The sequence below is a fragment of the Roseovarius sp. BRH_c41 genome (genome assembly GCF_000961715.1).
In the GTDB taxonomy this organism is placed as follows: domain Bacteria; phylum Pseudomonadota; class Alphaproteobacteria; order Rhodobacterales; family Rhodobacteraceae; genus Roseovarius.
The window spans coordinates 112018-168822 of sequence record NZ_LADY01000065.1 but is presented as its reverse complement, the minus strand read 5'-3'; the positions used below and the strand labels follow the sequence as shown (position 1 = coordinate 168822).

At 58.9% G+C, this 56805-nt stretch carries 55 protein-coding genes (2 of these 55 cut by a window edge); 36 read left to right on the top strand and 19 right to left on the bottom strand.

The features are described 5' to 3' along the window. The 7 genes from VR71_RS22445 to VR71_RS22415 form a co-directional block, all read left to right on the top strand. Window positions 1–963 carry the 3' portion of a M17 family metallopeptidase gene (locus tag VR71_RS22445; RefSeq protein WP_045686565.1) on the top strand. Its footprint begins 417 nt before the window's first position, so the window shows 963 of its 1380 coding nt (coding positions 418–1380); its start codon lies beyond the left edge, outside the window; its stop codon occupies window positions 961–963. Beyond that, complete coding sequence (locus tag VR71_RS22440) at window positions 960–1709, top strand: NlpC/P60 family protein (protein ID WP_045686564.1); 750 nt, start codon at window positions 960–962, stop codon at window positions 1707–1709. The genes VR71_RS22445 and VR71_RS22440 overlap by 4 nt, the downstream gene beginning before the upstream one ends. Then, window positions 1706–2674 carry an agmatinase gene (gene speB, locus VR71_RS22435; RefSeq protein WP_045686563.1) on the top strand — a complete coding sequence of 323 codons (969 nt, stop codon included), beginning with the start codon at window positions 1706–1708 and terminating at the stop codon, window positions 2672–2674. Before VR71_RS22440 ends, speB begins: the two co-directional genes overlap by 4 nt. Before the next feature lie 115 nt (window positions 2675–2789). After that, window positions 2790–3968, top strand: a complete 1179-nt coding sequence (rlmN, locus tag VR71_RS22430; RefSeq protein ID WP_009817119.1) for a 23S rRNA (adenine(2503)-C(2))-methyltransferase RlmN — start codon at window positions 2790–2792, stop codon at window positions 3966–3968. Between the two features lie 4 nt (window positions 3969–3972). Continuing rightward, window positions 3973–4926: an amidoligase family protein gene (locus VR71_RS22425; protein ID WP_045686562.1), complete on the top strand. Its 954-nt coding sequence runs from the start codon at window positions 3973–3975 to the stop codon at window positions 4924–4926. Then, the gene (locus VR71_RS22420) at window positions 4923–5642 is read left to right on the top strand and encodes a gamma-glutamyl-gamma-aminobutyrate hydrolase family protein (protein WP_045686561.1); all 720 of its coding nucleotides are present in this window, start codon (window positions 4923–4925) and stop codon (window positions 5640–5642) included. Before VR71_RS22425 ends, VR71_RS22420 begins: the two co-directional genes overlap by 4 nt. A 105-nt stretch (window positions 5643–5747) precedes the next feature. Further along, on the top strand, window positions 5748–5936 hold the full coding sequence (locus tag VR71_RS22415) for a hypothetical protein (protein WP_045686560.1): 189 nt from the start codon (window positions 5748–5750) through the stop codon (window positions 5934–5936). Window positions 5937–6134: 198 nt separating this feature from the next. Here the strand turns inward: VR71_RS22415 and rpsU are convergent, their stop codons facing one another. Further along, on the bottom strand, window positions 6135–6341 hold the full coding sequence (gene rpsU, locus VR71_RS25400; RefSeq protein ID WP_008207378.1) for a 30S ribosomal protein S21: 207 nt from the start codon (window positions 6339–6341) through the stop codon (window positions 6135–6137). A 106-nt stretch (window positions 6342–6447) separates the two neighbouring features. Between rpsU and VR71_RS22405 the strand changes: the two genes are divergently transcribed. Further along, entirely contained in the window at window positions 6448–7137 is a 690-nt protein-coding gene (locus VR71_RS22405) for a COQ9 family protein (RefSeq protein ID WP_045686558.1), read from the top strand. 16 nt (window positions 7138–7153) lie between these two features. Beyond that, window positions 7154–8137, top strand: a complete 984-nt coding sequence (locus VR71_RS22400; RefSeq protein ID WP_045686557.1) for an NAD(P)H-quinone oxidoreductase — start codon at window positions 7154–7156, stop codon at window positions 8135–8137. Between the two features lie 131 nt (window positions 8138–8268). Here the strand turns inward: VR71_RS22400 and VR71_RS22395 are convergent, their stop codons facing one another. Together VR71_RS22395 and VR71_RS22390 are read right to left on the bottom strand one after the other, a co-directional pair. Further along, window positions 8269–8556 (bottom strand): HU family DNA-binding protein, encoded by a 288-nt coding sequence (locus VR71_RS22395; protein WP_009817125.1) that lies wholly within the window; start codon window positions 8554–8556, stop codon window positions 8269–8271. A gap of 132 nt (window positions 8557–8688) precedes the next feature. Next, window positions 8689–10152 (bottom strand): AMP nucleosidase, encoded by a 1464-nt coding sequence (locus VR71_RS22390; RefSeq protein WP_045686556.1) that lies wholly within the window; start codon window positions 10150–10152, stop codon window positions 8689–8691. 78 nt (window positions 10153–10230) lie between these two features. On the opposite strand from VR71_RS22390, the gene VR71_RS22385 reads away from it, so the two are divergent. Further along, window positions 10231–10674 (top strand): glyoxalase, encoded by a 444-nt coding sequence (locus tag VR71_RS22385; RefSeq protein WP_045686601.1) that lies wholly within the window; start codon window positions 10231–10233, stop codon window positions 10672–10674. Beyond that, window positions 10671–11426, top strand: a complete 756-nt coding sequence (locus VR71_RS22380) for a class II aldolase and adducin N-terminal domain-containing protein (protein ID WP_045686555.1) — start codon at window positions 10671–10673, stop codon at window positions 11424–11426. The genes VR71_RS22385 and VR71_RS22380 overlap by 4 nt, the downstream gene beginning before the upstream one ends. A 161-nt stretch (window positions 11427–11587) precedes the next feature. Here VR71_RS22380 and VR71_RS22375 read toward each other — a convergent pair whose 3' ends face one another. Continuing rightward, window positions 11588–12073, bottom strand: coding sequence for a lytic transglycosylase domain-containing protein (locus tag VR71_RS22375; RefSeq protein WP_045686600.1), 486 nt, complete (start codon window positions 12071–12073; stop codon window positions 11588–11590). Window positions 12074–12200: 127 nt separating this feature from the next. On the opposite strand from VR71_RS22375, the gene VR71_RS22370 reads away from it, so the two are divergent. After that, window positions 12201–13055 carry an SDR family oxidoreductase gene (locus tag VR71_RS22370; RefSeq protein ID WP_045686554.1) on the top strand — a complete coding sequence of 285 codons (855 nt, stop codon included), beginning with the start codon at window positions 12201–12203 and terminating at the stop codon, window positions 13053–13055. Window positions 13056–13063: 8 nt separating this feature from the next. Here the strand turns inward: VR71_RS22370 and VR71_RS22365 are convergent, their stop codons facing one another. From VR71_RS22365 to VR71_RS22355, 3 genes are read right to left on the bottom strand one after another with little or no spacing between them, the layout of a single operon-like run. Further along, a complete protein-coding gene (locus tag VR71_RS22365) occupies window positions 13064–14137 on the bottom strand; it encodes a 5-(carboxyamino)imidazole ribonucleotide synthase (protein ID WP_045686553.1) in 1074 nt (357 codons plus the stop codon). Then, window positions 14130–14618: a 5-(carboxyamino)imidazole ribonucleotide mutase gene (gene purE, locus VR71_RS22360; protein ID WP_045686552.1), complete on the bottom strand. Its 489-nt coding sequence runs from the start codon at window positions 14616–14618 to the stop codon at window positions 14130–14132. Before purE ends, VR71_RS22365 begins: the two co-directional genes overlap by 8 nt. A 46-nt stretch (window positions 14619–14664) precedes the next feature. Beyond that, window positions 14665–14889, bottom strand: coding sequence for a DUF465 domain-containing protein (locus VR71_RS22355; RefSeq protein ID WP_009817133.1), 225 nt, complete (start codon window positions 14887–14889; stop codon window positions 14665–14667). 159 nt (window positions 14890–15048) lie between these two features. Between VR71_RS22355 and VR71_RS22350 the strand changes: the two genes are divergently transcribed. From VR71_RS22350 to VR71_RS22340, 3 genes are read left to right on the top strand one after another with little or no spacing between them, the layout of a single operon-like run. Beyond that, on the top strand, window positions 15049–15462 hold the full coding sequence (locus tag VR71_RS22350; protein ID WP_040650436.1) for an Hsp20 family protein: 414 nt from the start codon (window positions 15049–15051) through the stop codon (window positions 15460–15462). A gap of 6 nt (window positions 15463–15468) precedes the next feature. Further along, window positions 15469–15696: a DUF1150 family protein gene (locus VR71_RS22345; RefSeq protein WP_009817135.1), complete on the top strand. Its 228-nt coding sequence runs from the start codon at window positions 15469–15471 to the stop codon at window positions 15694–15696. A gap of 19 nt (window positions 15697–15715) precedes the next feature. Further along, a complete protein-coding gene (locus VR71_RS22340; protein ID WP_045686551.1) occupies window positions 15716–16597 on the top strand; it encodes a PhzF family phenazine biosynthesis protein in 882 nt (293 codons plus the stop codon). Between the two features lie 160 nt (window positions 16598–16757). On the opposite strand, the gene VR71_RS22335 is transcribed toward VR71_RS22340, so the two are convergent. After that, entirely contained in the window at window positions 16758–18464 is a 1707-nt protein-coding gene (locus VR71_RS22335) for a bifunctional sulfate adenylyltransferase/adenylylsulfate kinase (protein WP_009817138.1), read from the bottom strand. 294 nt (window positions 18465–18758) lie between these two features. Between VR71_RS22335 and VR71_RS22330 the strand changes: the two genes are divergently transcribed. Continuing rightward, complete coding sequence (locus VR71_RS22330; RefSeq protein ID WP_040650437.1) at window positions 18759–19805, top strand: cytochrome-c peroxidase; 1047 nt, start codon at window positions 18759–18761, stop codon at window positions 19803–19805. A 50-nt stretch (window positions 19806–19855) separates the two neighbouring features. Here VR71_RS22330 and dapA read toward each other — a convergent pair whose 3' ends face one another. Further along, the gene (dapA, locus tag VR71_RS22325) at window positions 19856–20731 is read right to left on the bottom strand and encodes a 4-hydroxy-tetrahydrodipicolinate synthase (RefSeq protein WP_040650438.1); all 876 of its coding nucleotides are present in this window, start codon (window positions 20729–20731) and stop codon (window positions 19856–19858) included. A 151-nt stretch (window positions 20732–20882) separates the two neighbouring features. On the opposite strand from dapA, the gene VR71_RS22320 reads away from it, so the two are divergent. Continuing rightward, a complete protein-coding gene (locus tag VR71_RS22320) occupies window positions 20883–22835 on the top strand; it encodes a lytic transglycosylase domain-containing protein (protein WP_045686550.1) in 1953 nt (650 codons plus the stop codon). A gap of 36 nt (window positions 22836–22871) precedes the next feature. Here VR71_RS22320 and VR71_RS22315 read toward each other — a convergent pair whose 3' ends face one another. Beyond that, the gene (locus VR71_RS22315; RefSeq protein ID WP_045686549.1) at window positions 22872–25076 is read right to left on the bottom strand and encodes an NADP-dependent isocitrate dehydrogenase; all 2205 of its coding nucleotides are present in this window, start codon (window positions 25074–25076) and stop codon (window positions 22872–22874) included. Between the two features lie 136 nt (window positions 25077–25212). Beyond that, window positions 25213–26436 (bottom strand): multidrug effflux MFS transporter, encoded by a 1224-nt coding sequence (locus VR71_RS22310; RefSeq protein WP_045686548.1) that lies wholly within the window; start codon window positions 26434–26436, stop codon window positions 25213–25215. A gap of 488 nt (window positions 26437–26924) precedes the next feature. Between VR71_RS22310 and VR71_RS22305 the strand changes: the two genes are divergently transcribed. The 8 genes from VR71_RS22305 to VR71_RS22270 all read left to right on the top strand — a co-directional run bounded on the left by VR71_RS22305 (window position 26925) and on the right by VR71_RS22270 (window position 36020). Then, window positions 26925–27944: a C4-dicarboxylate TRAP transporter substrate-binding protein gene (locus tag VR71_RS22305; RefSeq protein ID WP_045686547.1), complete on the top strand. Its 1020-nt coding sequence runs from the start codon at window positions 26925–26927 to the stop codon at window positions 27942–27944. Window positions 27945–28017: 73 nt separating this feature from the next. Further along, window positions 28018–28650, top strand: a complete 633-nt coding sequence (locus tag VR71_RS22300; protein ID WP_045686546.1) for a TRAP transporter small permease subunit — start codon at window positions 28018–28020, stop codon at window positions 28648–28650. Window positions 28651–28662: 12 nt separating this feature from the next. After that, window positions 28663–30063, top strand: coding sequence for a TRAP transporter large permease (locus VR71_RS22295; RefSeq protein ID WP_045686545.1), 1401 nt, complete (start codon window positions 28663–28665; stop codon window positions 30061–30063). A 91-nt stretch (window positions 30064–30154) separates the two neighbouring features. Next, window positions 30155–31018: a flagellar motor protein MotB gene (locus VR71_RS22290; RefSeq protein WP_045686544.1), complete on the top strand. Its 864-nt coding sequence runs from the start codon at window positions 30155–30157 to the stop codon at window positions 31016–31018. A gap of 87 nt (window positions 31019–31105) precedes the next feature. Next, window positions 31106–32407, top strand: a complete 1302-nt coding sequence (locus tag VR71_RS22285; RefSeq protein WP_296430767.1) for a flagellar hook protein FlgE — start codon at window positions 31106–31108, stop codon at window positions 32405–32407. 33 nt (window positions 32408–32440) lie between these two features. After that, on the top strand, window positions 32441–33889 hold the full coding sequence (gene flgK / locus VR71_RS22280) for a flagellar hook-associated protein FlgK (protein ID WP_045686543.1): 1449 nt from the start codon (window positions 32441–32443) through the stop codon (window positions 33887–33889). 2 nt (window positions 33890–33891) lie between these two features. Beyond that, entirely contained in the window at window positions 33892–34902 is a 1011-nt protein-coding gene (locus VR71_RS22275; RefSeq protein ID WP_045686542.1) for a flagellin, read from the top strand. Then, window positions 34899–36020, top strand: coding sequence for a flagellar basal body P-ring protein FlgI (locus VR71_RS22270; protein ID WP_045686541.1), 1122 nt, complete (start codon window positions 34899–34901; stop codon window positions 36018–36020). The genes VR71_RS22275 and VR71_RS22270 overlap by 4 nt, the downstream gene beginning before the upstream one ends. A gap of 30 nt (window positions 36021–36050) precedes the next feature. Here the strand turns inward: VR71_RS22270 and VR71_RS22265 are convergent, their stop codons facing one another. Further along, entirely contained in the window at window positions 36051–38267 is a 2217-nt protein-coding gene (locus VR71_RS22265) for a hypothetical protein (RefSeq protein WP_045686540.1), read from the bottom strand. Between the two features lie 217 nt (window positions 38268–38484). On the opposite strand from VR71_RS22265, the gene VR71_RS22260 reads away from it, so the two are divergent. Then, entirely contained in the window at window positions 38485–39450 is a 966-nt protein-coding gene (locus VR71_RS22260) for a glycosyltransferase family 2 protein (RefSeq protein WP_045686539.1), read from the top strand. Between the two features lie 31 nt (window positions 39451–39481). Here VR71_RS22260 and VR71_RS25395 read toward each other — a convergent pair whose 3' ends face one another. The 6 genes from VR71_RS25395 to fliF form a co-directional block, all read right to left on the bottom strand. Further along, complete coding sequence (locus VR71_RS25395; RefSeq protein WP_296430765.1) at window positions 39482–41728, bottom strand: glycosyltransferase family 2 protein; 2247 nt, start codon at window positions 41726–41728, stop codon at window positions 39482–39484. 2 nt (window positions 41729–41730) lie between these two features. Further along, window positions 41731–42771, bottom strand: coding sequence for a glycosyltransferase family 2 protein (locus tag VR71_RS22250; RefSeq protein WP_045686538.1), 1041 nt, complete (start codon window positions 42769–42771; stop codon window positions 41731–41733). A 395-nt stretch (window positions 42772–43166) separates the two neighbouring features. After that, window positions 43167–43904 carry a flagellar type III secretion system pore protein FliP gene (gene fliP / locus VR71_RS22245; RefSeq protein ID WP_045686537.1) on the bottom strand — a complete coding sequence of 246 codons (738 nt, stop codon included), beginning with the start codon at window positions 43902–43904 and terminating at the stop codon, window positions 43167–43169. Next, window positions 43901–44200, bottom strand: coding sequence for a FliM/FliN family flagellar motor C-terminal domain-containing protein (locus tag VR71_RS22240; RefSeq protein WP_040651221.1), 300 nt, complete (start codon window positions 44198–44200; stop codon window positions 43901–43903). Before VR71_RS22240 ends, fliP begins: the two co-directional genes overlap by 4 nt. Then, window positions 44200–44787 carry a hypothetical protein gene (locus tag VR71_RS22235; RefSeq protein WP_045686536.1) on the bottom strand — a complete coding sequence of 196 codons (588 nt, stop codon included), beginning with the start codon at window positions 44785–44787 and terminating at the stop codon, window positions 44200–44202. Before VR71_RS22235 ends, VR71_RS22240 begins: the two co-directional genes overlap by 1 nt. Continuing rightward, window positions 44787–46430: a flagellar basal-body MS-ring/collar protein FliF gene (gene fliF / locus VR71_RS22230; protein WP_296430762.1), complete on the bottom strand. Its 1644-nt coding sequence runs from the start codon at window positions 46428–46430 to the stop codon at window positions 44787–44789. Before fliF ends, VR71_RS22235 begins: the two co-directional genes overlap by 1 nt. 91 nt (window positions 46431–46521) lie before the next feature. Between fliF and fliL the strand changes: the two genes are divergently transcribed. The 10 genes from fliL to VR71_RS22180 all read left to right on the top strand — a co-directional run bounded on the left by fliL (window position 46522) and on the right by VR71_RS22180 (window position 56530). Continuing rightward, entirely contained in the window at window positions 46522–47028 is a 507-nt protein-coding gene (fliL, locus tag VR71_RS22225) for a flagellar basal body-associated FliL family protein (protein WP_045686535.1), read from the top strand. Window positions 47029–47038: 10 nt separating this feature from the next. Beyond that, complete coding sequence (locus VR71_RS22220; protein WP_045686534.1) at window positions 47039–47434, top strand: hypothetical protein; 396 nt, start codon at window positions 47039–47041, stop codon at window positions 47432–47434. 59 nt (window positions 47435–47493) lie between these two features. Further along, a complete protein-coding gene (locus tag VR71_RS22215) occupies window positions 47494–48033 on the top strand; it encodes a hypothetical protein (protein WP_296430760.1) in 540 nt (179 codons plus the stop codon). 71 nt (window positions 48034–48104) lie between these two features. Continuing rightward, entirely contained in the window at window positions 48105–48974 is an 870-nt protein-coding gene (gene motA / locus VR71_RS22210) for a flagellar motor stator protein MotA (protein WP_045686532.1), read from the top strand. Then, complete coding sequence (locus tag VR71_RS22205) at window positions 48971–51253, top strand: hypothetical protein (protein WP_045686531.1); 2283 nt, start codon at window positions 48971–48973, stop codon at window positions 51251–51253. Before motA ends, VR71_RS22205 begins: the two co-directional genes overlap by 4 nt. Before the next feature lie 93 nt (window positions 51254–51346). After that, entirely contained in the window at window positions 51347–52156 is an 810-nt protein-coding gene (locus VR71_RS22200) for a transglycosylase SLT domain-containing protein (RefSeq protein ID WP_296430758.1), read from the top strand. Window positions 52157–52159: 3 nt separating this feature from the next. After that, window positions 52160–54244 (top strand): flagellar biosynthesis protein FlhA, encoded by a 2085-nt coding sequence (gene flhA / locus VR71_RS22195; RefSeq protein WP_045686529.1) that lies wholly within the window; start codon window positions 52160–52162, stop codon window positions 54242–54244. Continuing rightward, window positions 54241–55005: a flagellar biosynthetic protein FliR gene (locus VR71_RS22190; protein WP_045686528.1), complete on the top strand. Its 765-nt coding sequence runs from the start codon at window positions 54241–54243 to the stop codon at window positions 55003–55005. Before flhA ends, VR71_RS22190 begins: the two co-directional genes overlap by 4 nt. Window positions 55006–55007: 2 nt before the next feature. Next, window positions 55008–56096 (top strand): flagellar biosynthesis protein FlhB, encoded by a 1089-nt coding sequence (locus VR71_RS22185; protein ID WP_009817168.1) that lies wholly within the window; start codon window positions 55008–55010, stop codon window positions 56094–56096. Beyond that, entirely contained in the window at window positions 56093–56530 is a 438-nt protein-coding gene (locus VR71_RS22180) for a hypothetical protein (RefSeq protein ID WP_296430756.1), read from the top strand. The genes VR71_RS22185 and VR71_RS22180 overlap by 4 nt, the downstream gene beginning before the upstream one ends. 30 nt (window positions 56531–56560) lie before the next feature. On the opposite strand, the gene VR71_RS22175 is transcribed toward VR71_RS22180, so the two are convergent. Then, window positions 56561–56805, bottom strand: the 3' portion of a protein-coding gene (locus tag VR71_RS22175) for a hypothetical protein (RefSeq protein ID WP_045686527.1). Its footprint extends 247 nt past the window's final position; the window shows 245 of its 492 coding nt (coding positions 248–492); its start codon lies beyond the right edge, outside the window; it ends in the stop codon at window positions 56561–56563.

Sequence of the window (56805 nt, the reverse complement as noted above, 5' to 3'; positions counted from 1 at the left end):
CTGGAAATCATTGCGGCCGGCGAGGCGCTGACGCGCGACCTCATCAACACCCCCGCCAATGATCTTGGCCCCGATGCGCTCGAGGCCGCTTGTGCCGCCATCGCCGATCAACAGGGCGCCCGCATGACTTGCGTGCGGGGCGAGGATCTGCTTGCCCAGAACTTTCCCCTGATCCACACCGTCGGGCGCGCCTCTGCCGTGCCTCCGCGCCTCATGGACATGCGGTGGGGCCAGAGCGGCCCGAAATTGACCCTTGTGGGCAAGGGCGTCTGTTTCGACACCGGCGGGCTCAATCTCAAGCCCGGCTCCTCCATGGGCCTGATGAAAAAGGACATGGGCGGGGCCGCCACGGTTCTGGGCCTTGCGCATATGATCATGGCGCTTGGCCTGCCCGTGCAATTGCGTGTGCTGATCCCGGCGGTGGAAAACGCGGTCGCGGGCAATGCGTTTCGCCCCGGCGACATCCTGACCGCGCGCAATGGGCTGACGGTCGAGGTCAACAACACCGATGCCGAGGGGCGGCTGGTGCTGGCCGATGCGCTATCCTATGGGGCCGAGGATGCACCCGATCTGATGATCTCCATGGCCACCCTCACCGGGGCCGCCCGCGTGGCGCTTGGCCCTGATCTTTCGCCCTATTACACCGACGATCCCCGCTTTGCTTCGACACTGGAGGGCGCCGCTGCGCGCGTTGCTGACCCGGTTTGGCGCTTGCCGTTTCACACCCCCTATGAGGCGATGATCGAGCCCGGCATCGCCGATCTCGACAACGCCCCCTCAGGCGGTTTTGCAGGCTCGATCACCGCCGCGCTCTTTCTGCGCCGCTTCGTGGGCGGGCTCAATTACAGCCATTTCGACATCTACGGCTGGACCCCCTCCGCCGCTCCCGCCCGCCCCAAGGGCGGTGTCGGCATGGGCGCGCGCGCGCTTTTGGAGGCGCTGCCAGAGGTGTTGGGATTGTGAGCGAAATCCGCCTGATTGCCCTGCCTCTCGTTGACCTATTGCGCAGCCCTGACGGCCCGCGCGACCGGCAACTTTTGATGGGAGAGGGCGTCACGGTGCAGTCGATTGCCGATGGTTGGGCAGAGGTTACAACCACCCGCGACGGCTATCGGGGGTTTCTACCCGATACCGCACTGACAGACGGCACCCCTACCCACCGCGTCAGCGCCCGCGCCACACATCTCTACCCCGCGCCGGATTTCAAGACCCGCGAGCGGTTCAGCCTCAGCCACGGCGCGCGGCTTCAGGTGCTCTCGGAACAGGGTCGCTTTGCCGAGACGCCGCAGGGATACGTCCCTCGCGCCCATCTGACGCCGCTTGGGACGCTCGCCCCTGATCTTGTCACTGTTGCAGAAACCTTCCTTGGCACGCCCTATCTCTGGGGCGGAAACTCCAGCTTTGGCATTGATTGTTCGGGACTGGTGCAGGCGGCCTGCCTCGCCTGCGGCATCGCTTGCCCCGGTGACAGCGGCCCGCAAGAGCAAGGCTTGGGAGAACATCTCCCCGACTCCGCCCCCCTCCAACGCGGCGACCTTCTCTTTTGGCGCGGTCATGTCGCATGGGTGTCTGACCCAGAAACACTGCTGCATGCCAACGCGCATCACATGGCCGTGGCCTTTGAACCCATCGCCGAGGCCATCGCCCGGATCACCGCACAGGGGGACGGCCCCGTCACCTCTCGCAAACGCCTGAAAGGACTGTCATGACCTCCGATCCCTTCTTTCACCCCATCTCCGGGTTTGAGTTGCCGCGCTTTGCCGGTGTGCCCACCTTCATGCGGCTGCCCTATGTGCCCAACGGGCATGAGCGTTACAAGGATGTTCAAATCGGCCTGATCGGCGTGCCCTGGGATAGCGGCACCACCAACCGCCCCGGCCCGCGTCATGGCCCCCGCCAATTGCGCGACGCCTCGACCATGATCCGCGCGCAGCATCCGACCTCTGGCATGCGCCCGTTCGAGGCGGTGAATTGTGCCGATCTGGGGGATGTCGGGCCAAACCCGGCGGATATTATGGACAGCCTCGCCCGGATCACCGAATTCTACGACGGGGTGACAGGCGCGGGGATCATCCCACTCACAGCAGGCGGCGATCACCTTACAACCCTGCCGGTGCTGCGGTCTCTGGCCCGCCGCGCGCCCGTCGGCATGATCCACTTCGACAGCCACACCGACCTCTATCATTCGTACTTTGGTGGCACGATGTATACCCACGGCACCCCCTTCCGCCGCGCAGTCGAGGAAGGGCTGCTTGATCCCAAACGTGTCGTGATGATCGGCCTGCGTGGCACCATGTATGACACCGAGGATCGCGATTTCGCCGCGGCCGAGGGCATCCGCCTGATCCTCATCGAGGAATTCCACGCCCGCGGCCCCGAGGATGTGATGGCCGAAGCCGGCGAGATTGCAGGCAGCGGTGACACCTATGTCAGCTATGACATTGACTTTGTTGACCCCACCTTTGCTCCCGGCACCGGCACGCCCGAAGTGGGCGGCCCCAACAGCTATCAGGCGTTGCAGGTCGTGCGCGGGCTGGAAGGCGTCAACATTATCGGCGCCGATCTGGTCGAGGTGTCGCCGCCGTTTGACGCCTCTGGCGGCACGGCCTTTCTGGGCGCCTCAATCATGTTCGAACTGCTTTGCGTCATGGCACGGCTGCACGCCAAGGTCTGAGGGTCCGCCCTGTTGCCTAGCAACAGCGGTTTGGCGGTATCCTCCGCCAAACCCTTTGGAATCCGCCTGCGAATCCTATATGGGATCATATCCCAGCCCGAACCGCGACAGGCCCATGACCCAAACAGCGCCGATTACACAGGATGTGCTGACCATCCCCCGCAAGCTGCCCGACGGGCCGGTGAACCTTGTCGGTCTCACGCGCGACGCGCTGCGCGAGGCTCTGATCGCGCACGGCACGCCCGAAAAGCAGGCCAAGATGCGGGTCAATCAGATCTGGCAATGGATCTATCAATGGGGCGTGCGCGATTTTCATGCCATGACCAATCTGGCCAAGGCCTATCGCGCCCAACTGGCCGAAAACTTCGTGGTGACCATTCCCGAGGTGGTCAGCAAACAGGTCAGCACCGATGGCACCCGCAAATACCTGGTGCGGATCGCCGGCGGCCATGAGGTCGAGGTGGTCTACATCCCCGAAACCGATCGCGGCACGCTCTGCATTTCCTCTCAGGTGGGCTGCACGCTGACCTGCTCCTTTTGCCACACCGGCACGCAGAAACTGGTCCGCAACCTGACCGCCGGAGAAATCATCGGTCAGGTGATGCTGGCGCGCGATGATCTCAATGAATGGCCGCGCCCCGGTGAACCGGTGGGTGAGCGCCCGCGCCTGATCAGCAATATCGTCCTGATGGGCATGGGCGAGCCGCTTTATAATTTCGACAACGTCCGCGACGCGATGAAGATCGCCATGGATGGCGAGGGGATTTCCCTCTCGCGTCGGCGCATCACGCTCTCCACCTCCGGTGTCGTGCCCGAGATTGCCAAGACCGCGCAGGAAATCGGCTGTTTGCTGGCTGTCAGCTTTCACGCCACCACCGACGCAGTGCGCGACGCGCTCGTGCCGATCAACAAGAAATGGAACATCGCGACGCTCCTGGATACGCTGCGCGACTACCCGCGCCTCTCGAATTCCGAGCGGATCACCTTTGAATATGTGATGCTCAAGGATGTGAATGACAGCGATGCCGACGCCCGCCGCCTCGTGCAACTGATCAAGGGCATTCCGGCCAAGATCAATCTCATCCCCTTCAACGAATGGCCCGGAAGCCCCTATGAGCGCAGCGACCGGGACCGGATTCAGCGCTTTGCCGACATCATCTACAAGGCCGGTTACGCCAGCCCGATCCGCACGCCGCGTGGCGAGGATATCATGGCCGCCTGCGGTCAGTTGAAATCCGCCACCGAACGCGCCCGCAAATCCCGCGCTCAGATCGAGGCCGAGGCAGGGCATTAAGCCCATGACCGCCTTTGCCCCTTTGCCGCAACCGCTGAACGCCAAGGGCGATCCCCGACTCATCGGCGTCGAGATCGAGCTTGGCGGTCTGCCCGAAGCGCAAGTGGCGCACCTCTGCGCGGCAACGCTGACTGGCAGCGCGTCCCAAACGGACAGCCATATCTGGCGCGTCGAGAATAGCGAGATCGGCCAGATCGACGTTTACCTCGATATCTTTCTGCGCAATGCCCAGAAAAGCAAACTGCGCGACATGGCCCTTGATCTGGGGCGCGAGGTCGTTCCGGTGGAAATCGTCACCGAACCGCTCGATCTCAAACGCCTCGCCCGCCTGGACGATCTGCGCAATGCCCTGCGGGCTGCGGGGGCCTTGGGCAGCGGCGCTGGCTGGTTCTTTGGCTTTGGCCTGCATCTCAACGTCGAGATAGCCAGCGAGGCCGACGCGGACACGATCCGCCCCCTGCTGGCCTATGCATTGATCGAGGACTGGCTGCGCGCCACCAACCCGATCGACGAGGCCCGCCGCCTCTTGCCCTTCACCGATCCCTACCCGATAGATTTCGTCCGCGCGCTGATCAAGGCCGGACCGGGTGCCAGCCGTGACCACGTGACAGGGCTCTATCTCGAACTCACACCCAGCCGGAATCGTGGCCTGGATATGCTGCCGATCTTCGCGCATTTCGACGCGGACCGGGTCAGAGCAGCCATCTCTGACAAAACCTCTGCCCGCCCGACGTTTCATTTTCGCCTGCCCGACTGCCGGATAGACGAACCCGACTGGTCCATTGCCGAGGAATGGCAGCGCTGGCTGATCGTCGAACGGGTCGCCAGCAATGCCGCCCTTCTCACCCGCTTGTCGCAGGCATGGCTGGATGATCACGGCCTGCTGACGCTCTCCCGTCAAAGTTGGGCCAACCGCGCCGGTCGTATTCTGCAATCGGCGGGGCTGGACCGCGCATGACCACTCGCCGCCCGGTGATCGGGGTCACTGTCTCGCGCCGCTCGGGCTGGCGCATCTTTCCGCTCATTGCCCTGAATGTGTGGCTGGCAGGCGGGCAGGCACAGCGTTGGCAGACCGGGCGCGCGGCAGACATCACAGCCGTGGACGGGCTTATCATCGGCGGCGGCGATGACATATCGCCGGATCTCTATGGTGGGCGGCTTGTGACATCCGCGTGGCTTGACCCCGACCGCGACGCTCTGGAGCGCGGGCTGGTGCTGGCGGCGTTCGAGCATGCCAAGCCGGTTCTGGGGATTTGTCGCGGCAGTCAGATGCTCAACATTGCGCTCGGCGGCACGCTGCATCAGGACGCCTATGAAACCTACAAGGCCAGCGATCACATCCGCACCGTGCTGCCGCGCAAGACCGTGCACATAGAAGCCGGCACCCGGCTGGCCAAACTTGCCGGCACGCAACCGATGAAGGTGAACGCCCTGCACACGCAGGCGGTGGACCGCTTGGGAGCGGGCTTGCGCATCGCCGCGCGCGACAGCGGCGGCATGATTCAGGCCATCGAACGCGTGACCGAGCCCTTTGCCTTGGGCGTGCAATGGCACCCCGAGCATCTCTTCTATGCGCATCGGCAAATGGGTATCTTTCGCGCCCTGATCGCCGCTGCCTGCTCGCGCCGCGACGATGCTGCGCAACTGCCCGGCGTGGATGCTGCGGCGCGTTGACCCTGCCCAGACAATTCCCCGGCCTCGCCATAATCCGGCACGATTACCGCCACATCCGCCACCTATCCCTATCGTTAGAGGCAAATTTCAACAGGGATAGAAACAATGAACCTGACCCAGACCGACAGCACCACAGAAATCCGCAATCTCGTCCTGCGAGAGCGTCACCTCGCGGTGTCCGAGCGTGAATGGAAACACCGCCTGCGCGGCTATGGCTATGCGATCCGTGACACCTCCGAAGGCCGCTTTGTCACCTCGATTCGCCAAGACGCGCCGCTCTGCCAACTCAGCTGATCGCGGGTTCTTCTTGGCTGAAATACTCTAGGGGGTGCCCTTTGGAGCGACGGGGGCAAGCCCCCAAAACGACAAACCCCCGAAGCATCCGCCCGGGGGTCGTCAAAGTAACGCCTATCTGATCCTAAAATCGGTGTCCGATCTTTCGGGATAGATGCCTCGTGCCGCAAAATTCTGCGGAGAGTGCTCCAAGAGACCTTAGAGCATGCCTTCGCGCTGCGCTTTCTTGCGCGCCAGTTTCCGGGCACGGCGAATCGCTTCGGCCTTCTCGCGCGCTTTTTTCTCGGACGGTTTCTCGAAATGTTGCTTGAGCTTCATTTCACGAAAAACGCCTTCGCGCTGCAGTTTTTTCTTCAGAGCGCGGAGCGCCTGATCGACATTGTTGTCGCGAACACTAACCTGCATGTGGTGTCACCACCTTCCTAAGTTAAAGTTGCAATAGATTGCAGGAAGGCGCCGTATAGCAAAGCGCCCCGGATTTGTCTAGGGTGCGCCGCAAGGAGGATCGCTGATGTCCGAACCTGATCTTATGACCCGTCTGCTCGAGGCCGCAGCCCTGCATGTGCCCTTTGACGGCTGGAGCGAAACCACCCTGCGCCTCGCCGCCGAGGATGCCGGGATCTCTCCGGCGCTTGTGTCCGCCATCTGCCCACGCGGTGCGGTGGATCTGGCGCTGGCCTATCACGCGGCGGGCGATGCCGCGATGCTCAAACGACTGGCCGAGACCGATCTGGGCACCCTGCGTTTTCGCGACCGCGTGGCCTTTGCCGTGCGCGCCCGGCTTGAGGCGGTTGAAGATCGCGAACTTGTGCGCCGGGGCATGACCCTCTTTTCGTTGCCACCCTATGCCGCCGATGGCGCACGCGCCCTCTGGCAAACCGCCGATCACATCTGGACCGCGCTTGGCGATACATCCGACGATGTGAATTGGTATACCAAACGCGCGACGCTCTCGGGTGTCTATGGCGCGACTGTGCTCTATTGGCTGGGGGATGACAGCGATGGGCACAGCCGCACATGGGAGTTTCTGGATCGCCGCATCGAGGGTGTGATGCAGATCGAAAAGCTCAAGGCGCAGGCGCGCGACAACCGGCTGGTGTCGGGTCTCATGGCCGGCCCACTCAGCTTTCTGAGCCGCATCCGCGCGCCTCAGAGCGCGCAGCAAACAGGCATGCCAGGGCGCTGGAACCGACCGACATAACGACAAAGGACCAAGGATGACTCAGACAATGCAGGCCGTTGAAATCACACAGGCCGGTGGCCCCGAGGTATTGCAACCCACCACGCGTCCCCGCCCCACGCCCCGCGCGGGCGAGGTGGTGATCCGGCTTGCCTATGCTGGCGTCAATCGCCCTGATGCCCTGCAACGCGCCGGTCTCTATGCGCCGCCACCGACCGCCTCTGACCTTCCGGGGCTAGAGGGGGCGGGTGAAATCGTAGCACTCGGTGCGGGCGTCAGCGATTGGGCGCTTGGCGATCAGGTCTGCGCTCTCTTGCCCGGCGGCGGCTATGCCGACTATGTGGCCACGCCCGCCGCGCATTGCCTGCCCGTGCCTCATGGCCTCAGCCTCAAACAGGCCGCCTGCCTGCCAGAAACCTTCTTTACCGTCTGGTCCAACGTCTTTCAGCGCGGCGCGCTCAGGGCGGGCGAGCGCTTTCTGGTGCATGGCGGATCTTCCGGCATCGGCACCACGGCCATTCAACTCGCCCACACCTTTGGCGCACGGGTCTTTACCACGGCAGGCAGCGCCGCGAAATGCAAGGTCTGCGTGGATCTCGGAGCTGAACGCGCGATCAACTACCGCGACGAGGATTTTGTAGAGGTGCTATCCGCCGAGGGTGGCGCAGATCTCATCCTCGACATGGTCGGCGGCGATTACCTGCCCCGCAACGTCAAGGCGCTTGCCGATGATGGACGCCTCGTGCAGATCGCATTCCTCCAAGGCCCCAAGATCGAGCTGAATTTCTCTCAGGTGATGATGCGCCGCCTGACGATCACCGGCAGCACCCTGCGTCCGCAAAGCGATCTCGCCAAGGCGCGGATTGCCGAGGCCTTGCGCGCCCATGTCTGGCCCCTGCTCGAGGCAGGCCGCATTGCCCCGGTCATGGATTCCGAGTTTCCGCTGACCGAGGCCGCCGCCGCGCATGCCCGCATGGAATCGAGCGGCCATATCGGCAAGATCGTCCTCAAGGTCGCCTGACCGGATCACGCGGCGCGGGACACTCGTCATCACGGTACAAAGTAAAAAGCCGCCCTTTGGGCGGCCCTTATGATCTTGGTGTGATCTTGCTCTGCTCTCGGTAAGCGGTATCGCTCCAGCAGGTTCGGGGATCAGCCGTTCACGCTGTCCTTGAGTGCCTTGGCGATGGTCATCTTCACCACCTTGTCGGCCTCTTTCTTCATCTGCTCGCCGGTGGCGGGATTGCGCACCATGCGCTCGGGGCGCTCGCGGCAATAGATCTTGCCAATGCCCGGCAGGGTCACGGCACCACCGGCGGAAACTTCGCGGGTGATGATCGCAATCACCGAATCCAGCGCCGCGCCTGCGGTCTTCTTGTCACTGCCCATTTCATCGGCCAGTGCGGCCACGAGTTGGGTCTTGGTCATGGGTTTTGCCATTTTATGGTCTCCTTGCAACTGCCCTTCTCTTGGGCCTCATGCGCGTGATTTAACGCTATGATGTGGTTAAACACAACGCCTAGTGGGCAAAAGCAAGCGCTTTCGGCGGATTTTGTGCGGATTTCCGTGGGGTCAAAGGAAGGCTGTCTCCTCAAAGCTGCGCAATTTGCGGCTGTGGATGCGTTCGAGCGGCATCCGGCGCAGTGATTCCATCGCGCGAATCCCGATCATCAGATGCCGCGAGACCTGTGATTTGTAGAATTCCGACGCCATGCCGGGCAGTTTCAACTCGCCCTGCAACGGCTTGTCGGACACGCAGAGCAGCGTGCCATAGGGCACCCGGAACCGGAACCCGTTGGCGGCAATCGTGGCGCTCTCCATGTCGAGCGCGATGGCGCGCGATTGGCTCAGACGTTGCACCGGCCCGGACTGATCGCGCAACTCCCAGTTGCGATTGTCCACGCTGGCCACGGTTCCGGTGCGCATCACCCGCTTGAGATCAAACCCCTCCAATTGCGTCTCTGCCGCCACCGCGTCTTGCAGCGCGATCTGGATTTCAGCGAGCGCCGGGATGGGCACCCAGGCGGGCAGATCGGCATCGAGCACGCGATCCTCGCGCAAATAGGCATGAGCCAGCACGAAATCGCCCAAGGATTGCGAATTGCGCAGCCCTGCGCAATGGCCCACCATCACCCAGGCATGCGGGCGCAGCACGGCGATATGATCCGTCGCGGTCTTGGCATTGGATGGCCCGACCCCGATATTGACCAGCGTGATCCCCGACCCATCCGCCCGCTTGAGATGATAGGCGGGCATCTGTGGCAATCGCTCGGGTGCCGGCAGCGGATCATCAGGCCCGGTGATCTCGGCATTGCCGGTGCTGACAAAGGCGGTATAGCCGCTCTCGGCGTCCCCCAACATGCGCCGGGCATAGGTCTCGAATTCCGAGACATAGAACTGATAATTGGTAAACAGCACGTAATTCTGGAAATGGCGGGGATCGGTCGCGGTGTAATGCGTGAGCCGTGCCAGCGAATAATCCACCCGTTGCGCTGTAAAAGGCGCAAGCGGTGCCGCCCCGTTTGGCACAGACACCCATGTGCCATTGACGATATCGTCATTGGTGGTCGCGAGATCCGGCACGTCAAAGTAATCGCGCAGGGTGAACTCGGCCGCCCCCTCCTGCGGCACACTCAGCCCCGCATCCTCCGCCACCGCGAAATGCACTGGCATCGGCGTGTCGGAGGTGCCGATCGTTACCCCAACGCTGTGGTTGACCAAGAGCAACCCGATCTGTTGCTCCAGATAGGCGCGGAACAGGTCGGGGCGCGTGATCGTCGCGGCATATGTGCCGGGGTTGGACACATGCCCGAAACTGAGCCGGCTATCGACCTTGGCATAGGTTCCGGTGGTCAGGCGGATTTCGGGATAATAGGCGCGCACCCGGCCTATCGGCAGGTTCCCGGCCAGTGCCCGCGCAAACGCCGCGCAGAGAAACTCCGTGCCCGCCGCATAGAGCTGACAGAGCCGGTCCACAGCCGCGCGCGCGTCTGTGAACGCCTCCGGGGCGATCTCATCCGGGGTTTGCATGGTCATGCCTGTCTCCTGCTCTGCGCACACAGGTTGACACGCGCTGGGGGCATGATCAAGCTGCCACCCAAGGAGCGCGCGCAAATGGACTACGAAACCGTCACCCCAGAGACATTCGGGGCCAGCCTGCGCGGGCTTGGTCTCAACCTGCTGGTGCGCGACGTGCTGGCCGAGTCCGCGTTTCTCACAGAGGTCTTTGACATGACGGCCCACCGGCTCAGCACGGATTTCGCAATCATGATCTATGGCGATCAGGTGATGCAACTGCATGCCGATCATACCTATGCCGCCAATCCGATCCTTGGCCTTGTGCCCGAGCGTCCGCCGCGCGGGGCCGGGGCGTCCTTGCACCTTTTCGACAGCGATCCCGACACTGCTGCCGCCCGCGCCGACGGTGCAGGCGGCATGATCCTGCAACCGCCCACCAACAAACCCCACGGGCTGCGCGAATGCTGCATCCTGTGCCCCAATGGCTATGCGTGGGTCGCCTCCCGGCCCCTGACCGCGACTGAAAGGACAACCCTATGAACGTGACCAGCCTGAAACCGAACATGGATCACTGGCAAGAGCGCGTGGATCTCGCCGCCGCCTTCCGCTGGACCGCACGCCTCAATATGCACGAGGCGGTGGCCAATCACTTCAGTCTCTCGATCAATGACGACGGCACCCGGTTCCTGATGAACCCCAACCAGATGCATTTCGCCCGTATCCGCGCGAGCGACCTCATCGTTGTGGATGCCAATGACCCCGAAACGCTGGAGGGGCCGAACGCGCCTGATCCCACCGCTTGGGGCCTGCATGGCGGGCTGCACCGGCACTGCGCCCATGCCCGCTGCGCCATGCATGTGCATTCCATCCATGCCACTGTTCTCGCCAGCCTCGCTGACAGCCGTCTGCCGCCCATCGACCAGAACTGCGCCACTTTCTACAACCGGCATGTGGTGGATGAGGGCTATGGCGGGCTTGCGTTCGAGGATGAGGGCGTGCGCTGTGCCCGGCTCCTGATTGACCCAAGGAACAAGGTGCTGATCATGGGCAATCACGGCGTCATGGTGATCGGTGACAGTGTCGCCGACACGTTCAATCGCCTCTATTATTTCGAGCGCGCCGCCGAAACCTATATCCGTGCCCTGCAAACCGGGCGGCCCCTGCGGGTGCTTTCGGACGCGGTCGCGGAAAAGACAGCTCAGGAACTCGATGATTATCCCGGACAGGCCGATCGGCATCTGACGGAATTAAAGGCCATTCTGGATGCCGAAGGCTCGGATTACGCGCATTGAACCATCTCAGAACAACCTGACAGACCCCGTCGGTTCGACACCGTGCAGAAACCGCGCGGGGGGCAGGTTCTGACCTGATCGGGGCTTTGACCCCACGCGATCATGAGGCGCCTTCTTCCGCGCGCCTCATGACGTGGGACAAACGCCGGCCCTGGACAAGATCACGCCGACCGCAGCCCCGTTTCCACCAGCAGCCCCTTGCGCTTGGCCTCGTAATAATACCCCCGCGCGTACCACATGATCGCGGCATCGGGGTTGCCATCCGCCACAATATAGGCCCCGCGCAGATACTTGACCCCATACTTCAGATTGGTCTCGGCCTCGAGCAACTCGGATGCAGGCCCCCTGTGCCCCATGCCCCGCGCGGTCTGTGGCAGGATCTGCAACAACCCGTAATAGGGCCCGTTGCGCGCGCCGGGACGATGCGTGCTCTCGCGGATCGCCAGCCGATGCACCAAACTGCGCGGCACCTGATAATGATCGGCATAAGTGTTGATCAACCGTCGCAACTCGGGCGTTTCATTCGGGTAAAGCGGCGGATCGAACGGGGTGTTCCGAGTGGATACCTCCGAGTCGGACGCGGCGCAGGCGGCCAGCGGTGCGATAGCGATGAGACCCAGAACAAGACGGCGACTGATAAAAGACATGGCGGCTCCTGAAAAAACGCTGCGCGCAAGATGCCCGCATCCACCTTTTCGCGCCAGAGCGCATTTCTGGCACCGGCGAAACACCGCCGCCTTGCCAATCTCCACGGCCCGCGCCATGTAAAGGGTTATGACCCAAGCGCTTCTTTCCTTTGGCCACGGCTTTTCCGCCCGCGCCCTCGCCGCCCGACTTGTGCCGCAGGGGTGGGCTATCATCGGCACCACCCGCAGTGCCGACAAGGCCGAAGTTTTGCGCCATGAGGGCATCACGCCCGCGCTTTGGCCCGAGGACGATCTTTCGCCCGTGCTGGCCTCGGTGACGCATCTCTTGATTTCCGCCGGACCGGACGCGGCAGGCGATCCGGTTCTGGCACGCTACCACGATGCGATTGCGCAGGCTGCGCCCCGGCTCGACTGGGTGGGCTATCTCTCGACCACCGGGGTTTACGGCGATCATGCCGGCGGTTGGGTGGATGAGGAAACCCCGCTCACCCCCTCGACCAGACGCGGCCAGATGCGGGTCGCGGCCGAGGCGGCATGGCAGGCCATTCCCGGTCTGCCGCTGCATATCTTTCGCCTTGCGGGCATCTATGGCCCCGGTCGCGGCCCGTTCGAAAAGGTGCGCCAAGGCACGGCGCGGCGGATCGTCAAACCCGGTCAGGTCTTTAGCCGCATCCATGTGGAGGATATCGCGCAGGTGCTCGAGGCCTCGATCAACCGGCCCAATCCGGGCGCGGTCTATAACCTCTGCGATGATGACCCCGCCCCGCCGCAGGATGTCATCGGCCATGCCGCCGAATTGCTGGGCCTGCCCTTGCCCGAAGAGGTGGCGTTTGACGAGGCCGAGATGACGCCGATGGCGCGGTCGTTCTATGCGGAGTCAAAACGCGTCTCGAACCGCCGGATCAAAGAGGAGTTGGGGATAGAGCTCATTTACCCCGATTACCGATCCGGGTTGCAGGCGCTCTTGGCGGCTGGGGATTAACGGAATACTCAGCCCTTGGGCACGATCCGGTTGACATGGCCCATCTTGCGGCCCGCCTTGACTTCGGCCTTGCCATAGAGATGCAGCGAGACGCCGGGCGCACGCGACAAGTCGGGCACGCGGTCCATATCGGCCCCAATCAGGTTTTCCATCACCACATCGGCATAGCGGGTGCCATCGCCCAAGGGCCAGCCCGCCACGGCGCGGATATGCTGCTCGAACTGGTCGATGGCGCAGCCCTGTTGCGTCCAATGGCCGGAATTATGCACACGCGGCGCGATTTCATTGACGATCAGCCCCTTGGGCGTCACGAAAAGCTCGACCCCCATCACCCCCACATATTTCAGGCTGTTGAGAATCTTGGCCGCCAAGAGCACCGCATCGGTGCGCTGCGCCGCCGTCAGGCGCGCGGGCACCGTGGTGGTGCGCAGGATACCGCCCTCATGCACATTCTCGCCGGGATCGTAACAGGCGACGTCGCCCGCGCTGTTGCGCGCGGCAATTACAGAGACCTCGTGTGAAAAGTCGATAAACCCCTCATAAATCGCCGCTTGTCCGCCCATATCGGCCAAGGCTTGCTCGGCATCTGCGGCGGACATGATCCGCGCCTGCCCTTTGCCGTCATAGCCGAAACGCCGGGTCTTGAGAATCGCGGGCAGGCCGATTTCGTGCATCGCCTCGGCCATGTCCACGGCATCGTCCACGGCCGCAAACGGGGCGGTCATCAGCCCCAGATCGCTCAGAAACGACTTTTCCAACAGCCGGTCCTGACTGACCCTGAGCGCGCGGCGGTCGGGGTGCACAGGGCGCATGCCCTCCAGCACATCGAGGGCTGCGGTGGGGATATTCTCAAACTCATAGGTGATCACATCGACCGCCTCGGCAAACCGCCGCAGCGCATCTTCGTCAGAATACTCGGCCTGAATATGGCGATGCGCCACATGGCTTGCGGGGCAATCGCCACCCGGCTCAAAGATCACGGTCCGGAACCCCAGTCGCGCAGCGGCGACCGAGAGCATGCGCCCCAGTTGCCCGCCGCCCAGAATTCCGATGGTGGCACCTGTCAAAAGCATATCACTCATCGCATGGCTCATCGGGAATCGAGGCCGAAAGGGCCGCGCGCCACGCGTCAAGCCGCTGCGCGAGCTCCGCATCGGAATTGGCAAGGATCGCCGCCGCCATCAGCCCGGCATTGGCTGCACCCGCTGCCCCGATCGCCATCGTCGCCACCGGAAACCCCTTTGGCATCTGCACGATGGAATAGAGACTGTCGACGCCCGACAGCGCCCGCGTCTGCACCGGCACGCCGATCACGGGCACGCGGGTCTTTGACGCCATCATCCCCGGCAGATGCGCGGCCCCGCCCGCACCGGCGATAATCACCTGCAAGCCGCGTTCGACCGCCGTTTTGCCATACTCCCAGAGTCGATCCGGCGTGCGATGCGCCGAGACGATCTTGGTCTCGTAACGCACATCCAATTCATCCAGAATCTGCGCCGCCTCGCGCATGGTGGACCAGTCCGATTGACTGCCCATGATGATGCCGATCTTAACGCCTGCCATGAAACGCTCCCCGTCTGGAAGCGCGCACTATACTGATCACAGACCGCTACGCAATGATGTCCGGATAGAGCCGGTCCTCGATCCGCGCGATCATGTCCCGCAGCCACAGCTTCTTTTTCTTGAGCCGCTGCACCATCAACTGATCCGCCGTGCCCTTGTCCTGCAAGGCGCGGATGGCCTCATCCAAATCGCGATGCTCGCGGCGGAATTCCTCCAGCTCTACGCGCAACACATCCTCGGATTTCATTGACAGGTCGCTATAGGCATTCATGGCACGCGATTCCTCTGGGGTCGTGGAGATACAAGATACTGAATCGCACAGCTTTCGCAAAGCCCTTGCACGCATGCGGACCAAACCCCATATTTCCCATGCAGGCCGCCATAACGGGACCTGCACAATGGACGGTCGCTTAAGCTCAAGGACGTGTCGATGACAAAGCTTACTCTGGGGTCGCACCCCTATATGCTGGGGTTTGAACAGCTGGAACGGATGCTGGAACGCAGCGCGAAATCCGGGAATGAGGGCTATCCGCCCTTCAACATCGAACAGACCTCACAGAATTCATACCGCATCACGCTGGCCGTGGCCGGTTTTGCGGAAGAAAATCTCGCGATCACCGTCGAGGATCGTCAACTGGTGATCCGGGGCCGTCAGAGCGACGAGGCCGAGGATCGGCTCTATCTGCATCGCGGCATCGCAGCGCGGCAGTTCCAGCGGTCTTTCGTGCTGGCCGACGGGGTCGAAGTGGGCGAGGCGATCATGGAAAACGGCCTGTTGCATGTCGATCTGACACGCGCACAGCCAGAGCCGGTTGTGCAACGCATCAAGATAAACAAAGGGTGAGCAGTCATGGATACGAGATATGATTTCGGAGAAAACACGGATCGCGCCATCGTTTATGTGCGTCCCGTCAATGTCGACGACCTACCGCAGGATATGCGCGAACAGGTTCGCGATCTGACAAAGCTTTATGCCGTTCATAACGAAGAAGGCGAACGTCTTGCGCTAGTCGAGGGCCGTGATCTGGCGTTTCAACTGGCCCGCCAGAACAACATGGAGCCGGTGACGGTTCACTGACACCAAAGAAGGCGCAGCCATGCCCGACTATCCGTTCGACTGGGTCGATGCCTTCACCGACCGGCCCTTTGGCGGCAACGGCTGCGCCGTGGTGCATGATGCAGGCGCGCTCACGGCAGAAACCTGCATGGCCTATGTCCGGGAAACGTCCTTGGTCGAATGCACCTTCGTCGGACCATCCGATGTGGCGGACGCCCGCGTGCGCTACTTCCTCGCAAGCCGCGAAATCCCCTTTGCCGGTCATCCAACTGTTGCAACGGTGGTGTCGCTTGTGCGGCGTGGCGTGGTCATCGGGCCTCGAATGGTGCTGGAAACCGGCGCAGGTCTGATCAGCGTCGAGGTCGAAGACGGTCCTGCCCCACGCGTCACCATGACCCAGATCGCACCAGAGCTCGGGCCGGAGTTGCCACCTGACCTGATTGCCGCGGTCGGCGGGCTCGACACCGCGGACATCATTGGCAGCCCGCAACTCGTCTCCACCGGACTGCCGTTCTGCGTCACCGTGCTGCGCGATCACGCAGCGCTGCGACGCCTGCGTCTGGATGAGGGCGCACTTGCCCGGCTCGCCGCCCATCTCGGCCATGCCGACACGGACCTGATGGAGCCGTTCTGGGTCACGCTCAATGGGGCCACCCCGGCGGGCGATACCTTTTCACGCCTTCTCATTACCCCTCCCAGCCCGCCAGAGGACGCCTTTACCGGCTCTGCCACCGGCGCGATGGCGGCCTATCTCTGGCATCATGGTCTGATCGACCAGCCACGTTTCACCGCAGAACAAGGGCATTGGATGAACCGCCCCGGCCAAGCGCAGGTCGAGGTTCTAGGGCCGCCCGATGCCATCACCGGCGTTCGTGTCTCAGGGCGCGGGCGTGTGGTCATGTCCGGCACGTTCCACCTCTGACATCCCCCAAGATTGCGATCCTGCCCTCACGGCCATGCGCCCGGTCGCCGCACGCTATGCCGACATCAACTGCCGCGCGGCAGAGGCTACGCTCGCTAGCGCCTGATAGAAAAAAGGCCGCCCACACCGGGACGGCCCTTTCGATCTCAACTCAGCCATATCACCCGGCGATCAGGCCAAGGCTCTCCAGCTTGAGAATGACCTGATGGGCGCAATTGTCGACATCGACATTCTCGGTCTCGACGCGCAACTCCGGCTTCTCGGGCACGTCATAGGGATCGGAAATCCCGGTGAATTCCTTGATCTTGCCTTCACGCGCCAGCTTATAGAGACCCTTGCGGTCGCGCCGTTCGCATTCCTCAAGACTCGTGGACACATGCACCTCGATGAACGCGCCGAACTGCTCGACATCCTCGCGCACCGCGCGGCGTGTGGTGGCATAGGGCGCAATCGGCGCACAGATCGCAATACCGCCATTCTTGGTGATCTCGGATGCGACATAGCCGATACGGCGAATGTTGAGGTCGCGGTGTTCCTTGGAGAAACCCAGTTCAGAACTGAGGTTCTTCCGCACGATATCGCCATCGAGCAAGGTCACAGGACGCCCCCCCATCTCCATCAGCTTGACCATCAGAGCATTGGCAATTGTGGATTTGCCCGAGCCGGAAAAGCCGGTGAAAAACACGGTAAAGCCCTGCTTGGACCGCGGCGGACGGGTGCGGCGCAATTCGCGCACCACTTCGGGGAATGAGAACCATTCCGGAATCTCCAACCCTTCCGCCAAACGCCGGCGCAGTTCGGTGCCTGAAATGTCGAGGACCGTGGCCCCCTCCGGCACTTCGGAAATCGGGTAATACTGCGCCTTCTCCTGCACATAGACCATATGTTTGAAATCGACCATCTCGAGACCGATTTCATCCTGATACTGCTTGAACAGCTCCTGCGCGTCATAGGGACCATAGAAATCCTGCCCGGCAGAGTTCTTGCCCGGACCGGCGTGATCGCGCCCGACGATGAAATGCGTGCAGCCGTGGTTCTTGCGGATCAGGCCGTGCCAGACGGCCTCGCGCGGGCCCGCCATACGCATCGCCAGATTGAGCAGGCTCATCGTGGTGGTCGCACCCGGATATTTATCCAGCACCGCCTCGTAGCAGCGCACGCGGGTGAAATGATCCACATCGCCCGGCTTGGTCATGCCCACGACGGGATGAATCAGCAGGTTGGCCTGCGCCTCCTTGGCGGCGCGGAATGTCAGCTCTTGGTGCGCGCGGTGCAGCGGATTGCGGGTCTGGAACGCCACAACGCGCCGCCAGCCCAGCTTGCGGAACAGCGCGCGCAATTCGTTGGGCGTGTCGCGGCGCCCCCGGAAATCGTAATGCACCGGCTGCTGAATGCCGGTCACAGGCCCGCCCAGATAAATCTTGCCCGCCGTGTGATGCAGATAGTTCACTGCCGGATGCGCCAGATCATCCGCGCCGAATACTTTCTCGGCCTCGCGCGCCTTGTTGGGCGTCCAGCGGTCGGTGACGGTCATCGTCGCCAGAATAACGCCTTCCTGATCACGCAGCGCGATGTCTTGCCCGATCTCCAGCGCCTCGGCGAACTTTTCGTTCACATCGAGCGTGATCGGCATCGGCCAAAGCCCCCCATCGGCCAGCCGCATGGTCTCGACCACACCGTCGTAATCGGCTTCGCTCATGAATCCCTTGAGCGGGTTGAAACCGCCATTCATCAGCAATTCCAGATCGCAGATCTGACGCGGCGTCAGATCCCAGCTTGTCAGATTGGCCGCCTCCACCTTGAGTTTCTGCGCGCTCTCATATGAAACATAGAGCTCTGGAACGGGGGCTAGGTTTGGCTGTTGCATCGGGGGGGCCTCGGGCAAGTTACGGATTTCAACGATGTCGCGTCAGGCAACATATTGCCGCGCGGCTTAGCCCCAGATTGTGCCCGGAATCAAGGCATAGCGGCATTGCACATGCATTTGAGGCAAAAATGACGCGAAAAGGTGCCGATTGCGAATATTTGGGTTCTAATTGCATAGTTTCGGCGAACGTCCCTGACAAGTGCGTGGCCGTTTGCGGTAGATCAATCCGCGCTGTCATCGCCCGATTTAGAATGGTTCCAAACGCGCGTTTCATTCCCGCTTAGGAGCTAGTCCATGACACCTTCTCTTAAATTCCTCTTGGGCACGATTTCTGCCCTAGCTTTCGCGCAGGGCGTTGCTGCCTCGGAACTACGCGAGCGCGCGCAGGAGCTTTTCTCGCCTTTGCCGTCAACCATCCCGGCCCTGAATGACAACGTGATTACCGATGAGAAGATCGACCTCGGCAAAGCGTTGTTCTTTGATCCGCGTATGTCGGCCTCGGGCGTGTTTTCCTGCAATTCTTGTCACAACCTCGCCACGGGCGGCGATGATAATATGGAGACATCGATCGGGCATGCTTGGCAAAAAGGTCCACGCAATTCGCCGACCGTGCTGAACGCCGTGTTCAATGAGGCGCAATTCTGGGATGGCCGCGCCGCTGACCTTGCCGAACAGGCCAAAGGCCCGGTTCAGGCGGGTGTCGAAATGGCCAATACGCCAGACAACGTGGTTGCAACGCTTACGTCGATGCCGCAGTACATTGACTGGTTCACCGCCTCTTTTCCCGGTGAGCAAAGCCCTGTCAGCTTTGACAATTTCGCCAAGGCAATCGAGGCCTATGAGGCGACGTTGATCACGCCGTCACCCTTTGACGCCTTTCTGAATGGCGATGATGCGGCCCTGAATGACGACCAAACGGCTGGTCTTGCACTCTTCATGGACAAGGGCTGTTCGTCTTGCCACAACGGCATCAACCTTGGCGGAAACGGCTATTTTCCCTTTGGTCTGATCGAGAAGCCCGGCGCTGACGTGCTGCCGCCTGATGACCGTGGCCGGTTTGCCGTGACCGAAACCGCAGACGATTCCTATGTATTCCGCGCCGCACCCCTGCGCAATATCGACCAGACCGCACCCTATTTCCACTCGGGCAAGGTCTGGGATCTCAAGGTTGCGGTGCAGATCATGGGGACGTCGCAATTGGGCGAGGAAATCAACGACGCCGAGGCCGATCAGATCGTGGCCTTCCTAGGCGCATTGACCGGCAAGATGCCAGAGGTGACCTACCCGGTTCTGCCCACCGAGACGCTGACAACCCCGCGCCCAACGGGTGAAGTGCAATAAGCCAAGAAGGCGGGGGGCCAATCCGGCCTCCCGCTTTGCCCGAATGGGCGTTAGTTGATCAGCCCCGCATGGCGCATGCCATCCTCGACCAGCGCCTTCACCGGATCACTCAGCCCCACCAGGGGCGAACGGACCTCTTCACTGCACAGACCCAGCCGCGACATCGCGTATTTCACGCCCACCAGCCCCGGCTCGACAAAGATCGCGCGATGCAGCGGCATCAGACGGTCCTGCAATTCCAGCGCCTTGGCATAATCACCGGCCAGCGTCGCCTCTTGCACCTGCGCCACCAGCTTGGGCGCGACATTGGCGGTGACGGAAATCACCCCAACCCCGCCTTGGGCGTTGAACCCGTGGGCGGTCGCATCCTCGCCGGAAATCTGGATGAAATCCTTGCCGCAGGTGATCCGCTGTGCAGAAACTCGTGCCAGATCGCCTGTCGCGTCCTTGACCCCCACAATGCGCGGCAATTGCGCCAGCTTGCCCATCGTATCAGGCGCCATATCCACGACCGAGCGACCCGGAATATTGTAGATGATGATCGGCAGGTCGCAGCAATCGTGCAGCGCGGTGAAATGCGCGATCAACCCGGCTTGCGTTGGCTTGTTGTAATAGGGTGTGACGACCAATGCGGCATCCGCCCCGACCTTGTGGGCGTGCTGCATCAACCTGATTCCCTCGAGGGTGTTGTTGCTGCCTGCGCCCGCAATCACCGGAATCCGGCCCGCAGCGGCACGCACCACCTCTTCGACCACCATCTCATGTTCCTGATGGGTGAGCGTCGGGCTTTCGCCGGTCGTGCCCACCGGCACAAGGCCATGACTGCCCTCACCGATATGCCACTCCACCAGTTTCTTGAGCGTTTCCACATCCACTGCGCCGTTCTTGAACGGCGTGACCAGGGCAGGAAAAGATCCTCTGAACATGACACGCTCCTCTTGTCTGACTTGGGTGGGTTGGACCCGCTTGGATTTCGGGCCATCGGCGGGAGACCGCACATTGCAACCTGCATCGTGAATGGACGCGGGCGCGCGGGCCGCTTAGGCTGGCGTTGTCTATCCTTCGCAAAAGCAGGAAATGCAAGAGATGTTGCGCGCGCTGATCATGGTTTTGGGGCTGAGTCTGCCGGTTTCGGCGGCACATGCGACCGATGTGCCACGGCTGGCCCCGCGTCCGCTTGCCAATGCACTCGACGCCATGCAGGCGGGGCGATGGGAGGTGGCCGCGCGATTGGCCCGTCGTGACGGGGCCGCCGCTGCCGATCTGATCGAATGGCACCGCCTGCGGGCCGGGTTGGGCGACCCGCGCGCGATCCTCGATTTTCTCGACCGCAACGCCCATTGGCCCGGTCTCGATCATCTGCGTCAGCAGAGCGAAGAACCGATGACCCGTGCCGATTTTGATGACGTTCTGGCCTTCTATGACGGGTATCTGCCCCAGACCGGCACCGGCGCGCTTAACCTCGCGCATGCGCTTCAGGCGCGCGGGCGACAGGGAGAGGCCGAGATCAGCCTTGTGCTGGCCTGGCGCACGCTGGACCTGAGCCGCGCCGAACATGAGGATTTCCTGCGCGAGTTCGGCCCGCTCCTGACCCCGCATCATGAGGCCAGATTGGAGATGGCGCTCTGGCGCGGCTTGGGCGACGTGACCGATATGCTGCCTCTGGTCTCTGAACAGGCGCGCCGTTTGGCCAAACTGCGCGAAACCGTGAAACGCGACGGTGGCAAGGGTTTGACCGAGGCCGAGGCCCGCAATCCCGGTATCGCCTATGAGCTCTTTACCCGTCACCTGAGCAACGCGCCCGAGGACGCCATCGCCGTTCTCTTACGCCAGAGCCGCATCAAGGCCGGGCTGGGCGACCCCGAGCGCTGGGCCAGTTGGCGGCGCGCCTTGGCCCGCCAGAGCATGCGCGCGGGCGATGTCCAACTGGCCTATGACCTCGCGTCTGTGCATCAACTGGTCGAGGGGTCGAATTACGCCGATCTCGAATGGCTGTCGGGCTATCTGGCGCTGACCTATCTCAAGGCACCTGACCTTGCGCTCGACCATTTCCAACGCTTCCGCGCCGCCGTCGCCACGCCGATTTCGCTGGGGCGCGCAGGCTACTGGATTGGCCGCACCCAAGAGGCGCTGGGCGATCCCGAGGCGGCGCAACTGGCCTATGCCGAAGGGGCCGACTATCAGACCAGCTTTTATGGGCTATTGGCCGCTGAGGCGGGCGGATTGCCGTTTGATCTGCGCCTCGCGGGGAACGAGGCCACGCCCGACTGGCGCAGTGCTCCGTTTGCCCAAACCGACCTGCACGAAATCGGCACACTTGCCCTGCGCATGGGTGATCTGGGCCTCGCGCGGCGGTTTTTCCTGCATCTGGCGGATGCACAGGATCGCACCGGCCTCATGCAGATGGGCCATATGCTGGAAGACCTTGACCAACCGCATCTTCAGGTGATGCTGGGCAAAACAGCGGCAGAGCGTGGGGTGATCGTGGAACGCCCCTATTACGCCTTGCATCCGATGTCCCAGATGGAACTGCCAACGCCGATGGAACTGGCCCTCGCCATCGCCCGGCGCGAGAGCGAATTCAACCATGTTGTTGTCAGCGGCGCGGGCGCGCAGGGGCTGATGCAGCTCATGCCCGGCACAGCGCGCGACATGGCCCGCGATCTGGGCCTGCTCTATGTGCCCTCAGATGTGCTGAATGATTGGGTCTATAACGCGCGGCTTGGATCGGCCTATCTGGCGGGCTTGGGCGCGCGCTTTGGCGGCAATATCGTGCTGGTGTCAGTCGGCTATAACGCCGGTCCGGGCCGCGCCGCGCAATGGGTCACAGAGTATGGCGATCCGCGTGGACGCGGGACCCACGCCATCGTCGACTGGATCGAGCACATCCCCTTCCGCGAGACGCAGAACTATGTGATGCGCGTGGCCGAGAGCCTGCCCGCCTATCGCGCCCGTCTGGGCAAAGACCCGCTGCCGCGCCCGTTTTCCCAGGAACTGGCAGGCAACAGCGTGGCCCCGGTCGGAGAATAGGCCGCGCGACCAGAGGGGCCGCGCGGTCCGTGTCTTTCAGCCGATGATCGCGTTCAGCGTCGCACTCGGGCGCATCACCGCCGCCAGCTTGGCCGGATCGGCGTGGTAATAGCCGCCGATATCGGCAGGCTTGCCTTGGGCTGCGGCCAGTTCTCCAACGATCTTGGCCTCATTCTCGGCCAGTGCCTCTGCCACCGGGGCAAATTCTGCCGCCAGCGCGGCATCCTCACCCTGCGCCACCAGCGCCTCGGCCCAATAGCGGGCAAACCAGTAGTGGCTGTCGCGGTTGTCCGGCTCTCCGACCTTGCGGCTGGGCGAGCGGTCGTGATCCAGAATGCCTTGGGTCGCGGCCTCGACCGCCTCGCCCAAGACGCGGGCGCGATCATTGCCATTGGTTTCCGCCAGAAACTTGAGGCTCTCCCCAAGCGCGCAGAACTCGCCCAGGCTGTCCCACCGCAGGTGATTTTCCGACTGCAATTGCTGCACATGCTTGGGTGCAGAACCACCGGCCCCGGTTTCGAACATGCCACCGCCCTGCATCAGCTTGACGATCGACAGCATCTTGGCGCTGGTGGCCAGTTCGAGGATCGGAAACAGGTCCGTCAGGTAGTCGCGCAGCACGTTGCCGGTGATGGCAATGCTGTTCTCGCCCTTGGTGATGGTTTCCAAAGAGGCGCGGGTTGCCTCGCGCGGAGCCATGATCTCGAACTTGTCAGAGACACCGCGTGCCTCAAGGATCGGTTTCACCATCGCGATCAACTCCGCATCATGCGCGCGCGCCGCATCCAGCCAGAAAATCGACCGATAACCCGTCGCTTTCTGACGCTCGATGGCCAGATTGACCCAATCCTCGATCGGGGCCTTGCGCGCCGAGGCAGAGCGCCAGATATCGCCCGCTTCAACGCTTTGCTGATGCAGCACGGTGCCATCCTCAAGGATCATCTTGACGGTGCCTGCCTGCGGGATCTCGAATGTGGTCGGGTGGCTGCCGTATTCCTCCGCTTTCTGCGCCATCAGGCCGATGTTCTGCACCGTGCCAGCGGTGGCGGGGTTCAGCTTGCCGTTCTCCTTGAAGAATTTGACCGCCTCGTCATAGACCGGCGCATAGGCATTGTCGGGAATGACGCAAACCGCGTCATGTTCCTGATTGTCCGGGCCCCAGCCCTTGCCACCGGCACGAATGAGCGCAGGCATCGAGGCGTCGATGATCACGTCTGACGGCACATGCAGGTTGGTGATCCCCTTGCCACTGTCCACCATATAGAGCGGCGGGCGCGCGGCCATGCAGGCGTCAATCGCCGCCATGATCTTGGTGTTGTCCTTGACCCGGGCCAAGAGATCACCCAGCCCGGAATTGGGGTTTACGCCCAATGCGGTCATCTCATCGCCGAACTCTTCGAACACCGGGGCAAGAAAGACCTTGACCGCATGACCAAAGATGATCGGGTCCGAAACCTTCATCATCGTGGCCTTGAGGTGGATCGAAAAGAGCACGCCTTCGGCCTTGGTCCGCGCGACTTCCTCGGCAAGAAAGGCGTCCAATGCGGCAGCGCTCATATAGGTGGCATCAACCACGGTTCCGGCCGGATAGCTCAGCCCATCCTTGAGCACGGTCTCGCCATTGGCGGTTTCCAGCACGATCTTGGCCTTGGCCGCCTGCGGCAGGGTTGCGGATTTCTCGTTCGAGAAGAAATCGCCATCGGCCATCGCGGCCACGCGCGTCTTGCTGTCGGCGGACCAATCGCCCATGCGATGCGGATTGGCTTGGGCGTATTTCTTGACGGCAGTGGCGGCGCGGCGGTCGGAATTGCCCTCGCGCAGCACCGGGTTCACGGCAGAGCCCTTGAGCGCATCATACCGGGCGCGCGCGGATTTTTCGGCATCGGTCTGAGGGTCTTCGACGTAATCGGGGATAGCATAGCCTTGCCCCTGCAATTCGCGGATCGCCGCCAGAAGCTGCGGCACCGAGGCCGAGATATTCGGCAGCTTGATGACATTGGCGGTCGGTGTCTTTACCAACGCGCCCAATTCCGCCAGATCGTCAGCGATACGTTGCTCTTCGGTCAGATGCTCGGGAAAGGAGGCAAGGATACGACCCGCAAGCGAGATATCCTTGGTGCCCACCGTGACATCGGCAGCCGCCGCAAAGCGCTGGACGATCGGCAAGAGCGAGGCACTGGCAAGCTCGGGGGCCTCATCGACCTTGGTATAGATGATATCGGGTGTATTGGACGTGGCCATTTGGGATCCTTTCCGATCAGGGGATGCGCGCTGTCGCCCTGCGGCGCAGGCGCGCGACTCGTTGGATTGAGGCTGTCTTAGCGGAAAATTCGCGCGCGATAAAGATAGTATGCGACGGTATACAAAATAAAGTGACTCACACCATTTCCGCAGTGCGCATCCGTAGCCGCTGCATCAGGACAAAGCCCACGAGCACGGCACCCAGCACCCCCAGATGCGCCGGCATCGGGGTGCCTGCGAACTGCTGCCCGATGGGAACAGCGATGGCGACACTGCCCACCGTCGCCACAGCGCCGGTCACGCTCGCGGCCATGCCTGCAATCGCACCCATCGGGGCCATCGCCAAGGCATTGAGATTGCCAAGCGTCAACCCGGCCTGAAAGAAAACGCTGGTCTGCCAGATCAGAAAGGTTGCGAATTGCGCACCGGGCGGCAGGCCGATTTGCCAGAGCGCAATTGCCACGATGGAAAGCGCGATTTGCGAGGCCAACGCCGCGCTCACCATCCGCTCCACCCCAAGGCGCATTACAAGGCGGGAATTCAGAAAGCTGCCACAGCCTGCGATCAGTGCCATCAGGAAAAACCAGTAGGGGAAACTTGCGGCGCGATGGAATGTTTCGTCGAACACCGGCTGCACCATGCTGAGCGAGGTGAAAAGCGTGGTCATGCAGAGCATTTGCACAACAATCGCCATTCGCGTTACCGGATGCGCCAGAACCTCGCGCAGCGCCGCCCAGAGGGGGGCCGCCCGAAATGCCCGGCGCGCATGTGGTGGCAGCGGTTCAGGCAGGCGCAGCGCCATCCAGAGCGACAGAACCAGCGCAAAGACTACAAAGGCCGCAAATACCCCGCGCCACCCAGCCAGCACGATGATGCCTGACCCCATGAGCGGGGCCATCGCAGGCGTCAGCGCAAACACCATCATCACGAATGACATCAGCCGCGCCATGTCGCGCCCGGCATAGAGATCGCGTATAATGGCGATGGACACGATGCGAAACGCCGCCGCTCCTATGCCTTGAATCGCGCGCGCGGCCAGCAAGGTCTCGAGACTCGGCGCGAACATCGCAAGTGCGGCCCCTGTTGCATAGATCGCCGCGCCGATCAGGATCACCCGCTTGCGCCCAAAGGAATCCGACAGCGGACCCGAAACAAATGTTCCCAGCCCCAGACCCAGCAGAAAGGCGGTGATGATCAACTGCGCCCGGTTCGGGGCATCGGGCGTCAACGCCTCGGCGATATGCGGCAGACCCGGCAGCATCGCATCAATGGAGAACGCAACCACCGCAGCCATCATCGCCATCATCGCGATGAACTCGGTCCGAGAGAGGGGGTGTTGGGCGGGCACAGGGTCAGGCATGCGGCATCCTTCGTCGCGCGGATAATTCGCGCTTAGCACGCCATCGCGGGGGTGACCAGATCACGGCTCGATTAATAGTTGAGTTTTTTAATAGGAATTGATCGAGATTTCGGTCGATTCTATCGCGGGCGGCCTTGGAGGCTGGCGCTCAGTCCCGCGTCGGATGGTGGTTTCGGCGGCCCGACCGCGTCGCGACCCAAGCCCTGCGCGAACGTACGCTGCCACCGCACATCCGTAAAGTCGCCACGCCGCGCCTGGCTTTTCTGGTCGCGATTTCCGGTCAGCGCACAAATCGAAAGCAGACCTCTTTTCCCGGCTTGTCGAGGGTTCCGTTTCAAGAAGCTTGGGCTGGACAAAAGGACGCTACTGGTGTGTTCTCGCAGAACACGACTGGGTTTCCATAGAGGAATGGCGGTTTTTCAACGCAAAGTTGGCCGGTATTTCCTTGGTAACTCCAATCAAACAAGAAAACATTGGGAGGAATATCCATGAAGACATACCTGAGCTACACCGCTGTAGCCGCCCTCAGCCTTGCCTTCGCCGGAGAGGCAGTGGCAACCGAATGGAACGTGTCCGTCTGGGGCAAACGCCGCGCCTTCACTGAACATGTGGAAAAGCTGGCAGAACTGGTAAGCGCCAAGACAAACGGCGAATTTACCATGAATATCAGCTATGGAGGTCTGTCGAACGAGAAAGAGAACCTCGATGGAATCTCGATCGGAGCCTTCGAGATGGCGCAGTTCTGCGCAGGATATCATGCCGATAAGAACCCATCCCTGACGGTGTTGGAACTGCCATTCCTGGGCGTCGAGACGCTCGAACAGGAAACCGCACTGTCGCAGGCTCTCTATGACCATCCCGCGGTCAAGGCCGATCTGGCGCGTTGGAATGCAACGCTTCTGATGCCCACGCCAATGCCGCAATACAACTTTGTGGGATCAGGCGACGTGCCTGACAGCCCAGAGGATTTCAAGGGCATGAGCGTACGCGCCCTTGGCGGGATTGGCGCGGCCATGCAGGCTGTCGGGGCGGTTCCAACCTCAATGTCAGCCACCGAAGTGCGTCAAGCCATGGACAGCGGTGTTGTCAAAGCCGTGAGCTTCGCACCGCATGCGCACATGTCCTTTGGCACCATCGAAAGCGCCAAGTGGTGGACCGCCAACCTGAACCCCGGCACGGTGAATTGCCCCGTGGTGGCCAATACCGATGCGCTCGACGCACTGACGGACGCTGAGCGTGAGGCTTTGCTTGGATCTATCGACGAAGCCTTGGCCTATTATATTGATTATTATCAAAACGAAACCATGAAAGCCTGGGGTCCGGCTCTGGAAGAGCGCGGCATTACCTCGGTCAGCTTTGATCAGGCTTCGCTTGATGCGTTCAAGGAAACAGCGGCCGGTCCAGCGGCGACAAGCTGGATCGAGGAGAATGCTGCCCGCGACCTTCCTGCACAGGAACTTTACGATTTCGTCACGGCCAAACTGACTGAAATCAAGGGCGGCTCCTGAGCCAATAACGCCGGCTCGCTGCGCTGGATGCGTGGCGGGCCGTTTCCATCCTGAAACAACAGGGAGAAAACCCATGGCGGGTGCGGCATCGGTTCTGTCCGACAACAGCCTTCTTAGCTATCTTGACCGGCGTCTTTACAAGCTAGAGCGCCTGCTCGCATTGCTGAGCGGACTAGCGGTTTTTTCCATCATGGTGCTTGCGGTCATTTCTGTTAGCGGGCGTAATTTCTTTAATCAGCCCGTCCCGGGATATGTGGACTGGATTGAACAGATCATGCCGCTCATTGCCTTCATGGGCGTGGCTTACACGCAACGCGACGGCGGGCACATCCGAATGGACATTGTGGTCAGCCTTCTCAAAGGGCGGGTGTTGTGGCTGGTTGAGTTTGTCACGACGCTTATAGTTTTGATCGTGATGCTTTTGCTGGTCTGGGGCACCTGGGCGCACTTCCAGCGCAGTTTTGACTGGGGTGCCCCCATGTGGAGCCGCGACAGTACGATTGATATCGGTCTGCCGATCTGGCCTGCCAAAATCCTTGCGCCGATTGCCTTTGCGGTGCTGTCCATTCGGCTGGGGCTTCAACTCTGGGGTTATGGTCGGGCCTTTGTCTCCGGCACCGAACAGCCTGTGGCGGTGCCATTAATTGAAGATGTGGCCACCCAAGCCGCAAGAGAGGCCGCGCAACTTACCGGCCATGACACATAAGGGACGCATCTGATGGAGCCCATCGAAATTGGAATCGCCGTCACCGGCATCATGCTGGTCGTCGTGGTTCTGGGCATGCGGGTGGCTTTTGCTGCGGCGCTGGCCGGTGTTGTCGGGCTGATTTGGATCTTTTGGTCCAAAAAAGGCTACGATGGCGATCAATTCCTATGGGCGGTGACCGTCGCGGTCAAAACCGCAGGGCAGGTGCCCCACTCCAAGGTCAGCTCTCAGGCGCTCAGCCTCATTCCAACCTTTATCCTGATTGGCTACCTAGCCTACTACGCTGGCCTGACACAGGCGCTGTTCGAGGCCGCAAAGCGTTGGGTGGCGTGGGTGCCTGGCGGGCTTGCTGTCTCGACCGTCTTCGCGACTGCAGGTTTTGCCGCCGTCTCTGGCGCGAGCGTGGCGACCGCGGCGGTCTTTGCTCGCATCGCGATCCCCGAGATGCTCAAGATCGGGTATGACAAGCGCTTTGCAGCGGGCGTTGTCGCGGCATCTGGCACCTTGGCCAGTCTCATTCCGCCATCTGCTCTGCTTGTGATTTATGCCATCATCGTCGAGCAGGACGTGGGCAAACTCCTTTTGGCCGGGTTTGTGCCCGGCATGTTCTCGGCCATTGTTTATGTGGTTTTGATCATCGGATTGGCGATGACGATCAAAGGATTTGGACCGCCCGTAAGCGGGTTTACGTGGCGCGAACGGTTCGTTTCTCTGCCCCCTGCGCTGCCCATTGTCTTCGTGGTCGTGACCATTGTGTTCTTTGTCTACAATCCCTTCGGAGGTGATGCGTGGGGCACACCCACCGAAGGCGGGGCAATCGGGGCCTTTCTGGTCTTTCTGGTTGCGCTTTACCGCGGTATGCGCTGGCCTGAGTTGAAGGATGCCCTGCTTGAAACGGCCAAGCTGAGCGTGATGATTTTCTCGATCATCTGGGGCGTTCTGATCTATGTGCGGTTTCTGGGTTTTGCCGACCTGCCGAGCGCATTTGCCGATTGGATCACGTCATTGACCATGTCACCGATGTTGATCCTGATTTGCATTCTTTTGGCCTATGCGGTTTTGGGTATGTTCATGGATGCCATCGGCATGCTGCTCTTGACCTTGCCGGTGGTCTATCCCGCAGTCATGGCATTGAATGGCGGGGTCGGGGTGAGTGCTGCCGACAGTGCCTTCGGGATGAACGGACAGATGTGCGCAATCTGGTTTGGCATTCTGGTGGTCAAGATGGCAGAGTTCTGCCTGATCACACCTCCGATCGGTCTCAATTGCTTTGTCGTGGCGGGCGTCCGAGACGATATCAGTGTGCAAGATGTCTTTAAGGGCGTGACGCCATTCTTTGTCGCTGACGCTGTTACAATTGGCCTTTTGGTTGCCTTTCCGGCGATTGTCCTGTGGTTGCCGGCGCAGGTCTGACGCCGGTAAATGCCGACAAGTTGACATGTTAACAGCCTGCTAAGCATCGGTGTGCTAGCCCTTGGGACGGGTGAGTACAAAGGTGGTGAGAATGAGCGCGCATAGCAATGCCGCGCCAGTTATCATCAAACGGAAGAAGATCGTGGGCGGTGGCGGGCATCATGGTGGTGCCTGGAAGGTGGCGTATGCTGACTTCGTCACGGCAATGATGGCTTTTTTCCTGCTGATGTGGCTGTTGAACGCGACAACGGAACAACAACGCAAGGGTATTTCGGACTACTTCAGCCCGAGCGTGCCGATCAACCGAATCTCCGGTGGCGGGGATGGCGCTTTTGGTGGGGACAGCGTGTTCTCCGAAGATACGCTGGTGCAGAATGGCACGGGCGCTTCGCAGCGCTTGGCAACGTCCAACCGCCAGGCCAATGGTGAGAATGTGGCAATTGAGAAAGGCAGTCTTTCTGCCGGGGCACAGGTCGAGGCAGAAGCATTCGCCGCCATTGAGGACATGCTGAGGGGGGGCAGTGGCGAGAGTTTGGTCGCAGACGAAACCCTGCGCCATATCGTGACACGTCTCACGGATGAAGGATTGGTGATTGAAATCTTTGATCTGCCCCAAGCACAGCTTTTCGAAGTGGATGGGGTTGTCGCGACACCCTTGCTAAAGGACCTCACGGCGCTTCTGGCCTCTGCCGCAAATCTGGTGGTGAATGATGTTGCCTTGGCGGGCCATACCCGTGCGCAACCCATTACGCTTGCGAGAAATCCGGTTTGGGATTTGTCCAGTAGCCGTGCCAATCAGTTTCGCCAGATGCTGGAAGCCGAGGGGCTTTCGGCTAAGCGGATGCGTCGTATAACAGGGCATGCAGACCGTACATCCGCTGTCCTTGATCCCATGGATTTGCGAAATAATCGGCTGGAGATGATCTTGCTGCGATCCGATCCAACCCTGAACTAGCGAGAATTTTATCCATTAGCGGACTGTTAAAGTTACGCGCGTATGCCTGTGTCCCAAGGTTGGTTGATGCAGCATAAGGGCGTATCCATGACAATTTCTTCCTCTTTGAATGCCAGTGTCGCCGGCTTGAACGCGAATGCCACGCGGCTCGCCACGATTTCGGACAATATCGCCAACTCATCGACTTTTGGATATCGCCGGGTTGAGGCGGATTTCGAATCCTTGGTCATATCCGGACGCGGCGGGAGCTATTCCGCCGGTGGCGTCCGTGCCAGCACACAGCGCCTGATTGATCAGGGCGGCTCAATTGTCAGCTCGTCGAATCCAACCGATCTCGCAGTGCGCGACCGTGGCTTCCTTCCGGTTGCGCGGGTGACTGATCTCACGGTGTCAAATGGCGATCCTCAGATGCTCTTGACTACGACCGGCTCGTTCAGGACGGACTCACAGGGGCGGCTGGTGACCGAGTCTGGTCTTGTGCTGCTGGGGTGGCCCGCCAATCCGGATGGAACGATCCCAGAGTTCTCGCGCGACACGAGCGGTGGGTTGGAGCCGGTTCAAATCAATGTCAATCAACTGACTGGTGAACCGACCACCTCCATCAAACTTGGCATCAACCTGCCAGCAACCGACACCAGATTTGACAGTATCGGCGATCCGCAGCAGCTTTCGATAGAGTATTTCGACAATCTCGGAACCTCAGAGAATATCTCGCTCCAGTTCGTGCCGACGGTCGCAACCGTCGGTCTGTCGAATGAATGGACCGTAATCTTGACGGACTCGGCTCAGGGCAATGCGCTGATCGGAGAGTATGTTCTGACCTTTGATGATGCACGAGAGACGGGTGGCACCCTGCTCGACGTCCAGACCGTCACAGGGGGTGCATTTGACCCAACAACCGGGACAATCATCGTCGATGTGGCAGGCGGTCCAATCGAAATCAATATCGGGCGTCCCGGCACGTCCGATGGCCTGAGCCAATTGTCCGACAGCTTTGCTCCGCTGTCGATTGCCAAAGACGGCTCCCCCGTGGGTAACATGACCTCGGCAGAAGTGGACGCGAATGGCTTTGTCCGCGCCTCGTTTGATACAGGGGTCAGTCGGATCATCTATCAGGTGCCGCTGGTGGATCTGCCGAACCCCAACGGTATGGTGTCGATGGATCAACAGACCTATCAGCCCTCGCCCGACAGCGGATCGTTCTTTCTTTGGGACGCGGGCGACGGGCCGACTGGTGATATCGTGGCCTTTGCCCGTCAAGAATCCGCCACAGATGTTGCGCGTGAATTGACGGATATGATCCAGACGCAGCGCGCCTATTCATCGAATGCCAAGGTCATTCAGACCGTTGATGAAATGTTGCAAGAAACCACCAACATCATCCGTTGATCACGTCCTTGACCGCCAAGCAAAGGAGGCATCATGTCGCTTAGTTCCGCTCTGTCAAGCGCGCTCAGTGGGCTGGCTGCCAATACGCGCACTCTAGATGTTGTGTCTGGCAATCTCGCCAACGCGCTCACCGAAGGGTTTGCGCCAAGAGAAATAGCACTCACCTCGACCCGCGACAGCCGTGGTGTGCGTGTCGAGGCTGTGTCGCGACAAATCGATCTCGGTCTGCTATCTGATCGGCGTATCGCGGATGCAGCGCAGGCCGCCTCCGAGGTCGGTGTGGCCTTTGCATCAGCTGTGGAGCAGGTCATTGGTACGCCAGAGTCGGCGCAATCCCTAACAGGTCGATTTGCCGCGCTCGAAGCCGCGCTCGTGACGGCCAGCACACGCCCCGAGGATCCGAACCGTTTGCAGGCGGTTCTGCGCGAGGCTCAGGCGCTCGGTACTCACCTCAATGACGCCGCAACCGAAATTGCGCGCTTGCGCAGTGCCGCGGATCGCGACATCGCTGAAACTGTAGTTGCGTTGAACTCCGGTCTCCAACAGGTGGTTGCACTCAACATTCAAATTGCGACCAACCTGACGCGCGGAACTGACACGGCCACACTCGAGGATCAGCGGCAAAGTGTGATCTATTCCTTGGCTGAGATTCTTCCGCTTCGGCAGGTGCCCCGTGACAATGGGGCTGTGGCGCTGGTAACAACCGCTGGAGGGCTGTTGCTCGACGGGCGGGCGGTAACACTCTCCTTTGATGGCGCGCCCATGGTTGCCGCGCATATGACCCTTGAAAACGGTCTTCTCTCAGGAATCGCAATTGACGGTACGGCGGTTCCCACCGGCAGTGACCGGGGGCCTTTGCAGGGTGGGCGCCTTGGGGCGCTATTCGATATCCGCGATCGGACCTCGGTTGACACGACTGCGGATCTCGATGCCATTGCGCGCGATCTGGTTGAGCGGTTTCAGCAATCCGGCTTGGACCCCACACGCGGGGCGGGGGACGCTGGTCTCTTCACTGATGCGGGCGACCTGTTTGAGGCTCAGAATGAATCAGGCATTGCGAGGCGCATTGGCGTAAATCAGGCAGTTGATCCTCTGCGTGGGGGGGATCTCTTCAGGATCCGCGACGGGGTGGCGGCCCAAAGTGCCGGGCCACCGGGCGACGGAAGTTTGCTTGTCACATTGACCCGTGCGCTGACTGACACAAGCCCCTTGTCTTCGGGCGCTTTGGGCAGCGGCGCGCGCTCTGCGGCTGGGCATGCGGCGACATTGATTTCGGGTCTCTCTCAAGCACGGGTGGCGGCGGAGCAGGTCCAGAGCTTTGCCACAGGACAGGCCACCGAGTTTCGGACGTTGGAATTGGCCAATGGTGTCGATAGCGACGCGGAGCTGCAACGCTTGCTCTTGGTGGAACAGGCGTTTGGTGCCAACGCCCGCATGATCCAGACCATTGATGATATGCTCGACACCCTTTTGAGGATCTGACCATGACCTTTCAAACCATCGGTGACCTTGCCCAATCCTTTGCGCTCCGCCGTCAGGGCGTAGACTTGCGGCAACAGGTGGACCGCTTGACCCTGGAGCTCAGCAGCGGTCGGGTGGCGGATCTCGGTCAGCACCTCGCGGGCAATTTGTTACCCTTGGCCGATGTTGAACATGAGTTGGTGCTCTTATCCGCACATCGCACAGCCGCGCGCGAGGCGGCGACAGATACGAGCATCATGCAGAGCGCGCTTGACCGGGTACAGACGGCAACAACCGATCTGGCCACGCAGGCTATCACGCTCGGCACGGCCGGGACGACGCTCCAATTGTCCAATGTCGTTGTCAGTGCCAATCTGACCCTTGGGTCCGTGATCGGAGCGCTGAACAGCGATGTCTCTGGTCGGGCGCTGTTTGCTGGGGCTCGGACTGAGCGGGCACCTTTGGGCTCTAGCGAAACACTGCTCTCAACTCTGCGCAGCACGCTTATTGGTGCCGCCACCCGATCAGAGGTCCAAGTGCGGCTCGATGCCTTCTTTGACGGAATGTCGGGCGGATTTCAGACCGCGATCTATCAGGGCGGCACGACTGGGATCTCCCCATATCAACTCGGGTCTGGCGAATCCGTCGCTCTGGATATTCGCGCCGATGATCCCGCGTTGCGAGATGCGTTGAAACATCTGGCATTGATAGCTGTCAGCAATGATGCCGGCTTGCCTCTCACGGAGGCAGACCGTCTTGATCTGGCGGCCGGTGCCGGTTTCGCCTTGATCGAGCATCAGGATGCATTGACGACCCTGCGAGCCAATCTTGGTCTGGCGGAGGCTCGGATTGATCAATCCGCCTCGCGCATCTCTGCAGAAATAAGCGGGTTCGAGATTGCACGTTCTGGACTGGTCTCTTCTGATCCATTCGAGGCGGCCGTTGAGCTCGAGCAAGTGCAGTTCCAGTTGGAAACGCTCTACACCCTCACGGCGCGAACCGCTCGACTCAACCTTCTGAATTTCCTGTCATGAACGTTCAATCCTTGATCTTGTGTATCGTTCTTGGCGTTGCCGCGTGCGTCGGCTCCGTCGGCTCCGTTGACGCCAGCCCAATCCGGATCAAGGACTTGGTCGAATTCGATGGTGTGCGCGGCAATGACCTTGTGGGCTACGGTTTGGTCGTCGGGCTCAACGGAACAGGGGACGGATTGCGCAACGCCCCCTTCACCGAAGAAATCATGTCCAACATCCTTGAGCGTCTCGGGATCAACGTGTCAGGGGAACAGTTCCGGCCAAAAAATGTCGCAGCGGTATTTGTCACGGCGGAACTGCCCCCGTTTGCGCGTGCAGGAGGCCAAATTGATGTGACAGTTTCGGCAATCGGTGACGCCAAGAGCCTTTTGGGTGGAACCTTGGTGATGACGCCCCTCAATGCGGCCGATGGTCAGATTTATGCGGTGGCCCAAGGCACAATCATTGCTGGCGGTTTCTCTGCCGAAGGAGAGGCCGGGGGGGTCGTACAAGGCGTTCCGACAGCAGGGGTCATCCCGTCCGGCGCGCGGGTCGAGCGTGAGATCGACTTTGACTTTACAACGATTGAAACGATCCGCCTTGCGCTGCGAGAGCCGGACTTCACCACTGCCGCGCGGATTGAGAGCGCGATCAACGGAACGATTGGACGCCATGCAGCCATCATGCTTGACTCTGGAACAGTGCGCCTGACCCTGTCCAGGATGCGCGCGGCGTCGCCTGCTCATGCGCTTGGCCAAATCGAGAATATCTTGGTCGAGCCAGAGCGCAAGGCGCGGGTGGTTGTCGATCAACGCTCCGGCACGATCGTGATGGGGCAGGACGTGCGCATTTCGCGGGTGGCCGTTTCCCAAGGCAACCTGACTTTGCGAGTTCAGGAAACACCCCTGGTGGTGCAGCCCAACCCATTCGCCCAAGGCGAGACTGTTGTGGTCCCGCGCACGCAGGCCGAGTTCGAGAAGGAGCCGGGCATTGGGATGGCCGAATTGGAGCCAGGCACCTCTCTCTCAGACGTGATAGCTGGATTGAACGCGCTCGGAGTGGCCCCCCGGGACATGATTGACATCCTCAAGAGCATCAAGGCCGCGGGTGCCCTGCACGCCGAGTTCGTGGTGCGATGAATGCCGTGCGCGCCACTTTGGCCGCGTCGCTCAGTCTGTTGTCAGAGCCTCAAGCCCAATCCGTATTGCTCGATTGGGATTCTGTTCGAGAATATGGGACGCGAGTGATCTGGCGAGTTTGGTATGCCCCTTCTCGACAGCGCGTTTGAAAAGTTCCCGTTGATACCTTGGCAGATTGCGTCTGGCGCGGAGCAGCCGGTAATACTCTTGCGGCGTCAGAGTGCCATTCAGGGCACCCAGAATGATCGGGCTCAGGATGCCCATCTGATTGAGAGAACTACCCAAGCGGTGCCCCAGCAGGGGCGCGCGCAGATGCGCAACATTCGCGTTGCTGAACCGCGCAGCATGTTGAGCATCCAGTGGTTCATAGGGGTCATATAGGATCGACACACGATGCGCGGCTGCGCTGACCTGGGCCGCATCGCCATACTTGCCGGAAAAATCGCGATCCCAGACCGTTTTGTAACGAGTTTCCCATGGTACGATGGATTTATCCACCGTGCTCTGCGGTGAGATGGCGACCACATCGCAGCCGGGCGCGGCAGGTGCAAAGGCGCAGGCCGCATAGCCTCCCATCGAGGCTCCGTAAAACACCACACGTTTGAATTTTTTGAAGAATCCCTCTTGCTGGAGAGCGTCGAATTGCTCGCAGACCCAAGGCTCCCGATACCAGGTCCAACCACCGGCCAGAACACCCAACATCGACCAACCCTGATCCTTGATGAAATTGTATCCCCATGGACGTCGGTCCTCACGCTTGGTCATGGCGATATCGAGATTGTCAAAAGTCACGACCAGGATGTCAGGATCGCGGGGCATGTAGAGAAAGCTATGCCCGTTGGGTCCGGCCCGATACCAACCTTCCGTCCCTGCGAGTTGGAGAGCGATGTGATCCCATGTATCCCCACCGGAATTGACCTCCGGGGCTTTGGCCTGCACGCGAATGCGGGTGATCTCATGGCCCTCTTCTTCGCGCTTTGAAATCGTGATGTTGGTGCCAAACGCCTTGAGAAAAGGAAAGGCACCTGATCCTTTGCGCACATCCATGAAAACGCGGCTGTCGGAATGCATGCAGCGTTCTAGAAACTTTTGCAGAAAAGGAACGCTTAAGCGATCGCCAAACCCCGAAAGATTACACAGCACATCCACCGGTCGCAGATCTTTGTCATCCCGGATGATCTGAATGCGATCTCGGCTGACATCGTTTTCGACAAGGAACGTGATATACCCCTCAAGCCATCCTTCGTCGTCAGCCTTGAATTTTCCCCGCCGGTTACAATTGATCACCTGTAAGTCGCAATCGAATTTGTGATGCAGCGCCAGCATGAAACTGCGCGCATGTCCCGTCAGATCGGCGGCGCTCGATACGGTTTCCAGATCGAGTTCGTCGATCAACGCTCCGTCAAAGGTAGTGTTGCCACGCCCTTTGATCGGGGCAAGGGCCGGATTGATGCCATGCTCTTGCACCAGCATTTCGAGGTAGGAGCCTTTTGGTGGAAGGCCGTTGTGCAAAGTGCCCAACTGCCGCTTGTTCGAGGCCCAGAGATGGAGAGCGGTGGTCTCCTTTGTGATCAGACCAGCGGCCAGATCGGCGCGCCGCATGAACTTGAACCGTTCAGGAAAGGTGATCGGATAAAATGCGTTGAGTGGCTGCACATGCGCCTCAAGCCCAAGAGCATGAACGTAGTGAGTGACCATCATCGGCCCCCAAACGCCCCACGGCTGTTGTGACACATGCACAGGCTTGCCCTTGTCCGCCTGTTTGCGCATCATCTCTTGCCGCTTGCGGGGCAAAAATGGGGCAATCGCATACCGGTCCGATGTAAATTCCAACATCCGCGCCAGCATCTCGCTGTCGGCGGGCAGACCCAGAACCGCATTGTTGACGCGATGCTCACCGGGCAATTCATAGCCAAAAACATAGTCGCTGTCGTAGGTCATTGGGCTGTGGCAATACACATCAGTATCCACCCAGATCATGCCGGGACATTTGTGGATCATGTGCAGGCGAAACAAGTCGGCAAATAGCGCATAGCTGTTCTTTTGCTCGTACTTGATAAAGTCATCTGTGTCGATGATCTCGCGCCCATCGCGAAAAATCACGCCATCTGGCAGGTTTGGAATACCTTCATATCCGAACAGGGTAATTCTCTGGCCTTTGTCCACAAAGGACTTGAGGCAGAGCTGTTCCATCCAGCTGAGCGGCCCACCGATCCATAGCGTGCCGACCTCACGTTGCCGTGCCACCTATAGCTCTCCTCTCATTATGCGCTGCGGGCCAAATGGCGCGGTTTCGTGGCAGAGTAAACACTTGCGCAGCATTTGGGTATCGGCAGAATGCCCGGCCGATACGAAATTGCAGCAATCGTGACGCCGACGCCATGCTGCTTGTCTTGTGCGGTGCGCTGACGCTAAAGTTCAGGGCAAAACAACATGCCGGAACGGCTGATGAGATGAGGCGGATATGAGCGCAGAGACCTATACCGTCGTGTCGACGATGAAGAACGAAGCCCCCTATATTCTGGAATGGGTTGCGCATTACAAAGCCCTTGGCTTCGATCATATTTTGGTCTGCACCAACGACTGCACCGATACCACGGTAGACATCCTGCGCCGCCTTCAGGAAATGGGATTGGTCACACAACATGACACCGTGGTGCGCAAGGCTGGCATCCATCGCAGCGCCTTGCGGCAGGCCAGTCGCCGCTATGAGATTGTGCTAAAGGCAAAATGGATTTTTGTCTGTGATGTGGATGAATTCCTAAATGTCCATCTTGGCGATGGGTCTGTCCGGGCTCTTGTCGAGGGATCAGGCGTGGACACCGACGTGATTTCTGTGCCGTGGCGCGTGTTTGGCCCGGACGGAGTCGAGCGGTTCGAAGACAGGCCCGTAACGGAGCAGTTCACCAAAGGTGAGTATGAGTGGGATGCCGAACAGCGCCCCAGCACCGGCAAATTCGTAAAATCGCTCTACACGAACCAGCACAAATTCCAGCGCATGGGTTTGCATGGACCCGTGTGCCACGATGAGCATGTCGCCACCACGCGGCGTGTCCTGCCGGGGGGAATTGACTACATTGTGGACGGCGTGCGCACGGAAAACCCGCCGCTCTTCACCCATGCGCAGGTCAACCACTACGCTCTGCGTTCGATGGAGAGCTTTTTGATCAAGCGCGCGCGCGGGCGTGCAAACCATTCGCACCATATCTTGGGCCAAGAGTATTGGGACAAGTTCAACTTGAATGACGAAACGGATACGTCAATCTCTCGCTACAGCGCCCGGACTTCGGAGTTGTTGGCTGAACTGAAAAGTGATCCTCAGTTGGCAGACCTGCATCAGCGCGGTGTCGAATGGCACCAACGCAAGGCGGCTTCGATCCGGATGGATCCGGAAATGGACACGCTCGTTACCGCGATCAGGCGGACCTGACACAATATCGGACAGGCTGCGCGCTCTTCGATCAATGCGCCGTGTCGCCCTGCAATTCTACGGTAAAGAACCACTCCGCTTCGGGGTCCTGAGCCACAATTTCGTCGGGTATCACGCCCGGCCCCGACAAAAAGACATTCGACCCAAAGTGACCATGCAGCCGCGCGAGCTTTTCCATGCGCGGGCTCGTCAGCTCCGCAAAGAAACTGCTGTAATTCTCGGTGGCACGTAGTTCGTCGATCTTGGCGCGGTGACAGGCGACGGAATGGTGATGGGCCGCCGCAATTTCGGGATCTTGCATCAACCTATTTAGGTCCGCCCGCATCATGGCGAGGCGTGACTGGATCGAGCGCTCTTCTTCAAAATTGTTGTTCATGCGAAACCAATAAGCCAGACCCTGATCTCGATCTACGTGGTTCACCCGGCCTCTGTCACGTTTGACAAGGAAACTCTCGGCAGAGCGCACCGCATAGTGATTGAGCTGCACCAAATCATAGCCATAGGTCTCAATCGTGGAGCGCCAGCCGTTGCGATACATTTCGCGTGGCAACGGTTGTCCAGATCCGTTTACCCAATTGATATCCTCCCAAAGCTGCGGATTAAGTCCCTTGGGTCGATGCACCCCCAACTTCTTGAAAAGGCCGATGTTCTGGAAAAGGGTCTTGAAACCCCATGCCTGATGAGGTTTGCGTGCGAACTCGGGCGCACAACGCAGGAATTGCTCGGTAATGGGGCGATCAGCATAGTCCTTCACGTCGCCATTGCCAAAGAGCCGCCAAGTCATTGCGATCATATTGGCGTCGGGGACTGCATCAAACAACGCGTTCAACGTTCCATCCCCGGTTTTGATGTTGATGTATTCATCCACATCAATACAGGTGATCCATTTGGCGGCTTTGATCACCGGCTCCTGCTCGGCGGATTGCAGGGCAGCGTGCTGAGGGGGCATGTTCATTGTGCGAAATGGGTTCTCGCGATGTTGAACATACCCTTTGCGTTCCAGCAACTGCAGCATGCTGTCCGTGCCATCCGTGCAGTCATTTGTATATACCAGAATATCGTCAAATCCGATTGAGCGGTGATAGGCCAGCCATTCGAGGATGAAGGGGCCTTCATTCTTCATCGTGGTCACAATGGCCGCGCGTCCCTGTCCGCCCTGTGCTGCATCCGAAGCAATCTCGGGCATGCGAACGGGCATGTGACCGAAATACGTCTGTGCCTGTTCAAGCAACGGAGGATGTTCGATCAGTGAGGATTTTGGCACGATCTTGGAAATCGACTCCGTTGGGTGCCGTAGGGCCATATGACGATAGAACCGTTGGGTGCGCGTGGGGTCAGGTCGCGCATTTCCGACCCGCAAGAGACGCCAGACGGCGTCCTGTGGTAATTTTGCTGGGGCCAGGCACCACCTCTGTCGTCCAGTCCCGGAATCAAACTGCACGCAAATATGATCCGCAAAGCCTGTTGGCTGCCCGTTCCGGACCCGCCACGGATAGCAATGCCGCCCGATCAGCGCGATGAGACCATCCTTTGCGGCAACGGCGCTGTTAAACACCGTTTCGCTGCTTGTCACCAGCAGATCATGAACGTCAATGTTTGCCACGGCGCGGGATTGGGCAAGAAAGCGGGCACGCGCAATCTCGTAGAAGCTGAGCGCAGCCAGAGGCGAATTCCAAGGAGACGGGGGCGGGATCTCCATCCTGTCTTTACCCGGAGATTCCGGAACACAGTAGGGATGGGCCTCGGCTGGGCTGTCAAGGCGCCCCAAAGGCTGGTCGCTGCTCAGCAATATGACCAGACTTGCGAGCCCTTGCGCGGCTATGCCTTTGCTAAGAGCCCGCGCAAAATCCGGGTCGCTGGTGGGACGAGCACGGTCAAGGATCACTGCGCCGGTCATACCTTGCTGATCGGCATGATAGGCAAGCCATGTCAGCACTGTCGCTGCATCCTCGCCATTACGCACTGCGACGATCACATTTTCGCCTTCCAGAAGCGAGACCTCTGCTTCAGCCGGCGTGACGTCCATCAGGCCTTGCGGCGTGCCGAACTGCAAGCGGCCTTCGGGAACCAAAAACTCCAGAACCGCCGCGCCGCCTACGCTCTTTTGCGAGATCAACTCGCCTCCTTGCGGGGCAATGATCGCGCTTGGTTCCACCTCTGGTCCCAAGAAGAGAGTGACCAGCCTTGCGTTATCTATTCGGGTCTCTACCGCATCGAGAAGCACAAGTCCGCTCAGGTCTTGGCTCGCCATGCGGCGTTCGATCACCCGCCCGCTCATGGTCAGGTCTCTGTCCGAGCCAAACGCAACTGCGCATTGAGAAAATCCCGACCATCTGCAGCGGAGGGCGGCGTGCTGCCGGTGAGAAAGCTCAGCCGGAATTCCAGTCTCAACGCTTCTATGTCTTGAGTGAGGGTGTGATATCTCGAATCATGCGCGGCCAAACAGGCCTCATGCGCATGCGCAACGCCGGGCAGGGCCATAAGCGTGTCGATTTCCCTGTGAGTAGATGTCAACATAGGCAGGATCTCTGACGCCTCAACAGTGTTCCAGTTGCGTTCTGCCCAATAGGTCACTCCGACGTCGCGGTCCATATGATTGGGCAGACCACGGGCGCGTTTGAGCATGAATTCTTCCACAGAACGCAATGAATAGTGGTTCAGCCATATTTTCGGAGGACCGCTTCCTGCGCCATACAGGGTGATCGCCGTGTCATTGCGTGCAAAGCCGTCAGCAAGGCGAGCGCCGTCTGGTCCGATCCAGACGGCGGGATGCCGGGGACGTCCGCGAGGGCGGTGAACGCCAGGCTGGCGAAATGCACCGGGTCTATGAAGGGTTTTGAAGAGATGGGCGAGCGGGAAATGCAAATCCAACGGTGCAGCTCGCATAAAGCGCTCCGGCGTGATGCCTGACAGGCGTCTTCGATGACCGCTTGATCCGTAGAGACGCCATGGCAGCGCCAATGCGTCGAACGATTCCGCGTCTCTGTCGAACGTGTCCAGTATTTTTGGCAGGCTGTCGGCCGGACTACACAAGAACTCGTCGCAATCAAAAAATAGCGCCCAATCCGCCATCTTGTATATGTCGAGGTCGCGCAGATAACGTAGAGCTTGCCATTGTACAGATTTTCCACCTTTTGGTACAAAGCGTACATGCTCAATCCGACGATCTTGTGCCAACGCGGCCAGCAATTCGTCAGTTCCATCCGTGCAATCATGGCTTAGGACCATCATACGGTCGAACCCAACTGCCAGATGATGCGCAAGCCATTCCACAATATAGGGACCGTCATCGCGTAGACATGTGATACCCAAGAAACTCAATGGAGCCCTCTACTTTTTGTCTTGCCGTGTTTTATCCTTGATTATAGGCAAGATCGTTGAACAAAGTCATCCAATGCCCTGCATTTCAATCACGAATTCTTTGAATGCGAGAAGGTAAGAGACTGGGGCTGATGACTTTCCCTCAGGACGCATAAGGCAATGGATGATTCCAGGGTCACAACAACTTTTGATGGCTCGTGAGTGTGCAGCCTCGTCAATTATCATCCATCCCGCGTAGATTGCGCTGAACCAACAGCTCTCAAAGCGTTCCTTCTGATTGGCGACCAGAGGTGAAGCGTGAACCCTTCGGGCCTCATTGGCCGCCGCACGATTACTGGTCCGTGTCGCCTTATGTCACGACACTTTATCTGGTTTTCTGACGCTATTTGCGTCGTTTACATGTATCCCTTTACCAGGCTCTCGGCGATGAGGGTCCAGCCGTCGGCGATGACAAAAAACGCCAGCTTGAAGGGCAATGAGACAATGGCCGGAGGCACCATCATCATGCCCATGGACATCAGGATCGCCGCAACGACGAGGTCAATCACGAGAAATGGAAGAAAGACAAGAAAGCCGATCTGAAATGCGCGGGCTATCTCCGACAGCATGAAACTGGGGATCAGCACCGAAAGTGGGGCATCAGAACCAGCCACAGTAACGCTTGCTTCCGGTCTCAGCGCGGCCATGCTTGCAAAGGTCTCAGGGTCCACACGGCCCAACATGAATTGTCTGAAAGGAGCAATCACCATCTCGGTGGCGCGTTCAGGTGACAAGCGTTCTTCTAGGAGCGGTTCAATTCCGTTGGTCCAAGCCTCTGTAAATACCGGCTCCATTACAAAGTACGTAAGAAAGAGAGCAAGACTAACAATCAACATGTTGGGGGGTGATTGCTGAAGGCCGATCCCTTGCCGCAAGATCGACAGAACAGTGACGATGAATGGAAAACAAGTCACCATAATGGCAATCCCCGGAGCGAGGCTGAGCACGGTGATGAGCGCGATGATTTGAATTGTGCGCGCTGAAAGTGACGCGTCATCGCCCATGGATAGTGAAATCTCTTGTGCCAGTGCGGCGGGGGCATGCAACATGGCAAGGATTGCAGCCAATCCGAGAAGCAGAAGCGGTGACCTCATCCGAGGCCGTCCTGAAGATTGGCGACTTCGGTGACCCGCACGGCAATTTGACCTTGCTGATCACCGTCCAATTCTTCGAGTCGACCGCGTGCGACAAGGCGTTCTCCGACGTATAGCTCCACCATATCGTCGACACGACGATCCAGCACGAGAACCGCATTCTTGCCAAGTTTCAGGAGATCTCGAATTGACGGTCTGGCCTTGCCGACAGAGACCGTGATCTCGATTGGAACCGAAGAGAATGGATTTTGCAGATCAGAGGTGAAGCCCCCGCTGTCGTCTGGCCCGACGTCCATCATGCTACTGCCTTTCTATTTTCCATAAAGAACCCGGATATGGCCTGTTCAATCCCGTGCAGAACGCTCTGCATGTCCAAAGCATGCTCACGATCACCAAGACGCAAATAAACTTGGCCACTGGCCAGTGTTGGGTCCTCGGTGACCTCAATTGAGAGTTCGGGCAGATCTGCGCTCAGAGTTTGGAGGATCATCCGGTCATCTGGACCGGCCACGATCTTGACCTGTTGCCGCCCATGGGTCGCGATTAGGTCGGTCAGGATTTCTGTGATCCGTGGGGCCAACATGGCGTGGCTCAGTGCAGGTAACACAGAGGTTGTTATCTGTTGCAGAAGGGGATGCAGCATCGCCAAGATTTCGGCATGTGCCTCTTCGTAGGTAAAGCTGAAATCCTGAAGGTTTTGCACAAGGTCGGCCGTTATCCTGCGGCCGTCTTCGATCTGGGATTTAACACAATCGTCCCACCCCGCCTGATATCCCTTTTCAAAGGCTTCGAGGCGCTCTTCTTCAAGCAAGACATCCGTCAGGGTGATAGGTTTCCCTCTCGCGATTGATCCGAAATCATCCAAGAGATGCGCGATCGACATCACACTTTCTCCTCTTCGCCTTCAAGCCAGTTACGCAGGATCTCGACAGTTTCTTCCTGACGCTGACCAATAAGTGATCGCAAGCGAACGACCGGATCCTCAGGCGGGCCATCGATACGCGAGAGTGGCTGTCTGCTGCGATCAATAAGGGCTTTTTCGGATACGTCCGAAAGGCCGCTTTCGTCGATCTCTCCGTCATCGATCACTCCTGAAAGCGGCATGATTTCTGGCTGGGACGCAACTGCCAACCTCCCAATCTGGGATGAGGCCATGAGAGGCGGTCGAGAGAGAATAGGACGCAGAACGAAGAGACCGAGGATGAGAGCGACGATTGCCAAGACAAGAGATTGGACCAAAGTCATTACGTCAATCGCGAGGCGGTCTAAGAGGCTAGCTTCAACCAGAGTGCCACTTGGTTCTATCGGCTCGAATTGCAGGGTGCGGATCGTTACAACATCACCGCGCGCCTCATCAATACCTACGGCCGCCACCACCAGATCACGAAGTGCCGTCAACTCTTCTTCGGGACGTAGGGCAAAGCTGGGCGTGCCGGATGCGTCTAAAGTTGTGAGGCCGTTTATCAAGATTGCGACACTCATGCGTTTGATCGCGCCGGGTTGCTGGGTGATCTCGCGTTCCGTGCTTGAGACCTCGTAATTGATCCGTTCACGGGCCTCGGTATTTTCGCTGGCTGATGCACCATTGGCCGCCACATCCCCATCCGGCAAATTGGAGGCAACCGTCACATCGCTGCTTTGATCGTTAGACGTGTTTGCGCGCTCTTCGGTGTCGGTACTTATCGCAACGCGCCCGTCTGGATCGAAACGCGTTTCTCGAGTCAATTCCGTTTGAGTGACCGTCTCAAGTGCGACTTCGACGACTGCGTTTCCGCGGCCCACGCGAGCCTCAAGGAGGCGCGCTGCACGCAAACGCAGCACCTCGGCGCGGTCATCTGCGGTCGACGCCTTTGTCTCTTCTGTGCCATTGATCAATCCACCTTCAGAATCGATGATTGAAACATCTTCAGGCGAGAGACCTGACACAGCCGACGCCACCAGATACTGCAGGGCGCGCGCGTGTTTTGATGTAACCTCGGCACCTCCCATCGTGATCGAGATAGAAGCAGATTGGCGGACTTCACGTTGAAACGGATTGGAGCCAGTTGAGGCAATATGCACGCGCGCAGCGGTGATTGCAGGATGAGACACGATTGTCCGGGCAAGCTCTCCCTCCTTTGCACGCCAATAGGCGGCATCGAACATTTGCGATGTCGTGCCAAAGCCGGACAGATTGTCCAAAAGTTCGTAGCCTTTCGAACTGGAACTGGGCAGTCCCTCTCCCGCCAATGTCATGCGCAATTCATCGCGGCGGGTCGTGTCGACAAAGATCGAACTGCCTCTGACCTCATAGATCACACCACGCTGCTCGAGCGCACCAACCACCTCTCCGGCCGCGCTGCTCTCCAGTCCCGCGTAGAGCAGGGTCATACTCGGATTAGAAGCCATCCGAGTAAGGGCAAGCACCGCCCAGAACATCAGCATGGCTGAACCGAGCACAATCATTCGATTTCGAACCGACAATGAATGCCAGAGCTTCGTGATCTGCTGCACCTTGATGCCTCCGGATATTTGGCGTTCTGCCATTGGTTTCCGGTCATCATTCGCTGATCAGGTTTAATAATCGGTTAGTTTCTGCCGGTCTATAAATGGTTTGTCGTCAACAAAGAGGTCTAGCATGGCAGAGTCGGATGAGACGAAAGACGCACCCGAAACAAAACCCTCCAGAAGGCCACAAGTGATTGGATTGGCTTTGGTCATACTTGGCGCCGCTGGTGGGTTCTATGCGACCTGGTCTGGGATGATTCCTATGAGTGCCTATCGCGACACCGCAGCTGAAGTGCCTGCCTCAGCCGATCCTCCCAGGCCTGTCTCTATGATGCCGGATGTGGCTTTTGTCCCGGTCACGCCCCTGATCGTTTCTGTCGGTCAGGGGGCAAAGCGTTTGCACCTGCGCTTTAGTGCCGAGCTTGAAGTCAAATCTGCGCACAAGGCAGAAGTTGAAGATCTCATGCCTCGCATAGTTGATGTGATGAATACCTACTTGCGCGCTCTGAAACTTGCTGATCTCGAAGATAGCATGGCTTTGGTGCGCCTGAGGGCGCAGCTCTTGCGCCGTCTGCAAGTCGTCACAGGTGGGGGGCGAATTAACGACCTTCTGGTTGTTGAATTTGTGCTGAGCTGAGGACTGACTCATGGAAATCATTGCTGATATTCTGATGATCGCCGGAACTATCGGGGCATGTCTTTATTGCTATGTTCTGGCCCGACGGTTGGGTCGCTTTAACGATCTTGAAAATGGGATGGGAGGGGCCGTGGCGATTTTATCGGCTCAGGTCGATGATTTGACCACAACGCTGCGTGACACACGTCACACGGCGGACGAGTCAGCGCGGACTTTGAAAGCGGTCACCGATAGAGCCGAAGATGCAGCTCGACGTTTGGAGTTGCTGGTTGCATCAATGCACGATCTTCCTGATCGGGGACTGGCATCGGAGCCGGTGACACCGATGCGCGAATACCCTCAATCTGCGCCCTCCGGCCCGGTCTTTAAACGCCATCAGGATATGACCCGCGAGGTTTCTCCATGATTTCGCGTTCCCAAAGGCGCGGCGGTGGACGAGGCTTGCGGCGATCACGCGGCGTTCTCGTGATCCTGTCCTCCTTTCTTGTGGCATCGGCGTTGATTCGTATCGGTGACGGCGCAGGGCAAGCCTTTGCTTTGGTCTCTGAGGAAACCAGATCCTCCGACACGCTGACTGATGCCGATTGCCAGACTCCTGATGACCTGAAGCTGTTGCTTGTCGCTGTTCAGAAGCGCGAGAGCGCGTTGGAGAAGCGAGAGACAACCTTACAGAATCGGCTCCATGCGCTTAATCTGGCTGATCGTGAGATCAGCCAGAAAATGATTGCTTTGAAGACCGCCGAAGATGATTTGCGCCAGATGATCTCTCTGACTGAGAGTGCGGCCGAGAACGACGTTTCACAACTGACCAAAGTCTACGAGTCAATGAAACCCAAACAAGCGGCGGCCTTGTTCGAAGAGTTGGACCCAGTATTCGCCGCCGGTTTCCTCGCGCGGATGCGCCCAGACTCAGCGGCGGATATCCTGGCTGGTCTGACGCCTGCAACTGCCAATGGCATAAGCGTTATTCTTGCCGGACGGAATGCCAATGCTCCACATGAATGATAGGGGCGGACTCAGTGTTTGTTAATCGGTTGATGGCAGTCTCGAAGCTGTGATTTCCAGCGGAGAGAGACATGGTCGGTATCATTGGGGTTCTTGTAATCTTCGTCATGGTGTTTGGTGGCTACATGGCCGCAGGAGGCAAGCTTGGCATCATCCTCAAGGCGCTTCCATTTGAGTTCATGATGATTGGTGGGGCGGCGGTTGGCGCATTTCTCATCAGCAACGATGGTCCCTCAATCAAGCATACCATCAAGGATGTTGGAAAGGTCTTTAAAGGACCAAAGTGGAAACCGCAGGATTACGAAGATCTTCTTTGCCTTTTGTTTGAACTCATTCGCCTTGGTCGACAAAATCCGATTGCGATCGAGGAGCACATCGAGGCGCCACAAGACTCTCCTATATTCTTGAAGTACCCTAAAATTCTTAGGGACAAGGAAGCGGTGGCTCTGATTGGCGACACGCTCCGTTCTGCTTCGATGAACTATGATGACCCGCATCAGGTTGAGGAGGTGCTGGAAAAGCGGATCGAAGCCAATCTTCATCATGCGCTGCATTCGAGCCACGCTCTGCAAACCATGGCTGACGGGTTGCCTGCATTGGGCATTGTTGCTGCGGTGTTGGGTGTCATCAAAACCATGGCTTCAATTGATCAACCTCCTGAAGTTTTGGGGAAAATGATAGGAGGTGCGCTTGTCGGGACCTTTCTTGGTGTGTTTCTGTCCTATGGTTTGGTGGGCCCATTCGCCGCCAAGGTGAAAGATGTCGTTGAAGAGGACGGGCATTTCTATCACCTTATCCGCGAAGTGCTTGTGGCCAATCTCTACAATCATGCAACCAACATCTGTATCGAAGTTGGTCGACAAAATACGCCCCATCACAAGCGGCCGAGTTTCAATGATCTGGAAGAGGCATTGAGAACCCTCAAGCAGGATGCAGCATGACCCAGAAATGGCTAGTCGCTCTATTGGTAACACTGAGCGCGTCTCAAGCTTTTGCTCAGGCGGTGCGGGTGCGCTCCGGGGAGCACGATGGCTTTTCTCGTCTTGTTCTTGACATGCCCCAGAGAACAGAGGTGTCGAGCCAATCGAGAGTGAACGGCATCTCAATTTCTTTCCCCGGTTATCAAGCCGAGATCGACGTGAGTCAGGTGTTTGATCGTTTGACACAAGGTCGAATTGAGGCCGTTGACGCAGACAATGGAAACGGTCAGCTCGATCTGACATTTGGTTGCACATGCGAGGCCAAGATCTTCTGGTACTCGAACTCTATGCTGGTCGTCGATATTGCCGATGTGAAGGGTCTTGACGCGCCTTTGCGTGATCAAGAGAGCAAGGGAGTGCGAGCGCGTCAAATACCGAAGACGGCACCGCCGCTCGGTCCTCAGCCCATTTCTCCATCGACCACGATGGCTGTCGGACAGATCGAAGTGGGGAACGTACTATCGGATATGCTCAAGCTGGTTACCCCTGACCAAGCGGAGGTTGATCTGCCAACAGTTAGCTCCACCCTTTTGGCAGGGGTGGCACGTGCAGCAGGTCAAGGATTGTTGCAGCCCGCTGACGAGCCACGAGAGATGGGGCCGCAGTCTGTCGCGTCGAGCCCGCCTATTCCAGACTCTCGGCCGAATAAGAGCGTCGAGTTGGACGGAGGTAAAGCTACAATCCTTTCACCTTACGCGTTTCGTTCCAATCTGATGGCGCAAAGCAGCATTGACCAAGCACGAGAAGGCAAGGTGAGGCCTGATTACGGTCAAGATTTGAAAAAGGCCTGTTTGCCGGACAACCTCCTTGATGTCGCGGCCTGGGGAAAGAATGCGCCTTTTCAGGAACAGATCGGAGAATTGAACCGCACGCTCTCGCAAGAGTTCGATACGTTTGACGCTCAGGCAGTTCTTCGCTTGGCTCGTCTTTATGTCTATTTCGGTTTTGGGAGAGAGGCATCGCAGCTTGCGGTTTTGGCTGAACCGGCAAGTGAAGAAACTCAAGTTCTGTTGGAACTGGCGGCAGTAATTGATCATCCCGAGACAGCGCACGCGGCTTCGCGTCTACAGCATGATATTGGATGCCATGGTTTTGGCGCACTTTGGGGCGCTCTCGCCAGTGACATCATTCCCAAGCATCAACTTCTCGACCACAGATCGATTCTGAGTGCTTTTACTGCGCTGCCCAGACATCTGCGGCAACACCTTGGTCCGCGGCTAGCCCTCAAACTGCTGAAGGCAAAACATCGAGAGACATCGGACATGATCCTCAGAAGCATGCGAGATCCCGACCAATTCGCGTCACCGGAGCGAGACCTTGCAGCAGCAGAGCTCGCGATTGCGGATGGCAAACATGAAGAAGCACAAACCGCCTTGGAGGCTTCAGTTGAGCAAAATGCGCAGCACTCCGCTGCCGCACTCCTGGCGCTTATAGATCAAAAGGTTCTGAAAGGTGAGGTCGTTCCATACGACAGCGCGCAATTGGCCGGGGCATTCTATCATGAGCACCGTGGGTCTGCTCTTGGACAAGAACTTGGCCGCGGTTATCTGCTCGCTCTCGCCGCCTCCGAGGCATTTCCTGAGGCATTCTCTGAGTTTCACCGTGTCGCTGCAGATTTGTCACCAGAGAGCTTATCAGCCACATACCACGACCTGCTGCGCCTGCTTTCTAGGCACGCAGAAGACTTTGACTTCCTTCGTTACGCGATATCTGGCATCACTGAACCGGTCGACGAGATCCCAATGGACCTCGCCTTGGAAATGGCAGAACGGGTTTTGAATCTCGGATTTGCAGAAGAAGCATTGGAGCTTCTGAGTGCTGCCAAGACGATTTCCCCAGTGCCTCGTTATCGGATCTTGCAAGCTGAAGCAGCTCTGGTGCAGGGGCAACCGCATCGCGCAGAGGCTGAACTTCTCGGTCTGTCCGATCCTGAGGCCAATCAGTTACGCGCCAGAGCCAAGAGTATGTTGGGGGATCACGTTTCTGCCTTGCGTTACCTTGAGGCGACCGAAAATGCATCGACGATAGAGCATACCGCTTGGCTGGCAGAGGATTGGGCGCGGCTTTTGCATTCAGATGACCCTGTCACAGAAAAATTAGCACATGCAATGACAGACATGGCACCCAATATTGACCTGAGCATTCTTGCTCGCGATCAACAATTAATTGAGCAAAGTGCCGATATCCGTGGGGCATTGAATGATCTCTTAAAGCAAACGGATCTTATTGACGTTCCTTGAAATGCAGGCGCTTGGTTACCGAATCTCAAGACTGATTGGCTAATAAGTATGCAACAACGGCATCACGCCCAGCCAATCAGGGGATTCTTTTGAATGAGCAAGACTCTCCGAAGAGGTTGGATTGCATTCGGTGGCCTAATTCAGTGGATGCGGCACTACAGTATGTCCACACGCGGTCTGACCTTGATCCCTGCACGACTAATAGCTGTTCTCTGCGGCTTCGGCATGCTCGGACTGCCATCTGCAAGGGCATCGGTCTTGCATGATTGTGACAAGGCTGCGCAGCTTGCAGCTTCGGAAACTGGTGTGCCTCTGGCCGTGATGCGCGCAATCACGCGTGCAGAGACCGGTCGCAATGACGATGGTAGCCTGACGCCGTGGCCTTGGACGGTAAACATGAACGGCAGAGGCATTTGGTTCGACAGCAATGACGCCGCCGAAGCCTATGTTCAGAGAGAAATTCTTCGCGGGGCACGTAGCTTTGATGTGGGCTGCTTTCAGATCAACTACAAATGGCACGGGGCGGCCTTTCGGTCCATCCAACATATGTTAGACCCAGTCGAAAATGCGCGCTACGCCGCACAATTCCTTTGGGATCTGCATCTGGAAATGGGCGATTGGTCTTTGGCGGCAGGAGCCTATCATTCACGACATTCTGAATTCGCTGGGGAGTACCGAAAGCGGTTTGACCGCATTCTTGCCAATCTTCACGACATGTCAAACCCTGTGCCGGACTTAGACGTCATATCTTGGACGCCAGAGCCAAAGCCTGCGGTTTCCGAGAACAGTTTTCCCCTTCTACACACGACCGGGTCACAATCGCGGAACGGCTCACTGGTTCCGATCCCTGAAACCAAGGATCTGAGAACGTTCTTGGACCGCATCGCTTTCATCAGTTTCTAGGGTATGGGAACATTTTCCATTAAAGCGGTCTTTCAGCCAACGGTTCTCTTGGCTATCGCCCTTATGGCGGTCATTGTGATGATGATCCTACCTGTACCGGCTTGGATGCTGGATGTTGGCCTTGCTGCCTCATTTGCTCTCGCGATTTTGATCTTTACCGTAACGCTCTTTATTGATCGTCCATTGGATTTTTCGGCTTTCCCAACCATACTGTTGGCCTCGTTGATGCTACGCTTGGCGCTCAATGTTTCGTCAACCAAACTGATAATCGGCGAAGGCCATACTGGGACTTCTGCCGCAGGCGAAGTGATCGAAGGCTTTGCCAATTTCATCATTGGCGGAAATGTATTCCTTGGACTTGTCGTCTTTGCTGTTCTTCTGATTGTTAACTTTCTTGTGATCACAAAGGGCGCAGCACGCATGGCAGAGGTGGGTGCGCGCTTTGCTCTTGATGCCATGCCCGGAAAGCAGCTCGCCATCGACAGCGATATGTCGGCTGGTGCTATCAATCACCAAGAGGCGAAGGAGCGGCGTGAACGGGAGCAGCAGGAAACCACCTTTTTCGGATCGCTTGATGGGGCCTCGAAATTCGTCAAGGGTGACGCGGTTGCTGGTCTTCTGATTACGCTTTTGAATCTTTTTGTCGGTCTCATCATTGGTATTGCGATGCATGACATGCCGATTGGTCAGGCGTTTGAGACCTACACGATCCTGACCATCGGCGATGGCCTCGTCACACAAATCCCGGCGGTCATCATATCGATCGCCACGGCATTGCTCTTGGCGCGTGGTGGCAACAAGGGGGCCACAGATATTGCAATTGCAGAACAACTTGCACGGCATCCTGCCGCTCTTGCAACCGTTGCAGTGCTCATGGCGCTCTTTGCGCTTGTTCCCGGCCTTCCCTTTGTTCCCTTCATTCTTGGAAGTATCGGCTTGGGGGCGGTGGCGACGGTTAGCTATCGGAGCGGCGCTCGCCTGAGTGCCCCTCATCACCAGGAACGCGATCCAATCATCGTACCGGAAAAATCGATGGGCGATATTCTCGAGCTTGATGATATACACGTCGAGTTTGCTCCAGATCTGGTTAACATGGTTCTTGATCCCGGCGTGGGGCTCGAAGCAAGAATTGCCAATATGCGACGGTTCATTGCGACAACCTATGGTGTGATCCTGTCCGATATCCGTCTGACCGATGACCCAGGGATGCCATCCGGAAGCTATGTCATCCGAATTCAAGGTGTCGAACAGGCCCGTGCCTTTCTGCGGGACAATCAACTTTTGGCGCTAGATCCCGAGCAGCATCCGGGTCTTCCACTCGGCGAGGCTATCATGGAACCGGTCTACGGAGCGCCTGCAAGATGGATTCCTGCCTCGGATCAAGATCGTGCGGCGCTTTCCGGGGTCACTCTTATTGCGCCTCCAGAAGTGCTTGCGACTCATCTTCTCGAGGTGATCCGACGCAACTTGAGCCGCCTGCTGACTATGAAGGCCATGAGACGCCTTCTTGATGAGATGGTATCCCTCACCGACAGAGGTCGCGCAGAGGCAAATCGGAAGCTTCTCGAAGACATGATCCCAGACCGGGTCGCACCAGATCTGTTGCACACGGTGCTCCGGCTGCTCCTGAAAGAGCAGGTATCTATCAGAAATCTGCCACTCATTCTCGAGGCGATTGCTGAGGGTCGTCAGATTGTTAACCAGACCGAATTGATATGCGAGCATGTGCGACAAAGGCTCGGGTTTCAGATTGTCGCGGGCCTGCAACGCGCAGATGGAAGCTTGCCCCTAATCCAGCTTGCTCCAGACTGGGAAGACACGTTTACCACATATCAGATCGACGGCGAACGGGGGCGAATGGATGTGGCCTTGCCTCCTGAGATGTTCAACACATTGACCTCAGCAGCGGCTGAGCAGCTACAGCAAGCCAGCGACAAGGGTGTGTCGCCCGCGATTGTGACCTCGACAGTGCGGCGTAGATTCTTGCGCACGATCCTGATGGCCAAGAATATTGACGTCCCAGTGCTGTCCTTTGAAGAGATCGGAACTGGAGCGAAACCCGCATTGATCGGGGTGATACGAAGATGACTGACCTGACCCAATTCGTTGGAATTGCTCAGGAGGTGCTATGGCTTCATGCTCTTGTGTTTCTGCGCGTGGCCCCAATCATCGGGCTTCTGCCGGGCTTTGGCGAGCAGTCCGTTCCAATGCGGATAAAAGTGGTCCTTGTCTTCGCCTTTACGCTGATTGCGGCGCCCGCCATTGCACCTGATTTGCTAGATCATGTTCACGCACCATCTGCGCTCACAATTCTATCCGAGACTCTGGTGGGTTTGATTATAGGTATCGGCCTACGCCTTTTTCTGATGGCGCTTCAGATGGCGGGCTCCATTGCTGCGCAGTCGACGTCCTTGTCGCAGATTCTGGGTAACGCGAGTCTCACGCCGATGCCTTCCATCGGACATTTGCTTGCGACAGGCGGGGTTGCCTTGATGATGATCATGGACCTGCACGTGCGGGTGGCCGAGCTCATGATCCTAAGCTATCGAGTTTTTCCAGTTCAGGGTGTTTTCAAGGTTTCAGCGATAACGCAATGGGGTGTTTCGCAAATTGCGCATGCTTTTTCCCTAGGTTTTATGTTGGCTGCGCCATTTGTCTTGGTATCGGTGCTCTACAACTTGACGCTTGGCGTGATTAACCGGGCGATGCCGCAGATGATGGTCGCTTTCGTTGGGGCCCCTGCCATTACAGCACTTGCGCTCTTTGTTCTGATGTTGGTCGCCCCGGCTCTGCTGATGGCGTGGGCGCAGGCGTTTGCCGGCTTTATCGCCAATCCGTTCGGAGGGTAGCCGTGGCTGGCGAAGAGGACGAGAGCGAGAAGCCGCATGAGGCGTCCCAGAATAAGATGGACGAGGCCCGCAAGAAGGGGGAGATCGCACGCTCTGCTGATTTGAACACCGCTGGCTCATACGGAGGTCTCTTGCTTGCGCTTTTGGCGCTGGGAGGACCGGTATCTCAGACGACCGGCGCCAATCTCGCCGTGTTGCTTGGTCAACCACACGCCTTTGCTGATCTCCTGTTTCAAGGGGGCCACGCGTCTGCTGCTTTGGGGACGGTTCTGACAAAAGTTGCCTTGGCCGTTTCCGCGCTGTTTCTTCTTCCCGCAGCTGTGACCCTATTGACTGTGATCGCGCAGCGCGCATTCGTCATTGCCCCATCCAAGTTGGAGCCCAAACTTTCGCGTATCAATCCGATCGAGAATGCCAAGAACAAATTTGGCGCTTCAGGCCTTTTTGAGTTTGGCAAGAGCATTGCAAAGCTGTCGCTATATTGCATTCTGTTGGGACTGTTTCTGTCTTATCGCATGTCAGAAATGGTGGGTGCGCTGCATGCCGAGCCTGCCATGATCGGGGTTATGATTGGCCAACTGATCATCGAGTTTCTACTGGTCGTTCTCCTGATCACACTGGCGGTCGGCGCTGCAGATTTTACGTGGCAGTTTTTCGAGCACCTGCGCCGCCAACGAATGTCGCACATGGAATTGCGCGATGAATTCAAGCAGAATTACGGCGATCCCGCCGTGAAGCAGCAGCACCGTCGTCGCGGGATGGACATCGCCTCTCGGCAGATGATGGCGGAGGTGCCGGGGTCCGATGTGGTGATTGTCAATCCAACCCATTACGCAATAGCCCTGAAATGGAGCCGTGCGCCGGGCGCGGCGCCGATCTGTGTGGCCAAGGGTGTGGATCATATAGCCCTCGCGATCCGCGATCTCGCCTACGAGAGCGGCGTCCCCGTGCAGCAAGATCCCGCAACAGCCCGTGCTTTGCATGCCACGACTGAAATTGGCCAAGAAATTGATCCCACCTATTACGCCGCTGTTGCTGTCGCCATCCGATATGCCGAGGACATGCGGCGCAAGGCAAGGAGCTTTGGATGAAGTCTAATAGCTATTCTGAGTTGGTCTGCGTGACAGAAGCAATGTACCGTTCCGAGGCTGCCAGAATGCAAGCTCTCTTGGCCGACGAGCGGCGGTTGCGTGCAGAGTTGAGACAGATCGAAGAGGTTCGGTTTGCGGCCCGAGACGTGCCCGACAGTCGGCTGCAGGGCTATCGTGAGATTGGCGCTGACCTGACATGGCAAGGTTGGATTGGACGCAGCAAGGCGAACCTCCACGCAGATCTGGCCCGAGTGCTCGGACGCAAAGGACAGGTGAGTAATTTGTTACGCCGAGCCTATGGCAAGTATTTGGCGGCGACTGAGCTCTTGCAAGATCAGGACCGAGCATACGGCCAGCGATCTATGAAACAACAGCACGATCTGCTTGAGGAACTCGGCAGATTGAAAAGGGCGCAAGAAACTGCTGGCGATTAACCAAAACCGTCTGCCAGGGATCACGCAGGGCTAGACATCCTGCCGTGCGATTTCCGTAATCAAAACGCCGAGGACCGCATCGCCGAGAACATCGGTTGCTACGTCGAGAAGCGCAGAGCGCAGGACGTCCATATTCCTCGCCTGAGTGAACGCACCGTCAAATCCACCCATGTTTGCATGATCAAACAGGGCCTGCAGGAATACGTCCCTCAGCTTCGGTTCACGATCATAGACTTCCGCGCTTCGCCCCACTCCAGTTTCAACGCTCAGGGACA

Excerpts from the sequence above, each read along its gene's own strand:
- VR71_RS22220 (WP_045686534.1), top strand. The coding sequence starts at position 47,039 with ATGGAAATCATTGCTGATATTCTGATGATCGCCGGAACTATCGGGGCA.
- VR71_RS22365 (WP_045686553.1), bottom strand. The coding sequence starts at position 14,137 with ATGAGTGATATGCTTTTGACAGGTGCCACCATCGGAATTCTGGGCGGC.
- VR71_RS22270 (WP_045686541.1), top strand. The coding sequence starts at position 34,899 with ATGAACGTTCAATCCTTGATCTTGTGTATCGTTCTTGGCGTTGCCGCG.
- VR71_RS22275 (WP_045686542.1), top strand. The coding sequence starts at position 33,892 with ATGACCTTTCAAACCATCGGTGACCTTGCCCAATCCTTTGCGCTCCGC.
- VR71_RS22340 (WP_045686551.1), top strand. The coding sequence starts at position 15,716 with ATGCCCGACTATCCGTTCGACTGGGTCGATGCCTTCACCGACCGGCCC.
- VR71_RS22335 (WP_009817138.1), bottom strand. The coding sequence starts at position 18,464 with ATGCAACAGCCAAACCTAGCCCCCGTTCCAGAGCTCTATGTTTCATAT.
- VR71_RS22260 (WP_045686539.1), top strand. The coding sequence starts at position 38,485 with ATGAGCGCAGAGACCTATACCGTCGTGTCGACGATGAAGAACGAAGCC.
- VR71_RS22415 (WP_045686560.1), top strand. The coding sequence starts at position 5,748 with ATGAACCTGACCCAGACCGACAGCACCACAGAAATCCGCAATCTCGTC.
- VR71_RS22395 (WP_009817125.1), bottom strand. The coding sequence starts at position 8,556 with ATGGCAAAACCCATGACCAAGACCCAACTCGTGGCCGCACTGGCCGAT.
- VR71_RS22285 (WP_296430767.1), top strand. The coding sequence starts at position 31,106 with ATGACAATTTCTTCCTCTTTGAATGCCAGTGTCGCCGGCTTGAACGCG.
- VR71_RS22390 (WP_045686556.1), bottom strand. The coding sequence starts at position 10,152 with ATGACCATGCAAACCCCGGATGAGATCGCCCCGGAGGCGTTCACAGAC.
- VR71_RS22315 (WP_045686549.1), bottom strand. The coding sequence starts at position 25,076 with ATGGCCACGTCCAATACACCCGATATCATCTATACCAAGGTCGATGAG.
- VR71_RS22240 (WP_040651221.1), bottom strand. The coding sequence starts at position 44,200 with ATGGACGTCGGGCCAGACGACAGCGGGGGCTTCACCTCTGATCTGCAA.
- VR71_RS22345 (WP_009817135.1), top strand. The coding sequence starts at position 15,469 with ATGGATACGAGATATGATTTCGGAGAAAACACGGATCGCGCCATCGTT.
- VR71_RS22290 (WP_045686544.1), top strand. The coding sequence starts at position 30,155 with ATGAGCGCGCATAGCAATGCCGCGCCAGTTATCATCAAACGGAAGAAG.
- dapA (WP_040650438.1), bottom strand. The coding sequence starts at position 20,731 with ATGTTCAGAGGATCTTTTCCTGCCCTGGTCACGCCGTTCAAGAACGGC.
- VR71_RS22320 (WP_045686550.1), top strand. The coding sequence starts at position 20,883 with ATGCAAGAGATGTTGCGCGCGCTGATCATGGTTTTGGGGCTGAGTCTG.
- VR71_RS25395 (WP_296430765.1), bottom strand. The coding sequence starts at position 41,728 with ATGAGCGGGCGGGTGATCGAACGCCGCATGGCGAGCCAAGACCTGAGC.
- fliL (WP_045686535.1), top strand. The coding sequence starts at position 46,522 with ATGGCAGAGTCGGATGAGACGAAAGACGCACCCGAAACAAAACCCTCC.
- VR71_RS22305 (WP_045686547.1), top strand. The coding sequence starts at position 26,925 with ATGAAGACATACCTGAGCTACACCGCTGTAGCCGCCCTCAGCCTTGCC.
- VR71_RS22355 (WP_009817133.1), bottom strand. The coding sequence starts at position 14,889 with ATGAATGCCTATAGCGACCTGTCAATGAAATCCGAGGATGTGTTGCGC.
- VR71_RS22205 (WP_045686531.1), top strand. The coding sequence starts at position 48,971 with ATGACCCAGAAATGGCTAGTCGCTCTATTGGTAACACTGAGCGCGTCT.
- VR71_RS22385 (WP_045686601.1), top strand. The coding sequence starts at position 10,231 with ATGGACTACGAAACCGTCACCCCAGAGACATTCGGGGCCAGCCTGCGC.
- VR71_RS22350 (WP_040650436.1), top strand. The coding sequence starts at position 15,049 with ATGACAAAGCTTACTCTGGGGTCGCACCCCTATATGCTGGGGTTTGAA.
- VR71_RS22400 (WP_045686557.1), top strand. The coding sequence starts at position 7,154 with ATGACTCAGACAATGCAGGCCGTTGAAATCACACAGGCCGGTGGCCCC.
- VR71_RS22405 (WP_045686558.1), top strand. The coding sequence starts at position 6,448 with ATGTCCGAACCTGATCTTATGACCCGTCTGCTCGAGGCCGCAGCCCTG.
- fliP (WP_045686537.1), bottom strand. The coding sequence starts at position 43,904 with ATGAGGTCACCGCTTCTGCTTCTCGGATTGGCTGCAATCCTTGCCATG.
- VR71_RS22380 (WP_045686555.1), top strand. The coding sequence starts at position 10,671 with ATGAACGTGACCAGCCTGAAACCGAACATGGATCACTGGCAAGAGCGC.
- VR71_RS22295 (WP_045686545.1), top strand. The coding sequence starts at position 28,663 with ATGGAGCCCATCGAAATTGGAATCGCCGTCACCGGCATCATGCTGGTC.
- motA (WP_045686532.1), top strand. The coding sequence starts at position 48,105 with ATGGTCGGTATCATTGGGGTTCTTGTAATCTTCGTCATGGTGTTTGGT.
- flhA (WP_045686529.1), top strand. The coding sequence starts at position 52,160 with ATGGGAACATTTTCCATTAAAGCGGTCTTTCAGCCAACGGTTCTCTTG.
- flgK (WP_045686543.1), top strand. The coding sequence starts at position 32,441 with ATGTCGCTTAGTTCCGCTCTGTCAAGCGCGCTCAGTGGGCTGGCTGCC.
- VR71_RS22235 (WP_045686536.1), bottom strand. The coding sequence starts at position 44,787 with ATGTCGATCGCGCATCTCTTGGATGATTTCGGATCAATCGCGAGAGGG.
- speB (WP_045686563.1), top strand. The coding sequence starts at position 1,706 with ATGACCTCCGATCCCTTCTTTCACCCCATCTCCGGGTTTGAGTTGCCG.
- VR71_RS22375 (WP_045686600.1), bottom strand. The coding sequence starts at position 12,073 with ATGTCTTTTATCAGTCGCCGTCTTGTTCTGGGTCTCATCGCTATCGCA.
- VR71_RS22300 (WP_045686546.1), top strand. The coding sequence starts at position 28,018 with ATGGCGGGTGCGGCATCGGTTCTGTCCGACAACAGCCTTCTTAGCTAT.
- fliF (WP_296430762.1), bottom strand. The coding sequence starts at position 46,430 with ATGGCAGAACGCCAAATATCCGGAGGCATCAAGGTGCAGCAGATCACG.
- VR71_RS22200 (WP_296430758.1), top strand. The coding sequence starts at position 51,347 with ATGAGCAAGACTCTCCGAAGAGGTTGGATTGCATTCGGTGGCCTAATT.
- purE (WP_045686552.1), bottom strand. The coding sequence starts at position 14,618 with ATGGCAGGCGTTAAGATCGGCATCATCATGGGCAGTCAATCGGACTGG.
- rlmN (WP_009817119.1), top strand. The coding sequence starts at position 2,790 with ATGACCCAAACAGCGCCGATTACACAGGATGTGCTGACCATCCCCCGC.
- VR71_RS22370 (WP_045686554.1), top strand. The coding sequence starts at position 12,201 with ATGACCCAAGCGCTTCTTTCCTTTGGCCACGGCTTTTCCGCCCGCGCC.
- VR71_RS22180 (WP_296430756.1), top strand. The coding sequence starts at position 56,093 with ATGAAGTCTAATAGCTATTCTGAGTTGGTCTGCGTGACAGAAGCAATG.
- VR71_RS22425 (WP_045686562.1), top strand. The coding sequence starts at position 3,973 with ATGACCGCCTTTGCCCCTTTGCCGCAACCGCTGAACGCCAAGGGCGAT.
- VR71_RS22310 (WP_045686548.1), bottom strand. The coding sequence starts at position 26,436 with ATGCCTGACCCTGTGCCCGCCCAACACCCCCTCTCTCGGACCGAGTTC.
- VR71_RS22190 (WP_045686528.1), top strand. The coding sequence starts at position 54,241 with ATGACTGACCTGACCCAATTCGTTGGAATTGCTCAGGAGGTGCTATGG.
- rpsU (WP_008207378.1), bottom strand. The coding sequence starts at position 6,341 with ATGCAGGTTAGTGTTCGCGACAACAATGTCGATCAGGCGCTCCGCGCT.
- VR71_RS22420 (WP_045686561.1), top strand. The coding sequence starts at position 4,923 with ATGACCACTCGCCGCCCGGTGATCGGGGTCACTGTCTCGCGCCGCTCG.
- VR71_RS22330 (WP_040650437.1), top strand. The coding sequence starts at position 18,759 with ATGACACCTTCTCTTAAATTCCTCTTGGGCACGATTTCTGCCCTAGCT.